The organism is Sphingomonas sp. (assembly GCF_050725575.1).
GTDB lineage: Bacteria > Pseudomonadota > Alphaproteobacteria > Sphingomonadales > Sphingomonadaceae > Sphingomonas.
Genome location: NZ_JBOHHW010000028.1, coordinates 1 through 57,671 on the forward strand (window position 1 = coordinate 1; position 57,671 = coordinate 57,671).

Annotated in this window: 48 protein-coding genes and 1 pseudogene (1 of these 49 running past the window's edge); 35 read left to right on the forward strand and 14 right to left on the reverse strand. The window is 63.3% G+C overall.

The annotated features are described in order from the left end of the window. The 4 genes from rnpA to yihA all read left to right on the forward strand — a co-directional run. Positions 1-299 (forward strand): ribonuclease P protein component (gene rnpA, locus ACRECS_RS17415; RefSeq protein WP_431584211.1); only part of this gene is annotated, 299 nt, incomplete at its 5' end. After that, positions 296-508 (forward strand): membrane protein insertion efficiency factor YidD, encoded by a 213-nt coding sequence (gene yidD / locus ACRECS_RS17420; protein WP_034160257.1) that lies wholly within the window; start codon positions 296-298, stop codon positions 506-508. The genes rnpA and yidD, both read left to right, overlap by 4 nt. 48 nt (positions 509-556) lie before the next feature. Then, positions 557-2,269, forward strand: coding sequence for a membrane protein insertase YidC (yidC, locus tag ACRECS_RS17425; RefSeq protein ID WP_431584212.1), 1,713 nt, complete (start codon positions 557-559; stop codon positions 2,267-2,269). Then, positions 2,266-2,946, forward strand: a complete 681-nt coding sequence (yihA, locus tag ACRECS_RS17430; protein WP_431584213.1) for a ribosome biogenesis GTP-binding protein YihA/YsxC — start codon at positions 2,266-2,268, stop codon at positions 2,944-2,946. The genes yidC and yihA overlap by 4 nt, the downstream gene beginning before the upstream one ends. Before the next feature lie 62 nt (positions 2,947-3,008). Here the strand turns inward: yihA and ACRECS_RS17435 are convergent, their stop codons facing one another. Then, positions 3,009-5,234 (reverse strand): TonB-dependent receptor, encoded by a 2,226-nt coding sequence (locus ACRECS_RS17435; protein WP_431584214.1) that lies wholly within the window; start codon positions 5,232-5,234, stop codon positions 3,009-3,011. Between the two features lie 336 nt (positions 5,235-5,570). Here ACRECS_RS17435 and ACRECS_RS17440 point away from each other — a divergent pair, with 336 nt between their 5' ends. Then, a complete protein-coding gene (locus tag ACRECS_RS17440) occupies positions 5,571-6,710 on the forward strand; it encodes a zinc-binding dehydrogenase (protein ID WP_431584215.1) in 1,140 nt (379 codons plus the stop codon). A 363-nt stretch (positions 6,711-7,073) separates the two neighbouring features. Here ACRECS_RS17440 and ACRECS_RS17445 read toward each other — a convergent pair whose 3' ends face one another. Together ACRECS_RS17445 and ACRECS_RS17450 are read right to left on the reverse strand one after the other, a co-directional pair. Further along, positions 7,074-8,426, reverse strand: a complete 1,353-nt coding sequence (locus ACRECS_RS17445; protein ID WP_431584216.1) for a serine hydrolase domain-containing protein — start codon at positions 8,424-8,426, stop codon at positions 7,074-7,076. A 63-nt stretch (positions 8,427-8,489) separates the two neighbouring features. Further along, complete coding sequence (locus tag ACRECS_RS17450) at positions 8,490-11,372, reverse strand: TonB-dependent receptor domain-containing protein (protein ID WP_431584217.1); 2,883 nt, start codon at positions 11,370-11,372, stop codon at positions 8,490-8,492. Positions 11,373-12,177: 805 nt separating this feature from the next. Between ACRECS_RS17450 and ACRECS_RS17455 the strand changes: the two genes are divergently transcribed. Then, positions 12,178-12,843, forward strand: a complete 666-nt coding sequence (locus tag ACRECS_RS17455; RefSeq protein WP_431584218.1) for a glutathione S-transferase family protein — start codon at positions 12,178-12,180, stop codon at positions 12,841-12,843. A gap of 54 nt (positions 12,844-12,897) precedes the next feature. Continuing rightward, the gene (locus ACRECS_RS17460; RefSeq protein WP_431584219.1) at positions 12,898-14,718 is read left to right on the forward strand and encodes a diguanylate cyclase; all 1,821 of its coding nucleotides are present in this window, start codon (positions 12,898-12,900) and stop codon (positions 14,716-14,718) included. Between the two features lie 14 nt (positions 14,719-14,732). On the opposite strand, the gene ACRECS_RS17465 is transcribed toward ACRECS_RS17460, so the two are convergent. Then, positions 14,733-15,461, reverse strand: coding sequence for a hypothetical protein (locus ACRECS_RS17465; protein WP_431584220.1), 729 nt, complete (start codon positions 15,459-15,461; stop codon positions 14,733-14,735). Positions 15,462-15,495: 34 nt separating this feature from the next. Between ACRECS_RS17465 and ACRECS_RS17470 the strand changes: the two genes are divergently transcribed. Next, positions 15,496-17,436 (forward strand): CocE/NonD family hydrolase, encoded by a 1,941-nt coding sequence (locus tag ACRECS_RS17470; protein WP_431584221.1) that lies wholly within the window; start codon positions 15,496-15,498, stop codon positions 17,434-17,436. Positions 17,437-17,455: 19 nt separating this feature from the next. On the opposite strand, the gene ACRECS_RS17475 is transcribed toward ACRECS_RS17470, so the two are convergent. After that, a complete protein-coding gene (locus ACRECS_RS17475; protein ID WP_431584222.1) occupies positions 17,456-17,902 on the reverse strand; it encodes a cupin domain-containing protein in 447 nt (148 codons plus the stop codon). Positions 17,903-17,997: 95 nt separating this feature from the next. Between ACRECS_RS17475 and dapE the strand changes: the two genes are divergently transcribed. Continuing rightward, complete coding sequence (gene dapE / locus ACRECS_RS17480; RefSeq protein ID WP_431584223.1) at positions 17,998-19,137, forward strand: succinyl-diaminopimelate desuccinylase; 1,140 nt, start codon at positions 17,998-18,000, stop codon at positions 19,135-19,137. Here the strand turns inward: dapE and ACRECS_RS17485 are convergent. The 4 genes from ACRECS_RS17485 to ACRECS_RS17500 form a co-directional block, all read right to left on the reverse strand. Next, on the reverse strand, positions 19,134-20,810 hold the full coding sequence (locus ACRECS_RS17485; RefSeq protein ID WP_431584224.1) for a putative bifunctional diguanylate cyclase/phosphodiesterase: 1,677 nt from the start codon (positions 20,808-20,810) through the stop codon (positions 19,134-19,136). The genes dapE and ACRECS_RS17485 overlap by 4 nt on opposite strands. 70 nt (positions 20,811-20,880) lie before the next feature. After that, positions 20,881-21,501, reverse strand: a complete 621-nt coding sequence (locus ACRECS_RS17490) for a Smr/MutS family protein (protein WP_431584225.1) — start codon at positions 21,499-21,501, stop codon at positions 20,881-20,883. Positions 21,502-21,505: 4 nt separating this feature from the next. Then, the gene (gene mltA, locus ACRECS_RS17495; RefSeq protein ID WP_431584226.1) at positions 21,506-22,744 is read right to left on the reverse strand and encodes a murein transglycosylase A; all 1,239 of its coding nucleotides are present in this window, start codon (positions 22,742-22,744) and stop codon (positions 21,506-21,508) included. 22 nt (positions 22,745-22,766) lie between these two features. Further along, on the reverse strand, positions 22,767-23,411 hold the full coding sequence (locus tag ACRECS_RS17500) for a Tim44/TimA family putative adaptor protein (protein ID WP_431584227.1): 645 nt from the start codon (positions 23,409-23,411) through the stop codon (positions 22,767-22,769). 203 nt (positions 23,412-23,614) lie between these two features. On the opposite strand from ACRECS_RS17500, the gene secB reads away from it, so the two are divergent. Genes secB through trpS form a run of 3 tightly spaced genes read left to right on the forward strand, consistent with a single transcriptional unit; the run spans position 23,615 to position 26,741 of the window. After that, entirely contained in the window at positions 23,615-24,127 is a 513-nt protein-coding gene (gene secB, locus ACRECS_RS17505; protein ID WP_431584228.1) for a protein-export chaperone SecB, read from the forward strand. A 24-nt stretch (positions 24,128-24,151) separates the two neighbouring features. Next, on the forward strand, positions 24,152-25,720 hold the full coding sequence (gene murJ, locus ACRECS_RS17510) for a murein biosynthesis integral membrane protein MurJ (RefSeq protein ID WP_431584229.1): 1,569 nt from the start codon (positions 24,152-24,154) through the stop codon (positions 25,718-25,720). Positions 25,721-25,736: 16 nt separating this feature from the next. Next, the gene (gene trpS, locus ACRECS_RS17515) at positions 25,737-26,741 is read left to right on the forward strand and encodes a tryptophan--tRNA ligase (RefSeq protein ID WP_431584230.1); all 1,005 of its coding nucleotides are present in this window, start codon (positions 25,737-25,739) and stop codon (positions 26,739-26,741) included. A 108-nt stretch (positions 26,742-26,849) separates the two neighbouring features. Here the strand turns inward: trpS and dnaA are convergent, their stop codons facing one another. The 3 genes from dnaA to mutM form a co-directional block, all read right to left on the reverse strand. Next, complete coding sequence (dnaA, locus tag ACRECS_RS17520) at positions 26,850-28,229, reverse strand: chromosomal replication initiator protein DnaA (RefSeq protein ID WP_431584263.1); 1,380 nt, start codon at positions 28,227-28,229, stop codon at positions 26,850-26,852. Between the two features lie 481 nt (positions 28,230-28,710). Next, positions 28,711-28,974: a 30S ribosomal protein S20 gene (gene rpsT / locus ACRECS_RS17525; protein ID WP_187760003.1), complete on the reverse strand. Its 264-nt coding sequence runs from the start codon at positions 28,972-28,974 to the stop codon at positions 28,711-28,713. 97 nt (positions 28,975-29,071) lie between these two features. Further along, the gene (mutM, locus tag ACRECS_RS17530; RefSeq protein ID WP_431584231.1) at positions 29,072-29,884 is read right to left on the reverse strand and encodes a bifunctional DNA-formamidopyrimidine glycosylase/DNA-(apurinic or apyrimidinic site) lyase; all 813 of its coding nucleotides are present in this window, start codon (positions 29,882-29,884) and stop codon (positions 29,072-29,074) included. 168 nt (positions 29,885-30,052) lie between these two features. On the opposite strand from mutM, the gene ACRECS_RS17535 reads away from it, so the two are divergent. From ACRECS_RS17535 to wecB, 8 genes and pseudogenes are all read left to right on the forward strand, one after another. After that, positions 30,053-30,784 carry a class I SAM-dependent methyltransferase gene (locus tag ACRECS_RS17535; RefSeq protein ID WP_431584232.1) on the forward strand — a complete coding sequence of 244 codons (732 nt, stop codon included), beginning with the start codon at positions 30,053-30,055 and terminating at the stop codon, positions 30,782-30,784. Positions 30,785-30,790: 6 nt separating this feature from the next. Then, positions 30,791-32,326, forward strand: a complete 1,536-nt coding sequence (gene ubiB / locus ACRECS_RS17540; RefSeq protein WP_431584233.1) for a 2-polyprenylphenol 6-hydroxylase — start codon at positions 30,791-30,793, stop codon at positions 32,324-32,326. Positions 32,327-32,328: 2 nt separating this feature from the next. Beyond that, positions 32,329-33,453: a hypothetical protein gene (locus ACRECS_RS17545; RefSeq protein ID WP_431584234.1), complete on the forward strand. Its 1,125-nt coding sequence runs from the start codon at positions 32,329-32,331 to the stop codon at positions 33,451-33,453. Between the two features lie 4 nt (positions 33,454-33,457). Then, a pseudogene (gene coaBC / locus ACRECS_RS17550) lies at positions 33,458-34,636 on the forward strand (bifunctional phosphopantothenoylcysteine decarboxylase/phosphopantothenate--cysteine ligase CoaBC). Positions 34,637-34,688: 52 nt separating this feature from the next. After that, positions 34,689-35,135 carry a dUTP diphosphatase gene (dut, locus tag ACRECS_RS17555; RefSeq protein WP_431584235.1) on the forward strand — a complete coding sequence of 149 codons (447 nt, stop codon included), beginning with the start codon at positions 34,689-34,691 and terminating at the stop codon, positions 35,133-35,135. Then, entirely contained in the window at positions 35,132-35,530 is a 399-nt protein-coding gene (locus ACRECS_RS17560; protein ID WP_431584236.1) for a hypothetical protein, read from the forward strand. Before dut ends, ACRECS_RS17560 begins: the two co-directional genes overlap by 4 nt. Beyond that, positions 35,527-36,276: a HesA/MoeB/ThiF family protein gene (locus ACRECS_RS17565; RefSeq protein ID WP_431584237.1), complete on the forward strand. Its 750-nt coding sequence runs from the start codon at positions 35,527-35,529 to the stop codon at positions 36,274-36,276. Before ACRECS_RS17560 ends, ACRECS_RS17565 begins: the two co-directional genes overlap by 4 nt. Before the next feature lie 35 nt (positions 36,277-36,311). Next, complete coding sequence (gene wecB / locus ACRECS_RS17570; protein ID WP_431584238.1) at positions 36,312-37,457, forward strand: non-hydrolyzing UDP-N-acetylglucosamine 2-epimerase; 1,146 nt, start codon at positions 36,312-36,314, stop codon at positions 37,455-37,457. Positions 37,458-37,596: 139 nt separating this feature from the next. Here the strand turns inward: wecB and ACRECS_RS17575 are convergent, their stop codons facing one another. Then, the gene (locus ACRECS_RS17575; RefSeq protein WP_431584239.1) at positions 37,597-39,417 is read right to left on the reverse strand and encodes an acyltransferase family protein; all 1,821 of its coding nucleotides are present in this window, start codon (positions 39,415-39,417) and stop codon (positions 37,597-37,599) included. Between the two features lie 118 nt (positions 39,418-39,535). Between ACRECS_RS17575 and wecC the strand changes: the two genes are divergently transcribed. From wecC to ACRECS_RS17590, 3 genes are all read left to right on the forward strand, one after another. After that, on the forward strand, positions 39,536-40,846 hold the full coding sequence (wecC, locus tag ACRECS_RS17580) for a UDP-N-acetyl-D-mannosamine dehydrogenase (RefSeq protein WP_431584240.1): 1,311 nt from the start codon (positions 39,536-39,538) through the stop codon (positions 40,844-40,846). A 68-nt stretch (positions 40,847-40,914) separates the two neighbouring features. Then, on the forward strand, positions 40,915-41,928 hold the full coding sequence (locus tag ACRECS_RS17585) for an NAD-dependent epimerase/dehydratase family protein (RefSeq protein ID WP_431584241.1): 1,014 nt from the start codon (positions 40,915-40,917) through the stop codon (positions 41,926-41,928). Continuing rightward, the gene (locus ACRECS_RS17590) at positions 41,919-42,698 is read left to right on the forward strand and encodes a polysaccharide deacetylase family protein (RefSeq protein WP_431584242.1); all 780 of its coding nucleotides are present in this window, start codon (positions 41,919-41,921) and stop codon (positions 42,696-42,698) included. The genes ACRECS_RS17585 and ACRECS_RS17590 overlap by 10 nt, the downstream gene beginning before the upstream one ends. On the opposite strand, the gene ACRECS_RS17595 is transcribed toward ACRECS_RS17590, so the two are convergent. Next, complete coding sequence (locus ACRECS_RS17595) at positions 42,613-43,725, reverse strand: acyltransferase family protein (RefSeq protein ID WP_431584264.1); 1,113 nt, start codon at positions 43,723-43,725, stop codon at positions 42,613-42,615. The genes ACRECS_RS17590 and ACRECS_RS17595 overlap by 86 nt on opposite strands. Positions 43,726-44,020: 295 nt before the next feature. Between ACRECS_RS17595 and gmd the strand changes: the two genes are divergently transcribed. The 12 genes from gmd to ACRECS_RS17655 form a co-directional block, all read left to right on the forward strand. Continuing rightward, entirely contained in the window at positions 44,021-45,121 is a 1,101-nt protein-coding gene (gene gmd, locus ACRECS_RS17600; RefSeq protein WP_431584243.1) for a GDP-mannose 4,6-dehydratase, read from the forward strand. Between the two features lie 30 nt (positions 45,122-45,151). Next, positions 45,152-45,784 carry a class I SAM-dependent methyltransferase gene (locus ACRECS_RS17605; RefSeq protein ID WP_431584244.1) on the forward strand — a complete coding sequence of 211 codons (633 nt, stop codon included), beginning with the start codon at positions 45,152-45,154 and terminating at the stop codon, positions 45,782-45,784. A 4-nt stretch (positions 45,785-45,788) separates the two neighbouring features. Beyond that, positions 45,789-46,742 (forward strand): GDP-L-fucose synthase family protein, encoded by a 954-nt coding sequence (locus tag ACRECS_RS17610; protein ID WP_431584245.1) that lies wholly within the window; start codon positions 45,789-45,791, stop codon positions 46,740-46,742. Next, on the forward strand, positions 46,708-47,724 hold the full coding sequence (locus ACRECS_RS17615; protein ID WP_431584246.1) for a UDP-glucuronic acid decarboxylase family protein: 1,017 nt from the start codon (positions 46,708-46,710) through the stop codon (positions 47,722-47,724). The genes ACRECS_RS17610 and ACRECS_RS17615 overlap by 35 nt, the downstream gene beginning before the upstream one ends. A 10-nt stretch (positions 47,725-47,734) precedes the next feature. Continuing rightward, on the forward strand, positions 47,735-48,862 hold the full coding sequence (locus ACRECS_RS17620) for a glycosyltransferase family 4 protein (protein WP_431584247.1): 1,128 nt from the start codon (positions 47,735-47,737) through the stop codon (positions 48,860-48,862). Positions 48,863-49,030: 168 nt separating this feature from the next. Then, positions 49,031-50,863: an asparagine synthase (glutamine-hydrolyzing) gene (gene asnB / locus ACRECS_RS17625; protein ID WP_431584248.1), complete on the forward strand. Its 1,833-nt coding sequence runs from the start codon at positions 49,031-49,033 to the stop codon at positions 50,861-50,863. Between the two features lie 114 nt (positions 50,864-50,977). After that, the gene (locus tag ACRECS_RS17630) at positions 50,978-51,949 is read left to right on the forward strand and encodes a GDP-mannose 4,6-dehydratase (RefSeq protein ID WP_431584249.1); all 972 of its coding nucleotides are present in this window, start codon (positions 50,978-50,980) and stop codon (positions 51,947-51,949) included. Positions 51,950-51,959: 10 nt separating this feature from the next. After that, entirely contained in the window at positions 51,960-53,234 is a 1,275-nt protein-coding gene (locus ACRECS_RS17635; protein WP_431584250.1) for a hypothetical protein, read from the forward strand. Next, the gene (locus ACRECS_RS17640; protein WP_431584251.1) at positions 53,231-54,352 is read left to right on the forward strand and encodes a hypothetical protein; all 1,122 of its coding nucleotides are present in this window, start codon (positions 53,231-53,233) and stop codon (positions 54,350-54,352) included. Before ACRECS_RS17635 ends, ACRECS_RS17640 begins: the two co-directional genes overlap by 4 nt. A 1-nt stretch (position 54,353) precedes the next feature. Then, complete coding sequence (locus ACRECS_RS17645) at positions 54,354-55,787, forward strand: O-antigen ligase family protein (RefSeq protein ID WP_431584252.1); 1,434 nt, start codon at positions 54,354-54,356, stop codon at positions 55,785-55,787. Then, positions 55,784-57,007, forward strand: a complete 1,224-nt coding sequence (locus ACRECS_RS17650) for a glycosyltransferase family 4 protein (RefSeq protein ID WP_431584253.1) — start codon at positions 55,784-55,786, stop codon at positions 57,005-57,007. The genes ACRECS_RS17645 and ACRECS_RS17650 overlap by 4 nt, the downstream gene beginning before the upstream one ends. A 182-nt stretch (positions 57,008-57,189) precedes the next feature. Then, positions 57,190-57,671, forward strand: the 5' portion of a protein-coding gene (locus ACRECS_RS17655) for a glycosyltransferase family 4 protein (protein WP_431584254.1). Its footprint extends 472 nt past the window's final position; 482 of the gene's 954 nt are visible here — the first part of the coding sequence; the start codon lies at positions 57,190-57,192; the stop codon falls past the right edge of the window.

The window sequence follows — 57,671 nt, forward strand, 5'->3', positions numbered from 1 at the left end:
TCCTCGCGGCGAACGCCGGCAAGCGCGCACCGATGCCGGGATTCGTCCTGCTGGTGCGCGATCGCGACGACGGTGATGCGACGATGCGAATCGGCTACACCGTGACCAAGAAAATCGGCAACGCCGTGGTCCGCAACCGCATGAAGCGGCGACTGCGTGCGCTCGCGCGCGATCTCCTGCCCGAATCGGGCATTCGCGGCGCCGATCATGTGCTGATCGGCCGCAATGGCGGCATCGAGCGCGATTTCGCGCAGCTCCGCACCGACCTTGCCAAAGCGCTGCAGAAGATCGCGCGATGATGGCGAAGTTGCTCATCGGCCTGGCGCGGCTCTGGCAGATCGGACCGTCGGCGGTCCTGCCGCCCACCTGCCGCTACGCGCCTTCCTGTTCGGCCTATGCAATAGAGGCACTTCGCCGCTATGGCGCGCTGAAGGGCGGATGGCTGGCAGCACGGCGTATCGGGCGCTGTCATCCCTGGGGCGGGTCGGGTTATGACCCAGTTCCCTGATTTTCAGCCCATTCCAGACTACCCCAACATGATCGGGATCCAAGCGCGGTGAACAACGACAACAAGAACTTCATCCTGTTCGCGGTGCTCGCGGCATTGATCATGTTCGGCGGACAATATCTAATCAGCCACTTCTTCCCGTCCAATCCGCCGAGCACGCAGATTGTCGACGGCAAGAGCAAGGCCCTGCCCAATCCCGGCGCGAACCCGGGCACGACTCCGGCCGCCGATGGCGCCGCCGCCGTGCGCGACCGCAACACGGTGCTGGCCGAAACGCCGCGCGTGCGCATCGACACGCCCAATCTCAAGGGCTCGATCAACCTCAAGGGTGCGCGCATCGATGACCTGGTGCTGGTCACCTATAAGGAAACCATCGACAAGAATTCGCCGCCGATCCGCCTGCTCTCGCCATCGGGCACATCGGGCGCCTATTTCGCCGGCTTTGGCTGGCGCGACGACGGCCTGAAGCCGCCGGCAGCTGATACGGTCTGGAAAGCGACCGGCGATGTACTGTCGATCGGCAAGCCGGTCACGCTCGATGCCGCCAATGCCACCGGCCAGCGCTTCCGCATCGAGATCTCGGTCGATGACGGCTATATGTTCACCGTGCGCCAGACCGTCGCCAATGCCGGCGCCGGGCCCGTCCCCGTCGCCGCTTATGGCCTGATCAACCGCATCGGCGTGTTCCACGATCCCGATACCTGGACAGTGCAGATCGGCCCAATGTCGGTGCATAATGGCGGCGCGCATTACGACGTCAATTTCAGCGACGTCGATGGAGGCCCGCAAAAGTTCAACACCACAGGCGGCTGGCTCGGCTTCACTGACAAATATTGGCTGACCGCTTTGGTCCCCGATCAGGGCGTGGCATTTGACGGCCAGTTCCGCCCCGGCCCGAACAAGGCCTATCAGGCGGACTATGCGGTCACCCCCCGCCTCGTCCAGCCAGGCTCTGCCGTCACCCAGACATCACGCTTCTTTGCCGGTGCGAAGGAAGTGAAGCTGCTCGACCGCTATACCGACAAGGAGGGGATCGGGCTATTCGATCATGGCATCGATTGGGGCTGGTTCCGCATCGTCGAAAAGCCGATCTTCTACTACCTCCACTGGCTGTTCCAGATGGTCGGCAATTTCGGCGTGGCGATCATCCTGCTGACGGTCACAATCCGCGGCCTGATGTTCCCGATCGCACAGCGCCAGTTCGCCTCGATGGCGGCGATGCGCGCGCTGCAGCCCAAGATGAAGGCGCTGCAGGAGCGCTACAAGGATGACAAGCAGAAGCAGCAGCAGGAGATCATGGCGCTGTACAAGACGGAGAAGGTCAATCCGCTTGCCGGCTGCCTGCCGACCTTCCTGCAGATCCCGATCTTCTATGCGCTCTACAAGGTGCTGCTGCTGACGATCGAAATGCGTCATCAGCCTTTCATCCTGTGGATCAAGGATCTGTCGGCGCACGACCCGCTGACGCCGCTCAACCTGTTCGGCTGGCTCCCCTATACGCCGCCGGCGTTCCTGGCGATCGGCATCATCCCGATCATGCTGGGCATCTCGATGTACTTCCAGTTCAAGCTGAACCCCGCGCCGATGGACGAGACGCAGAAGCAGGTCTTCGCGATCATGCCCTGGGTGCTGATGTTCGTGATGGCACCGTTCGCGGTCGGCCTGCAGGTCTACTGGATCACCTCGAACGTGCTGACGATCCTGCAGCAGAAGCTGCTCTATTCGCGGCATCCGGCGTTGAAGGAGGCCGCGGTCAAATGACCGACGCGTCCGATCCTGCTGGCTCCGAGGCTCCCGATCCACTCGGCTTCACCCCCGAGCTGATCGAGACCGCGCGCAAGACCTTTGCGGGCCCCGTCGCGTTCCTCAAATCGGCGCCGACGCTGGCGTTCATTCCCGACGCCAGCGTTCCTGAGGTTGCCTTTGCCGGCCGCTCTAATGTCGGTAAATCCTCGCTGCTCAATGCGCTGACCGGGCGCAATTCGCTCGCCCGCACGTCGAACACGCCGGGTCGCACGCAGGAGCTGAACTTCTTCGACGTCGGCGAGCCGCTCTCCTTCCGCCTGGTCGACATGCCCGGCTATGGCTTTGCCAAAGCGCCGAAGGACATGGTCAAGAAGTGGCGCTTCCTGGTCAACGACTTCCTGCGCGGCCGCCAGGAACTGAAGCGCGCGCTGGTGCTGATCGACGCGCGCCACGGCATCAAGGATGTCGATCGCGAGATCATGGAAATGCTCGACAAGGCAGCGGTCAGCTATCGCCTCGTGCTGACCAAGGCCGACAAGATCAAGCCGACCGAACTTGCCGAAGTCTCAGCCCGCACCGCAGCAGAAGCGCGAAAGCGGCCGGCGGCGCACCCGGATGTGCTGGAGACGTCGAGCGAGACGGGGTTCGGCATTCCCGAACTACGTGCTGCGGTGATTGAGGCGATCGGCTGAGCGTTGGTTCGATCACCCTGGGCGACACCGCCGAAGCCATTGCTCCAGCGGTGCCTCCAGGATCAGCGTCCGAATTTCTTGGTGAAGCGGATGCCGAACTCGCTGCGGTCGTTGCTGATAACGACGCCGACGAATCCGCCCTGATCGAGCCGGCCGGTGTCATAGACCTTGTTGAAGACATTGTTGCCATAGAGGCTGACCGACAGGTCGCGGCCGGGATTTTCGTACTTCAGATTGAAGCCGACCAGACTGCGCGGCGCGATCAACTCGCTTGGGCGCGCCACCGGCTGGCCATATTGGTCGCCGCGATACGAATAGTCCGCCTGCGCCGTCACCGCGCCGCCGGAAGCCAGTCGGTAGGTGTAGCTGACCACTGCCGCACCGGTGAACTTCGGGCTGAGCGCGGTCGGCGCGCCGGCGACCGGCGTACCGCCAGTCGGAAAGAACGCCGGTGGCAGCGAATTGACGCTGGTGATCTTGCTGTCGAGATACCCGATCGAGCCCTTGAGCCGCAGTCCGCCGAAACTGACGGTGCTTTCCGCTTCGATGCCGCGCGCACGCGCATCGGCGGAAATGATGACAGTGTTGAAGCCAGCCGCGTTGATGAATGAATAGGGCAGCCCGCGATCGCTATAGTTGGTGGTGAAGGCCGATAACAGCACTGTCCAGTTCGGGGTGATGCGTCCCTTGAAGCCGATCTCGTAATTGGTCGCGGTCGTCTTGGGCGATGCGTTGAACGAGGCCGGGCCGCCAAACGGGCGCGGCGTGAAGCTTCCCGGCTGATACCCGCGCTGGACCGTAGCATAGACCGTTGCGTCGCTGCCGAGCTTGTACGAAATATTGCCCTCGGCAGTTATCGCATCGTAATCCGCACTGCGTGTCACCGGGCCGGGGAAGCTGCCGGAGAAATTGGCGGTCGCACGTTTGTCATCGTTCGAATAGCGCACGCCCGCACCGATCGTCAGCGCATCGGTGATCTTGTAGCTGCCATTCGCATAGGCGGCATAGCTGTTCGACGTCTGTTCGACAGTGTAAAATCCCGGCGCGAAGAAGAAATAGTTCGGCCTCGATTCGTTGCTGCCGGTCTCATAATAATAGTAAAGACCGCCCACGAAGTTGAATCTGTCGAATTCTCCGTTGAGCTGCAATTCACTCGAAACCTGTTCAGCCTCGCCGCGCTCCGGGAAAACCGAGAGCAAGGCCGGGGTATCATTATCGGCAAGACCGCCGGTATATTCAGTCCTGCGATAACTGGTGATCAGCTTGGTCGACAAGGTGTCGCTGAGCTTGAGTTCGGCAGTGATCGAGGCGCCGAACAGATCGAGCGAGGTGCTTTCCAGGCCCGCAACCGACGTGCCCGAATCGTCCGGCGCGACGAGGTCGGACGACGAGATCGGGTTACCCTCGTCATAGATGTCGACCTTATAGGGCGACTGTCCGTTGCGGCCATGGACGAAATCGACCGATGCGAGCAGCGAGAAACTGGCGGTCGGCGTCCAATAGGCGGCCGCACGCCCGCTGAACTCATTCTCTTCACCGATCCGCGCGCTGGGATTGGCGATGAACACTGCGTCGCCCACGCCGTTGCGTTTCCGGTAGCTGCCGCTCAACGACACGGCGAGGTCCGGGGACAGGCGGGTGTCGGCATAGAAGCTGCCATTGATGCGCCCGCGCGTCCCGACTTGCGCCTCGACCTCGACACCCTCGTTGGTGCCCGGCTTGCTGGTGACGATATTGACCGCCCCGCCCAGTGTATTGCGGCCATAGAGCGTACCCTGCGGCCCGCGCAGCACCTCGATCCGCTCGATATTCTGCAATGACAGGTTCGATCCCAATTGCCGCCCGAGATAGACGCCGTCGAGATAGACGCCGACCCCCGGATCGGTCGTGATCAGGTGATCCTGCAAGCCGATCGCGCGAATGAAGATCGCCGCCTGCGAGGTGTTGCCGACGCCGTAGCGGCTGATGTTGAGGTTCGGGACATATTTGCCGACATCGGCGAGGTTGCTGGCGTTGAGCGTCTTCAGCGTGTCGCCGCTGAACGCGCTGATCGCGGCGGGGGTATCGACCAGGCTTTCCTCGCGTTTGCGCGCGGTAACGACGATATCGATCGAGGAATCGTCGGCCGCCCTGATCTTCGCATCCGGCGCTGCGGTTTCTGGGACGGTTTGTGCGAACGCCGTCGTCGACAGGAAGGCCAATCCTATTGTGGTCGTCGACACGGCGTGGCGCCATTTGCGACGGCGGCCCATGGCGTGGGCGGCAATGCTGGCGTGCTGAAACTCCATGACTATTCCCCGATTTTGCCCGCCATTTTGGCAGGTCGTTGAGCCAGTCCGTGCCGGATCTTGCGGATCCGGCAAATTATGTTTCGACGGCGCTGCCGGGTCTTCGGCATGAACCGGTCGGCCCTCCCGGGCCTGTAACACTAACGTAACCCCCGCTCGGCACCAGCGGAAAACCAGACCAGGGAAAAGGCGGCATTTTTGGCGTGTTCGCGACCTGTGATCGCGGCTCGAGACTGCGATCATTCCGCCTGCGGCATCCTTCCCGGGCGTGGGATTTTCCTCGCACTCCGCCAATATCCGTTGCATATCGCTACCCATCATTCTGGGAGAGACGCGATGACCATCACCACCGGCCTGCAACTGAGCTCGCTGATCACGCCCGAAGGCGAGCTGCGCCTGTCGCTTGACGATGTGGCGATCCCTGCACCGCGTGCCGATCAGGTGGTGGTGCGGATCGAGGCATCGCCGCTCAATCCGTCCGACCTCGGCCTGCTGCTCGGCCCGGCCGACCTGTCGACGGTCAAGGCCGGCGGCACCGCCGATCGTCCGACCGTCACCGCATCGGTCCCCACGGCCATCCTGCCCTCGCTGCAGGCACGGCTGGGCGAGGCAATGGCGGTCGGCAATGAAGGCGCCGGCGTGGTGGTCGACGCGGGCGACGACGCGAAGCATCTGATCGGCCGCACCGTCGCGCTGCTCGGCGGCTCGATGTATTCGCAGTACCGTGTGATGCGGGCCTCGGACGCGCTGGTCCTGCCCGACGGCACGACGGCCGCGCAGGGTGCCTCTTGCTTCGTCAATCCGCTGACCGCGCTCGCCATGGTCGAGACGATGCGTGCCGAGGGCCACACCGCGCTGGTCCACACTGCCGCCGCATCGAACCTTGGCCAGATGCTCAACCGCATCTGCATCGCCGACGGCGTATCGCTGGTGAACATCGTGCGCAGCGAAGCTCAGGCGAAGATCCTGACCGATATCGGCGCGAAATATGTCGTCGACAGCACCGCGCCCGATTTCCGCGCCAAACTGGTCGACGCGCTGATGGAAACCGGCGCGACGCTCGCCTTCGACGCCGTCGGCGGCGGCCCGCTCGCCGGCCAGATCATTGCCGCGATGGAAGTCGCCGCGACGCGCAAGATGACTGAATATAGCCGCTACGGATCGACCACTCACAAGCAGGTCTATATCTACGGCATACTCGACGTGCGTCCGACCGAGATCGGCCGCAACACCGGCATGGCCTGGGGCATTGGCGGCTTCCTGTTGACCTACTTCCTGATGAAGGCGGGCCCGGAAGTCAGCCAGCGCATGCGCGCACGCGTCGCCGCCGAGCTGACCACCACCTTCGCCAGCCATTACACATCGGAAATCTCGCTGGCCGAGGCACTCCAGCCGGACATTCTCGCGGCCTATGCGAAAAAGGCGACGGGCGAGAAGTTCCTGATCAACCCGAGCAAGGGGCTCTCACAGAGCTGAAACGAAATCCGGACAGTGCAATCGGACGCCTGGCAGCTCAGGCCACCTGCTCGCGCCGTGGCCATGCTGTTTTTTTCCGACACTGAGAAAGAGCGAGCCGGTACAGTCCGACACGTGATGACATTGCTGATCCTGTGCGACGGTTGAATCGCTGCCGATGGGGGGATTGAGGAGCGCATGGCGAGAGATATGGCACACCAGAAATGTCCCATATCTCCCGCCGCCGCCGCGACGAAATGTCCATGTAATTCATTATATATCAACTACTTATAACGAAATAGCTCATCTCAGGTGCGGGACCCGGCTCCAGGCAAAGGGGCGAGCGGCGCAAGGACGCAGCAGCCCGGCGCAGTGCAACCATCATCATTGCACCCGGTTGAAATGAAGCGTGATGCGCGACGTCTTGAGCACGAAGCCGCGCGAATCGTCATCCGGCGTGATGTTGAACGGCCCACCGAGGAAAGCACCGTCGTCATTGCGCTTGAGAACCAGCGGCCCGGTCTTGCCGCCCTTGGCCGTCTCGATCGTCAGGTTGATGATGTCGTCCTTCGCATCCACGACATAAGTCGCGGCGAGGTTCGGATTGCGATAGCGGCCATTGAGCGCCGAGCCGTCCGACGACGGTTCGGTGATCGCCGGCAGCCCCTCGCCCAGCGCCGCGATCACTTCGTCGGCCTTTTTCGCAGGGTCGATTGCGCCATTGTTGCACAACAGGGCAATGCCGATCCGCTTTTCGGGCAAGCGGCCGTACAGCGTCCGGAAACCCGCCGCCCCGCCGGTATGGTGGAACCAGTGCGGCCCCACGATCAGCGCATTGCCATAGGCGATACCGCGGCCCGATCGCACCACCGGCGCGCCATTGGTGAATGTGCCCGGCCTGGTCATCAGCCGGGTAATCTCCGCCGTCCAGATCTTGTGTCCGGTGTCGATGTCGTAATCCCAACGGGCCAGGTCGTTCACTGTGGTGATCAGCCCGCCCGATCCGCCGAACAGTGGATATTCGTCGGCGAGCGTCACCTTGCCGCCCGCGGCGACATAGCCGCGCGTGGCATTGGCATCGGTGGTGCGCGCACCCAGCATCATGAAGCTGCGTATCATGCCCAGCGGCTTCAGGACATGCGCGTTGATATAGCTTTCGAACGGTTGCTTCGACACGCGCTCGATGATTTCCGACAGCAGCAGATAGCCGCCATTGGTATAGTCATAGGCGGTGCCGGGGGTGAAATTGGTTTCCTTTTGCCGCAGCACGCCGGCGAGCGCATCGGCGCGGCTGGGCACCGAGGTTTTGAGATTACCCTCCAGTGCAAGCAGCGCGAGCGAGTCGCGAATGCCGCCGGTCATGTTGAGCAGCATCTGGACGGTAACGACGGTGCCATAATCGGGCAGCTCAGGGAAATATTTGCGGATATCGTCGGTCAGCGCGACCTTGCCCGCCGCGACCAGCTGCATCAGCGCGATCGCGGTGAATTGCTTGGAGACCGAGGCGGCGTAGAATTGCGTGTCCGATCCGATTGGCCGGCCTGTCGTGACATCGGCGGCGCCGGCATTGACCAGTTCCGTCGCCCTGCCGTCGCGAAAGATGCCGACCGCGCATCCCGGGGTGGCCGTGGGAGAGCCGACGGCAAGCGCCGCCGCGATCCGGTCCCGCGCCCCCGGATCGGCATTGGCGGGCGTTGAGAGCAATACGGCCAGCGGCAGCCAGACAAGACGAGTCATCGGATCCTCCCTCATGGTCCGGACCGCCGATGCGGCGCGGACATTCGTCCCTTCAGATCACTTTCAGAATTTGAAGCGCACGCCGGCGGTGAACATGCGGCCAAGCGTGTCGTACAAGGCGCGCGTGGTGCCGTAACCGCCCGCGCCGGTGATCGGCGGCGTCTTGTTGAACATGTTCTGGATCGTTCCGAACAGCGCAACCCGGTTGTCGCCCCCCCTGTCGCCGCCCCTCCCGATCAGCGTCACTTCGCCCTGAAGATCGAAATAGACCCGTCCCCTGACGCTCAGCACGTTCAGATCCTTGTAGGTGTAGGCCCGGTTGATGCTGCCCCCGCCGATATAGCGCGCCGCCATGCTCAGCGTGAAACCGGGGTTCACATAGCTGACATGCGTGTTGACCTTCCAGCGCGGATTGCCGCCGACCGCAGCGACCGTCGGCTGTTCGACGCTGCCGGCAAGAAGCGTCGGCTTGTTGAGACCGTCGGAGATCGAGGTATTGTCGATATAGGTGATCAGCGACTGGAGATTGATCCGGTCGGCGCCGATCGGGAACCAGTATTGCGCTTCGACATCGATGCCGCTGGTCTTGACCTGAGTCAGGTTGACCGGCCCGTTGACGACGCGGGTGATGCGGTCGTCGACGCCCCCGCGAGTGATCAGCGAGCAGGCCTGGGGCGATGTCGTGTAGCAGCGTTCGACGATCGCTGCCGGGGTGAGCGCGATGATCGCATCGTTGAGCGTGATCGAATAATAGTCGATCGAGATGCTGAGGCGCGGAATGAAAGTCGGCGACAGCACCACGCCGGCGGTCAGCGTGTCGGCCTTTTCGGGCGTCAGATTGGGATTGCCCTGGTTCGCCGCAGTAACGAGGTAGCTGATGCCGCCGAGCAGCGGATCCTGGACACCCAGCGACGAGGTCGCGCCGGCCTGGAACAATTCCTCCAGGCTGGGCGCGCGAATGTCGCGCGAGCGCGTAGCGCGCAGCCGGATCGACTCGTTGATCGCATAATTGATGCCGCCCTTCCAGGTGACGACAGTGCCCGAGGTGCTGTAATCGGTGACGCGCGCCGCGGCATCGACGCTCAGATCCTTTGCCCAGCCGGTATCCTTGGCGAGCGGGATCAGCACTTCGCCGAACCCTTCCTTGACCGTCACCTTGCCGGCATAGGGGATGCTACCGCCGCCGGCGAAGGCGAGCGTAGCCGAGATCGGATCGGCGGTGGTCCGAACGCTCAGCTCGCGATATTCGCCGCCGACCGCGATCGAGACCGGCCCCGCCCAGGTATCGAACGGCGAACCGCGCAGCGTCATCGCTGCCGATTTCTGCTTGATGTCCCACAGGCGGAACCCGGTACCGTTCACATAAGCGAGCGCCGCGTCGGAGAAGCGATCCTCGCCGATCAGATTCAGCGGCACGCACCCGTTGGTCGGGTTGGCGATCGTCGAGCGGCAAATCGGATCGACCACGCCGGGCGTGCGCGGATCGTCGACCGCATCGAGCGCCAGGTTGAAGGTCGAGGTGATCCGGTTGTTGCTCGTGGTCGCCCGGTTGCGCGTACGGCCATAGCTGAAACTGCCGTCGAGCAACCAGTCGCCGCCCAGCTTGGCGTTGAAACCGCCGAGCGTATTGATCGTCTCGATGTCGAGATCGGTGACGGTCCGGCCATTTTCGAGCACGCTGCGGCCAAGCGTGATGGTCGCGACATTGTTGGCGGCGAGCGTCTGCCGCAGCGCGGTGGGCAGGAAAACATTGTCCGACCGGATGGTGAGCTGATTGGCCGAGGCCAGGCCAAGATAGCGCGAGGTCACCTTGTTGTACGAGAATTCGCCAAACAGAGTGATCGCATCGCTGGCGTCGAAAGTCAGCCGGCCGAAGCCGGTGTAGCGGTTGACCGGCACAGCGCCCAGGCTGTCGGCAATGCCGTTGATGCCATCGCCGCCGACCTGGCTCGATGCGGTGACCAGCGATCCGAAGGCGAAGGGCACGGCATTGCCATTGGGATCGAACTGGATGCCCTTGAGATAGGATGGGAGCGCAATGATATTGGTGATCGCCGAGCCGCCCCCGGGATTGAAGCTGACTCCGGTGATGACCCCGCCATAGCTGACATTGGTTGCGCGAATGCCTTCGGTGACCAGGATGTTGCGCGGCTCGCCATTGGTCGGGGTATAGGCTGGGTTGGCGAGCGTGCCGGGGTTACGGGCGCTCCACGGGCGGTCGCGCAGCCAGCGGATACCGCTATTCTGCGATGCCTCGCCGGCGACGATCAGGTGCAGGCGATCATTGGCGAAGCTGGTGCCATAGCTCAGCGAGGCGAGGAAGTTCTTGTAATCGCCATAGTTGGAAATGCCGCCCTGGACACTGCCTTTCACTCCCTTGAACCGTGAATTGATCCGCAGATTGACCACGCCGGCAACCGCGTCCGAACCATAAGCGGCCGACGCGCCGCCGGTAACGATATCGATCCCGTTGATCATCGCCTGCGGGATCGATGAGATGCTGACGCCGCCGGCCGGCGTGGTCGGCACATAACGGCGACCATCGACCTGAACCTGAGTCCGCTGATAGCCCAGGCCGCGTAGGTCGATATAATTGCCGGCGGCGAGACTGCCGAGATTGACCGTGCTGGTCGGGGTCAGCGACGGGCGCACCGACGGCATCTGGTTGATGACGTCGGCAAGGTTAGGCGCGGCGACGCGGTTGATGGTCTCGGCGCCAATCACGGTGACTGGGGTCGGCGTGTCGAAACCGTTGCGCTGGACCAGCGATCCGGTGACGACGATATCGGGTTCCGGTTCGACCGTTGCAGGCTCCGGCCCAGGCTCCGGTGCAATCTGGGCCAGTGCCGGCTCGGCGAAGCACAGCATCGCACTGCCGGCGAGAAGAAGAAACGTCGCGCGCCGCGCGGCATTCTCCGGAGTGGTGAGTGGAGCAAGCGCCATCATACCGTGTCCCCCTGATTTTCTTATCGCCCCGATTTCTTATCGCCCCGATTTCTTATCGCGACGCAGCATCCATGCGATGGCTGTCACGAATCCAGCACAAAGGGTTCATAGTTATATAGCTTATAGTTATATCAAATGACGCCGAGGCGCTCCCATACAGGACAATGTCTAGTATTTGAGGACGTTACGCGCTCCACGCGGCGCGCATCTGGCTGAGCAATATGGGCGAGACTCTTAGCACACGGAGTATGCTGCCCTGCAAAAATGGGAAATAACCCGCATAGACAGAGGTTATATACGATATCTTTTTCCCGATCTGCTGGACGCTCCGCTCGCATTCATCGTGATGATTCGCTGTCGCTCGCTGCCGATCCCGCCATCCTTTTCTTTGGTCCGTGTCCGCGGCCACTGCGCGGGCGAACCCATCTGATTCAACGCCGGCACCGGCCGTGGCAAGGCGACACTGGACGGAGCGCCATCCGGTGCGCCGCCACGCTCTTTCTCAACGGTGAAGATTTTTCGGACGATATGCTGCTGGCTGTTCCTGCAAAAACAGCCAGCAGCATTCGCTGTTACTGGCTGTTCCGGTGGCTGATATCTGGCTGTTATGCTGGCTGTTCACTGGCTGATATCCGATAACAGCCAATCAGATCTAAGATACTGAAAATCATCTAAAAATCCGCGAATTCGTCCCCAAATGGCAACCAGAAGCATTAATTGCCGAAGAACAGCCAGCACAGGCCGCATATCGCATTCCCGCGTGGACACCCTCGACTCGCGGGCACCATCCTGGCTAGGAACCCGCATGCTCAAACTCATCATCGGCAATAAGGCCTATTCCTCCTGGTCGCTGCGCGGCTGGCTCGCCTGTAAGCAGTCCGGACTGCCGTTCGAGGAGGTGGTCGTGCCGCTCTATGACGAGCAATGGGACAAGCGTCGCGAGGGCGACGAGTTCGCGCCGTCATCGGGCAAGGTGCCGATCCTGTGGGATGGCGATGCGGTGGTGTGGGATAGCCTGGCGATTGTCGAATATCTTGCCGAGAAGACCGAACGCGCGAAATTCTGGCCCGAGGACGACGCCGCGCGCGCGATGGCGCGGTCGATGTCGGCGGAAATGCATTCCAGCTTTACCGCGCTGCGCCGCAAGCACAGCATGAACATCCGCCAGGTCTTCCCGCCCAAGCACCCCGATGAGGATGTGCTGGCCGATCTCGGCCGGATCATGGAACTCTGGGCGCAGGCGCGGGCGCGCTTTGGTGGCGACGGCCAGTTCCTGTTCGGGGAATTCGGCGCGGCGGACATCATGTTCGCGCCGGTCGTGACCCGCATCGTTACCTACAGCCTGCCGATCGCGCGCTTCGCCGCTGGCTATATGGATGCGGTGATCCAGCACCCCTTCATGCAGGACTGGATCGCCGGCGCGCAGGAAGAAGAATGGGTGATCGAGAAGTTCGAGGTCCCGGTGGCCTGATTTCCTGCCGGTTTTTGCCAACAGGCCGGCCTTTACCAATGCGCAACGCCGCCGGTGCTATCGGGCATTATGCGCATCTCGACGATCACCAACTGGGCGTACGGCGCGACCGTCTGCTTCACGCTTGCGTCGGGTGCGGCGTTTCTGCTGGCGTCGCAGGCCACAACCCGCGAGCGCGTGGCGATCTCGACCGAGCTTACGTATGACCGCGTCGTCGACAGCCTGAATCTTGCCGCCGACCGGCTGAGCGGCGCGATGCAGCGTTTCGCCGCCACCCAGGATGAAAGTCACGCCGCAGCTTATGCTCGCGAGCTGCGCGAAACGCGCACCCGCGAAGATGCACTCGAAAAGCTCGAGCGGCTTGGGATGGGACCAAGCGAACGCACGCTGTTGAAGGAGGCCGATACCGCCGGCAGGGCGCTGCTCGCGTTCGACGAACAGGTGCTGGCGGCGGGACGCAAGGGTGACTGGGCAACCGCGCGCGCGATCGTCTTCGGTGCGCCCTACCATGAGGCGCTCGCCGGGCTCGACCGGCCGCTCGCGCAGTTCAAGATGCTGGTCGACGAGCGTACCCATGCCGAGGTCGTCGCGGCGGAAACGCAATCCAACCGTCTCCAGCTGATCGCCAAAATCATGCTTGCCGCGACCGCCGCCTTGTTCCTCGGCGTGCTGTATTTCGTGATCAGCCGCCGCATCACCAGGCCGCTGATCCAGATGAGCGGAGTCGTCTCGCGGCTGGCGGAACAGGATTATGCCGCCGACCTGCCCGACCATCGCCATTCAGACGAGATCGGCGACATGACCCTCGCCATCCGCCAGTTCCGCCAGAACGGCATGGAGCGCGAGCAGTTCGAGGCCGAGCGCCAGCGCGACCAGACCGCCAAGGACAATCTGTCGCGCATGCTGCACCGTATGCAGGGCTGCGAGACGCCGGGTGAACTGGGCGAAGTGGTCGCCTGTTTCGCGCCGCAGATCTTTCCGCAGCTCGCCGGCTCGCTGTTCGTCCATGACGAGACCCGCGGCCTGCTGATCGCGGCGAGCGACTGGCAGGCACCCGCCGGAACCGGCAGCAGTTTCGCGCCGTCGGAATGCTGGGGCCTCAGGCGCGGCCATGCGCATGTCAGCAGCGGTTCCGGGCTAGACGTCGCGTGCCAGCATTATCTGCGCAGCGGCAGCGCCGAGAGCATCTGCGTGCCGCTGATGGCGCAGGGCGATATTGTCGGCCTGCTCTATCTCGAGGAACAGTCGGACGACCCGGAGCGCGACCGCGCCGCACCGCGGCTGTATCTCGACCTGATGGCGGAGAATATCGGCCTGGCGCTGGCCAATATCCGCTTGCGCCTGACCTTGCGCGCGCTGGCGATCCGCGACCCGCTGACCGGCCTGTACAATCGCCGTCATCTCGACGCGACCCTGCACCGCGAGGAGGAACGTGCGCGCCTGTCCGGTAGTGCGCTGGCGTGCGTGATGATGGACGTCGATCACTTCAAACGCTTCAACGACAGGTTCGGCCATGACGCCGGCGATGCCGTGCTGAAACATGTCGCGCAGATCGTCACCCGGCACTGCCCGCAGAGCGCCCTCGCCTATCGCTACGGCGGCGAGGAATTCACCTTGCTGCTGCCCGGCGCCAACGCTGCGCAGGCGGTCACGCTGGCCGAGGAGATCCGCATCGCGGTCCGCGAAGTGACGCTCGCGCATCGCGGCCGCACACTCGACCCGATCAGTGCCTCGTTCGGCGTGGCGGCGTTTCCCGCGCTGGAAGCGACGGCAAGCCTGCTCCAGGCGGCCGACGCGGCGTTGCTCAACGCCAAGCAGGACGGGCGCGACCGGGTGGTAAATGCGGCGGGCGCGGCGAAGAAGACAGCGGCCTGAGTCGGTCGCTCAGTTCAATCCGGATAGCAGCTGGCGATGCTTTCGATCGGGACGCTGTTATCCCTCCACCGCAGATTCCGGGCGTCGACGGCTTCCGCATTCATGTGCCGAACAAAGGCGGCTCTGATCCCCGATTTGTACGGGAGCGACTCGGCATCGTCGGGATCCATGCCTTCGGCCTTGAGCAGGAAATCAGTGAACTGATCCGCTGAAACCAATCCATCAGGCGGAATGAACATATCGACATGCCGCGGCTCGTCATCGACGATACTCCCGCAAAAGCCCATGCCGACGCAAACCTCATTCATGAGTGCGTCATAGCCGGTCTTTTCGACACGTTCGCGGCGTGAGAAGATCGTCAGCCAGGTTCCGTCGGTCGATATTCCGATCGGTGCATCGAGTCGGCTGATCGTCATGTCCCGCTCATAGTCCCCGAAATCCAGCGACACCGCGATGTCGGTCATCCGTGCCGACCGGATGTCTTCTTCTGACGGGTCCCCGTCGAAATAGAAGCGCAGCCTGATCGTGTCGCCCTCCGCCTTGGCGAGAACGATCCTCAACTGGGGCCCAACCTGATCCCACAATCCTTCGACAACCGAACGTATCAATGCATTTTCGTCCAAGAGCATCTCCCTGAAGTTCACCCGAAACTTGCTCCTTATGGCCGGCGACCTACAGTTTTGCGACATCGGGCCGCATTCCCGGGTCAGCCGGTTGCATTCGGCATCACGCAGCGGCACCACTGTGCAATCAACGACTTCCCCAGGATCCCCTGTCATGATCAAGCCTCTTCTGCTCGTCGCGGCTTCCGCGCTCGCCCTGTCGCCTGCGATTGCCCAGGACGCGGCGCCTCCCAGCGCCGCCGCACCGGGGGGCGATATCCCGGCCAAGTTCACGCCGCCGGTCGGGGATGCCGATTACGACAAGCGCGAGATGATGATTCCGATGCGCGACGGAACCAAGCTCTACACCGTCATCGTGGTGCCCAAGGGCGCGACCAACGCACCGATCGTGCTGACGCGCACGCCCTATAACGCCATGGGCCGGGCGAAGCGCTCGACCAGCCCGAGCATGCTGTCGACGCTCCCTCTGGCTGACGAAGGGTTCGTCAAGTCAGGCTATATCCGCGTCTATCAGGACGTGCGCGGCAAATACGGGTCGGAGGGTGACTATGTCGTGACTCGCCCGGTGATCGGCCCGCTCAACCAGACCAAGGTCGATCATGTCACCGACGCCTATGACACGATCGACTGGCTGGTGAACAAGGCGAACCTGCCTGAATCCAATGGCCGGGTCGGCATGATCGGGTCGTCCTATGAAGGGTTTACCGTGGTCATGGCGCTGCTCGCGCCGCACCCGGCGCTGAAGGTTGCGGCACCGGAAAGCCCGATGATCGATGGCTGGATGGGCGACGACTGGCTGCATTACGGCGCGTTCCGTCTCGCCAACATCGCCTGGCTTGGCGGACAGACCGGTTACAAGGGCGAAGGCAAGGCCCCACCGACCGGCGGCTATGACGATTACGACAATTTCCGCACCATCGGCTCAGCCGGCGACTGGGCGAAGAAGTCGGGCTACGATCAATTGCCCTTCTGGCAGCGGATGATCGCGCATCCATCCTATGACGCGTTCTGGCAGGGTCAGGCGCTCGACAAACTGCTCGCCGCCAACCCGTCGAACATCCCGACCATCTGGGAACAGGGATTGTGGGACCAGGAGGATATGTACGGCGCGATTACCGCCTGGGAGGCGCTTAAGGCCAAGGGCAAGACCGGCAACAACTTTCTCGTGATGGGGCCGTGGCGGCATAGCCAGATCAACCGCGAGGGCCGTTCGCTCGGTGTGTTCCAGTGGAATGGCGATACCGCTGCGCAGTTCCGCAACGAGATGGTCCTGCCTTTGTTCAACCAGTATCTGAAGGACGGTCCACCGGTCACTCTACCCACTGCGACGATCTACAACACCGGCGAGAATCACTGGGACCGTTTCACCACCTGGCCACTCGCGTGCCAGGAAGGCTGCGCCGCGCCGCTCACCCCGATGTATCTGCAGGACAATGGCGGGCTCGGTTTCGATATGGCGGCGGCGGGCGGTGATGCCTATGTCTCGGATCCGGCCAAACCCGTGCCGCATCTGCCGCGCCCGGTGAATTTCGGTGATGGCCGCTGGGGCGACTGGCTGGTCAGCGATCAGCGCGGGGTCGATGGGCGCCCCGATGTGATGACCTATCAGACGCCGGTGCTGACCAAGGCGGTGCGTGTCTCAGGCGCGCCGATCGCCGATATCTTCGCGAAGACGACCGGCACCGACGGCGATTTCGTGGTCAAGGTGATCGACGTCTATCCGGACGAGGTCGCGACCGATCCGAAGATGGGCGGATACCAGTTGCCGATCGCGCTCGACATCTTCCGCGGGCGGTACCGCGACAGCTTCGCCAAGCCCTCGCCGATCCCGGCGGGCAAGGTGCAGCAGTACAAGTTCCGCCTGCCCACGGTGAACCATGTGTTCCAGCCCGGCCACCGCATCATGGTACAGGTGCAATCGAGCCTGTTCCCGCTCTACGACCGCAATCCGCAGGCCTATGTGCCGAACATTTTCCTCGCGAAAAAGTCCGACTATCGCAAGGCGACGGTGACGATCGAACGCGGCGGCGCGACGCCGAGCCGGGTGTGGCTGCCGGTGGTGCCGGTCGATCAGAGTGCGGCGATGGTGAAGTAAAGGGAAAAAGGGAGCGCGATCAGAACGCGCTCCCGTCCTTGCGCGTGAAGCCGGCGCCATCAGCGATGAACATATCGATATCGGGATAATGGCAATCGCTGGCATTGGGCCGGCCGACCGCAATGAACACGCAGTCCGCATCGCTCCGGTTCTGCAACACATGGCCATTGCCGTCGCTCTTCGGGAACGCCGCGCAGTCACCGGGGCGCATCGCGTGCTCGCCGTCGTCATCGACCAGCACCGCCTCGCCCGAGATCATCACGACGAATTCGTCCTCGCCCTCATGCCAATGGCGCTGCGACGACCAGGCGCCGGGCTTGAGCACGACATGGCTGACACCGTAATCGGTCAGCCCGCTCGCCAGCCCAAGCCGGCGGTACCAGCGGCCCTGCACCACATCGGCATAGTGCGGCGGATAGCCGGTCCGGTTGGTCTGCGGGATGGCATCGAGATCGAGTTTGGGCATCGCATTTTCCGGGCATTCCCGCGAAAGCGGGAATCGCGCTTCTTCTTTCGCGCGCACCACGGCAGAAGAAAAGTAGGATCCCCGCTTTCCGGGGGATGACGGAGACTCTTGTGATCGACCCGGTTGACCTGACCAAGCAACTCATCGCCTGCGACAGCGTAACACCCGCGCGCGGCAGCGTGTTCGATGTGCTGGAGGCGGCGCTCACCCCGCTGGGATTCGATGTGGAACGCTTCATCACCGGTGAAGCGCCTGATGGGCCGGTCGAAAATCTGCTCGCGGTGCGTGGCTCGGGCGGACGGCATTTCGCCTTTGCCGGGCATCTCGACGTGGTGCCGCCGGGCAGCGGCTGGACCAGCGGCGCGTTCGAGCCGGAGATTCGCGGCGGCCTACTCCATGGGCGCGGTGCGGTCGACATGAAGGGCGCGATCGCTGCCTTTGTCGCGGCCATCCCCGCTGAGGTCGACGGCACGATCAGCCTGGTGATCACCGGCGACGAGGAAGGCCCCGCGACTTACGGCACCGTCGCGATCATCGAGCGCATGGCGGCGCGCGGACTGAAGCCCGACCTGTGCCTGGTTGGGGAGCCGACCAGCGTTAGCCGGCTCGGCGACATGATCAAGATCGGCCGGCGCGGATCGGTCAATATGTGGATCGAGGTGCCGGGCAAGCAGGGCCATGTCGCCTATCCCCATCTCGCCGACAATCCGATCCCGAAGCTGGTCGCGATCCTCGCCGAGATCGGCGCGATCGAGCTCGATCAGGGCAGCGAGTGGTTCCAGCCGTCGAACATCGAGGTGACCGATGTGACCGTCGGCAATCCCGCGACCAACGTCATTCCCGCCCATGCCTCGGCGCGGCTGAGCATCCGCTTCAACGACCTGCAGCGCGGTGAGGACCTGGTCACGCGGATCGAGCGCATCGTCGCGACCCATGCGCCGGAAGGCAAGCTGATCGCCCGCATCTCGGGCGAGGCGTTCCTGACTCTGCCGGGCGACTTCTCGACCCTGATCGGCGATGCGATCGAGGCGCGCAGCGGCATCCGTCCGGAACTGTCGACCACTGGCGGCACGTCCGATGCCCGGTTCCTCTCGAAACTATGCCCGGTGGTGGAATTCGGCCTGCTCAACGCGACGATGCACAAGCTGGACGAGGCGGTCGCGGTCGACGATCTCGTGGCGTTAACCGGGATCTATGCCGAGATCCTTCGACGCGCGCAGGGCGGGTCGAATTAGCCCGCCAGCGCGCGACGCTCGTCAGTGCGCGACCAGGCGATGAAGGCCTCCTCATCCATCGGCAGCGCAATCGCATAGCCCTGGATCACATCACAGCCGATCACGCGCAGAACATCGGCCTGCGCCTGGGTCTCGATCCCCTCGCCCACCGCTTCGCAGCCCAGGCCATGGATCAGGCCGATCACGGCATGGGCGATGGTGCGCGCTTCATTATTGGTGGCGATATGCTCGATCAAGCTGCGGTCGAGCTTGACCCGGTCCACCGGCAGATCGCGCAGCCGTGCCAGGTTGGAATAGCCGGTGCCGAAATCGTCGATCGAAATGGTTGCGCCATCATTACGCAATTGCGCGATCGCCTCGACCACTTCGCTGCTGCAATGCATCGCCAGCGTCTCGGTGATTTCCAGCTCAAGCAGATGGGCCGGCGCATTGGCCGCCTTCATCGCCGCACGCAGCCGGCGGAAGAACGCGACTTGATCGAGCTGGCGCGGCGAGATGTTGATCGCCAGGCGCTGCTCGATCCCCATCTTGCCCCAGCGCGCGATCGTATCAGCGACGGTCGCGATGACCCATTCGCCAATCTCGACGATCAACCCGGTTTCCTCAGCGCGCTTGATGAACGTCGCCGGCAGCCTCAGCCCGTCGCGGGGATGGCGCCAGCGTAGCAGCGCTTCGGCCGCGACGATCCGCCCGCCCGGCAGCGCGATCTGCGGCTGGAAGACCAGCGCGAACTGATTCTGGTCGATCGCCTCGCGCAGATCGCTTTCCAGCTGCGCACGGTCGGCGATCTCCTCGGCCAGCGCGGTACTGAAATATTCCACCCGGCCACGGCCATTGGCCTTGGCGTGATACATGGCGGCATCGGCAGCGCGCATCAGATCGGTCAGGTTGACGCCGTGTTCAGGCCGCACCGCGATACCGATCGACGCGCCGATCTCGACATCGGTGCCGGCCAGGTCGAACGGCTCGGCCAGCGCGAACAGGATGCCGCGCCCGATCCGGGCTGCGTCGGCGGGATCGCGCAAGTCGCGGAAGAACATGGTGAACTCATCTCCGGCGAGCCGCCCGATCAGCGGCTGCGACGCGCTGGTCTCGGTCACGACCCGGTCGGCAACGGCGCGCAGGCGATTGGCGACCATGCCGAGCAGCATATCGCCCATCGCATGGCCCATCGTATCGTTGACCACCTTGAACCGGTCGAGATCGATGAAGAACAGGGCGGCATGAATATCCTGCGGCATCTCTGCCAGCATGCGCTCGCAAGTGCGGCGGAAGTTGGTGCGATTAGGCAGTGCAGTTACCGGATCGAACATCGCCAGGCGGTGGACGCTTTCCAGATTGCAGCTGAGTTGCTGGAACAAACCACGCATCGCATTCGCCAATTGCGGCACGTTTTCAGCGATTTCCGCTGGAATCTCGCCATCGAGATCGCCGTGCGCCGCCCGCGTCAGCCGCGCGATGGCGGAATCAATCGCTGACGCGGTGCTTGATATCGCTCGCTCCGCCGACGCCCAGCACATCGCCGCGCACACGATCGCTGGAATCAGCGCGCGCGAGATATTGCCGATATCGATCGTGCCATTGGATGTCGCGACGAGCGCGAGAATGAACGCGACTGCCCCGGCGCACACCGCAAACGCGATGGCGCGACTCTTCAGCGATACGCCCTCCATCGCGATTACGGGTCCCCTGCCGTATCAATCCGGCCATTCCGGTCCAAGAACGGACATTGGACGCAACAGGTTAATTTTTTCTGGAGTTCCCCGGCTTTGGCGTGGCCTTTCGCAGGATGATGTAGAGCGCACCGGTCCCGCCGTGGCGCGGATGCGCACCGCGCACGGCCGCGATCGAGGCGGCGTGGCGCGACCCCGCCAGCCAGTCGCCGATCGCAGCACGGATCGCGCCGCGCGCATGTGGCCGCTCGCTTTCCGGGCGTGGCGGCTTGCCCGTGACGAGCAGGATCACCCGGGCGCCATCGCGGATCGCCCGGTCGAGCGCAACATCGAGCGTGGCATAGGCGGTGGAGAGGTTATGACCGTGCAGATCGATCGTCCGGTCGGGTGAAATCAGGCCTCGAGAAAGCTGGCGATCCCAGCTGCCATCGAGCGTGGCGTACTCCTTACGCTCCTCTTTCCGGGCGGAAGGTTTGGCAATGGGCGGCGATGGGAGCGGTGGCGGTTTTCGGACCTTTTGCAGCTTGGCCGGCGGAAGCGGCACGGCCTTGAGCGTCGGGCTCTTTTCGATAGCACGCGGCACGCCGGGAGCGGCAACGGATGGCTTTGCCTTCACCACGCGCAACGGCCGGACGGTCTCGAGCACCCGCGCCCAGAGCGCGGCCTCATCGGGGGTTAGAGGCCGATCCACAGCCTCAACGGACCGCCGATGCCTTCTCAGCCGTCAGACGGTCGAGTGTGCCAATCGGCAGCAGGAGGAACGCGGAGCCCCGGGCGCTCATGCCGCCCGCGATCGCGCGCGCTTCGCTGCCCGCGCCCCAGAAGGTGTCGATCCGGTTGGCGCCGCGGATCGCCCCGCCAGTGTCCTGCGCCACCCACAGGCCGGTCGCATCAGTGCGGTCGGCCGAGAGGAACACGGGTGCGCCCAGCGGAATGAACTTGGGATCCGCCGCCGCGCTGACCTGGCCGGTCACTGCCAGGCCAAGTGCACCGAGCGGCGGGCCATTCAGCTCTCGGAAGAACACGAAGCTCTTGTTTTCGCGCATGATATCGCGGCCCTGCACGGGATTTTCATGCAGCCAGGCAACGATGCCCTGCATTGATGTCTGCCCGGGCTTGAGCAGGCCGCGTTCCTTCATCAGCGCGCCGATGCCAGTATAGCCCCGCCCATTCTGGGTATCATAGCCGATCCGCATCACCGATCCGTCGGGCAGTTTAAGCCGCCCTGATCCCTGGATCTGCAGGAAGAATATCTCCACCGGATCCGCCGCCCAGGCGAGGATCGGAGCACGACCGGTAAGCACCCCCTCCTCGATCTGCGTGCGGTCATAATAGGGCACCATCGCGTTGCGATCGATCCGCCCGCGGATCTTCTTGCCTTTCAGGTCGTCGCTGAACTGGCCGAGATCCGCTTCGATAAGGTCAGTGGGCCGGCCATAGATCGGCACGTCATAACCGCTACGCCGATCGCGCGAGCCGGCGATTTCCGGTTCATAATAACCCGTGGCGAAGGCGCGCCCGTCGCCAACCTGGACGCTTTCGAACCATTGTTCGAAGAACGACCGTGCATCGCCGCCGCGAGCGGTGGCGGCCGCATTGCACGCCGGCTGCCAATCGGCACCGCGCGTCAGGCCGGACGTGTCGGTGCGCCGCATCAGCGAGGAACAGCTCAACCGGAACGCTGCCAGTGCGCGCGCTGCCTGGGCGTCGGTGATCGGCAAGGAGGAGATTGGCGGTCCGGCCACCACGCCCGTAGCCGCCGCGTTCAGCGCGCCCGCTGGCGGTATCACAATAACCGGCGCGATCGGCTTCGCCGCAACGGGTTGTCGTACCGGCGGTTCATGATGAGATGACGGACTGGACGGACGCGGCACCACGCCACCGCCGCACGCGCCCAGCATCAAAGCCAGCGCGACCACCCCCCAGCGGCGCATACCCATTCCCCCGGTCAAAAACTCAAGCTTCGTCGGTGTCGGCGAGCTTCCAGTTCGGATCGCTGCTCTTCAGCGTCCGGGCGAAGGTCCACACATCATGCGTCTCGACCGCATCGTCCATCGAACCGGCGACGAGATTGCCCTCGGCATCGCGCGTCACCGCTGCGATATCAGCGTCGAAACGCACGGTGATCCGCGCATTGCGGCCATCGAGCGCGGCATCGGCGATGATCGCGCGCTCGATCGACACCAGCCGGTTTTCGAGCACATGGCCCGCCTCACGGCGCGCTTCGATCGCTTCGGCAAAGGCTCGCTTCACCTCATCCTCGACCAGCCAGTCGAGTGCGTCCTCATCGCCCTTCCAATAGGCCTCCAGGATCATGCGATAGGCGCTTTGCGCGCCTTCCACGAACTGGCCGACGTCGAAACCGGGTTCGGCATGGACAATCGCGCGCAAACCGGCCTCCGCCTTGGGGTCGATATTGCGATTGACCAGCTCGCGCGGCTCCGGTGCGGATTCGATTGGACGCGGCAGCGCGGTGATCGGCGCGCGATCCTCGGCTGGCTTCGGCAAGGGCTGCCCATGCCCGGTCCGCTTGCCAAGCACCATGTACAGACGCAGCGCCAGGAACCCGGCCACCATCGCGAGAAGAACAACGTAAAACACCCAAGTCTCCGATAATCGGCTAACCATCTACATAGGCGCAACGCGCGAATGTTTCAAATGATGCACACGCAGCAGCGATAAGCACATGTCGCACCCGTTGAACAACCCGTCGCCCCCTGCTAGTCGCGCCCGACCGGCACGTGACGATAGGGTATCGGACGCGGGGGCCAAATTCTTTGACGATACAAGAGGATCGAGTTTCGATGGACGAACAGGACAACGGCGCGAACGCTGGCGAACCCTATGCCAATGGCGAGGACACCGCCCCCGCGATCGGCCTTATTTCGCAATATGTGAAGGACCTGTCGTTCGAGAATCCGAACGCGCCCGCGGTCTATCAGAATCCGGCCCAGCCGCAGATTGACGTCCAGTTCAACATCGGGTCGGGCCAAGTCGGCGAAGACGTGCACGAAGTCGTGCTGCGCATCGACGTACGCGCCGAGGCCGATGGCCAGGTCGCCTTCATCGCCGAGCTCGCTTATGCCGGTCTCTTCGGCATCCGCAACGTGCCCGTCGAGCATATCCAGCCCTTCCTGCTCGGCGAAGCGCCGCGCCTGATCTTCCCCTTCGCGCGCCGCGTGCTGGCCGATGCGATCCGCGATGGCGGTTTCCCGCCGCTGCTGCTCGAGCCGATCGACTTCGCCGCGCTTTACCAGCAGCAGGCGTTGGCCGAGGGCCAGCCGGCGGTGACCACCGGGGAAACCGGCACGGCCTGATCGGCCGGCACGGGAACGACTGACATGAACCTTACCCGTGCACTCGGATCGGTCGGCGGGCTGACGCTGGCCAGCCGGGTGCTCGGGCTGGTGCGCGATTCGCTGTTCGCGCGCTTCATCGGCGCGAGCTTTGCGTCGGATGCGTTCCTGATCGCGTTCCGCTTGCCCAACATGTTCCGCGCCCTCTTCGCCGAGGGCGCGTTTTCCGCCGCGTTCATCCCGATGTTCAACCGCAAGATGGCGGAGGACGAAGAGGGCAGCCTGGTCAAGGGCGTGTCCTTTGCCGAGGACGCGCTGTCGGTGCTGCTGCCGATCCTGATCGTGATGACGATCGTGATGGAGCTGGCGGCCTATCCGGTCACCTGGGCTCTGTCGGGCGGCTTCAACGGTGTTTCGCCGGCCGAATTCGAGTTCGCGGTCGAATTGTCGCGGATCACTTTCCCCTATCTGCTGCTGATCAGCCTCGTCTCGCTGCTCGGTGGCATCCTCAATTCGCTGCACAAATTCTGGGTCAATGCCGCAGCACCGATCCTGCTCAACGCGACGCTGATCGCGGCGTTGTTGTTCTTTCATGCCAGCGATCCGCTTGGCACCGCGCGTAACCAGGCGATCGCAGTCACCGTCTCCGGGGCACTGCAGCTGATCTGGTTGGTGCTGGCGTGCCGCTCCAGCGGGGTGAAGCTCCGCCTCAGATTGCCGCGCCTCAATCCCGATGTGAAGAAATTGCTCTCGCTGATCTGGCCCGCGGCGGCCGGCGCAGGCGCGGTGCAGATCAACCTCGTCATCTCGACCGCGCTCGCTGCCAGCCTGCTACCTGAAGGGTCGGTCTCGTACATCTATTACGCCGACCGGCTGAACCAGCTGCCGCTCGGTCTGATCGGCATCGGGCTCGGCACCGTGCTGCTCCCGACCATCTCGCGCCAGCTCGGCAAGGGCCTCGAGACCGAAGCGATGGAGACGCAGAATCGCGGCATGGAACTCGCGCTGTTCTTTACCCTGCCCGCCACCATCGCCTTGATCGTGTGCGGCGTGCCGATCATTTCGGCGCTGTTCCAGCACGGCAAGTTCACCAGCGCCGACACGCTGGCAACCGCCGGCGCGCTTGCCGCCTTCTCGGTCGGTCTGCCGGCCTATATCCTGGTCAAGGTGCTGACGCCCGGTTTCTACGCCCGCTCCGACACCAAGACGCCGGTACGCTTCGCGACCATCTCGATCGCGATCAACCTGATCCTCAACCTCGCCTTCATCGTGCCGCTCAAGCATCTCGGGCCGCCGCTTGCCACCGCGCTGGCGAGCTGCGTCAATGTCGTCCTGCTCTATCTGACGCTGAAGAAGCGCGGGCATTTCGTCGCCGACCTGCGGCTGCGCCACCGCGCGGCCCGGCTGCTCGGCGCGGCTTTGGTCATGGGCGTGGCGATGTATTTCCTCGACGATCTGTTCACGCCCTACACCACGGGCGCGAGCCTGACGCGCTGGATCGCCATGTTCATACTGGTCGGCACCGGCGGGCTGGTCTACGCGATCGCCTGCTTCGTGTTGCGCGCCTATCGCCCTGCCGATCTGCGCGCATTGCTGCGTCGCACCCCTGTTTGATGTGAAAGAAGTTCCAATGCGCGTCGTCTCCGGCATCCAGCCAACCGGCAATCTCCACCTCGGCAATTATCTCGGCGCGATCAAGCAATGGGTGGCGATGCAGGACGCGATGGGCCCGGGCGAGGATTGCCTGTTCTTCCTCGCCGATCTCCACGCGCTGACCGTCGCGATCGACCCGAAGGAGCTCAACTCGAACACGATCGAGATGGCTGCGACCCTGCTTGCCGCCGGCATCGATCCTGACCGCGCGATCCTGTTCAATCAGGCGCGCGTGCGCGAGCATAGCGAACTCGCCTGGATCCTGGGCGGCACCGCGCGCACCGGCTGGTTGAACCGCATGACGCAGTGGAAGGACAAGGCGGGCAAGAATCGCGAGGGCGCGAGCGTCGGCCTTTACACCTATCCGGTGCTGCAGGCGGCCGATGTGCTGCTGTACAAGGCGACGCATGTGCCGGTCGGCGACGATCAGAAACAGCATCTTGAGCTCGCACGCGATATCGCGACCAAGTTCAACCAGGATTTCGGCGTCGAGCTGTTTCCGCTGCCCGATCCTCTGATCTCAGCAGAGGCACCGCGCATCATGTCGCTGCGCGACGGATCGGCGAAGATGTCCAAGTCGGATCCGTCGGACGGATCGCGCATCAACCTGATCGATAGCGACGATACGATCGTCCAGAAGCTGAAAAAGGCCAAGTCGGACGGTGATCTGCTGCCCGACAGCTTTGCCGGCCTGGCCGACCGGCCCGAGGCGAAGAATCTGGTGACGATCTATGCGGTGCTCTCGGGTGCTGCGCCGGACGCGGTGATGACCGAATTTGCGGGCAAGGGTTTCGGCGCCTTCAAGCCGGCGCTCGCCGATCTTGCGGTGGCCACGCTTGGCCCGATCCGCGATCGGCTGAATCGGCTGCTGGAGGATCGCTCCGCCGTGACCGAGGCGCTCAGCAAGGGTGCAGCCCGGGCGACTGCGCTGGCGGCGCCGACCTTGGCAGAGGCGCAGCGCGCGGTTGGGTTGAACATTTAGCGCAGAGCATCGAGCACTATCAGACACTGCCTGGCGACTGAACCGGGTCGGGAAATCGAGCAGCGCGAGCCGCTCGAAACACCCGCACGACCGGGCTTCTAAAGGGCTTTAACCCTCCAGTTCCCGGAGCAGCATCCGCACCGCGCCGTCGATCTCACGATCGGTGTCGCGCAGCGCCTCGATCCGGCGCACCGCATGGATCACGGTCGAATGGTCGCGGCCGCCAAATTTACGGCCAATCTCCGGCAGCGAGCGGGTGGTGAGCCGCTTGGCCAGATACATGGCGATCTGGCGCGGGCGCGCAACGATGACCGCACGGCGCGCCGAGACCAGGTCGACCGGCTTCAGTTCGAAATGCGCCGATACCGCCTTCTGGATCTCGTCGATCGTCACGCGGCGTTCCGCACCGCGCAGCACATCACCAAGCGTTGCGACCGCGAAGTCGAGATCGATCGTCTCACCGGTCAGTTGCGCATAGGCGACGAGCCGGTTGAGTGACCCTTCCAGGTCGCGGATATTGGCGGTGATCCGCGTCGCGAGCAGATCGAGCACTTCGGCCGGTACTTTCGCATCGGGCAGATCGGCAAGCTTGCGGTCGAGCACCGCGCGGCGCAGCGCCAGATCGGGCGCCTTGATGTCGGCGACCAGGCCAACCGACAGGCGCGAGGTGATGCGCGTCTCGACCCCGTCGAGCCCCTGCGGGCAGCGATCGGCGCTGATCACCAGGCGGTGCCCCGCCCCCATCACCTCGTTGATCGTGTGGAAGAATTCTTCCTGCGTCGCATCCTTGCCGGCGATGAACTGCAAATCGTCGATCATCAGCATGTCAGCGGCGCGCAGCCGCGTCTTGAACGCGTGGGTATCCTTGGCCCGCATGGCCGAGACGAATTCGAACATGAAGCGTTCGGCCGACATCAGGATGACCGATGCCTCGGGACATGCCTCGAGAAAGGCATGGCCGATCGCGTGCATCAAATGGGTCTTGCCCTGGCCCGTGCCGCTATGAAGGAACAAGGGGCTGAACCGCGGCGTGCCGGGCTCGGCTAGCGCTCTGGCGGCATTGAATGCCACCATGTTCGACGAATCGACCACGAACCGGTCGAAGGTGAAGCGCGAATCGAGTGCAGGACGCGCCGACGTCGCGACCGGCTTGGCGGCCGGCGCGCTCGACGTCTCGACCGTCAACACGGCGGGCACCACCGACGCGGCGCGAGTCTCGATCGATACTTTGCGCACCTCGGGCAGCAGCGCGCGGAATTCGGCGACCAGGCGGTCGGCGTAATGGTTGCGGACCCAATTGGTCATGAAGGCGGATGGCAGCGCGAGGCGAATCGTATCGCTCTCGCCGCTGTCGATCAGTTCGATCGGCTTCAGCCACTGGTCGAACAGACGCACCCCTGCCGATTCGCGCAAATGACCACGCACGGTTGCCCACGCCTTTGCACTGTCATTCTGATGTCCGGGCCGATTGGCTGACCCGTTATCCATCCCCGTCACGCATTAACCCCTTCGCGCGATGCCGGATTTTTGCCCCTGCATCACTTGATTTCGACCGGCAAAAACCTCCCGCAGCCGGAATCGAGGTCCGCCGACAGCAAAGCTTTCGCATTAGCGCGCACGACTGACAGCGTCGCGGCGAGGGATTGATTATGAAGATCGCAGCGAGTCGATCAAGGCCTGAACCTGTCAGAAAATTGAAATAATCCGGTTGACTCGGCTTCAGCCACGGATTCCCGTCAGAAATCTTACAAGTCTCTGTATTTACATAACTAATTTGGAAGCAGGCCGAATCGGGTCGGTGCGAATCGCGGTGAATCCTGCCTTTTCTATTTATGTTCCGTCAGCCGATTTCCGGGTGCATCGCAGCATGTTTTGGAGCCTCGGACGGACGCGATAGAATAGCTACGCGGACGACAAAAAGCCCGCCGGGACAGGTCCCGGCGGGCGTTTATCGCGAAGCCATAAAGGCTTAGCCGAGTGCGGTGACGGCCTTGGTCAGGCGCGCGAACTTCCGCGAGGCAGTGTTCTTGTGGAACACGCCCTTGGCAACGCCACGCGCCAGTTCCGGCTGTGCCGCCGCGAGTGCAGTGGTCGCAGCACCCTTGTCGCCCGCCGCGATCGCCGATTCGACCTTCTTGATGAAGGTACGGATGCGGCCAACCCGGTTGCCGTTTACTTCCGCGCGACGATCGTTGCGACGGATACGCTTTTTCGCCTGTGGCGTGTTCGCCATGAAGCCCTCTGATCTAAAATAGAAAAGGGCGCGGGCGGCAAAGCCCACGGCCCCGGAAAGCGCGGTCCTTACGCAAGACCGCCTCATTGGTCAACCGTCAGCGCTGGCATTTCGGACACCAAAAGGTTGAACGCCCGCCCTCGCTATAGCGCTGGACGGTGCCGCCACAGGCACAAGGCTCCCCTTCACGACCATAGACCGCGAATTGCTTGGAGAAATAACCGAGCTCGCCATCGGGCCGGACATAGTCGCGCAGACTCGAGCCCCCAGCCTCAATCGCGGCACGCAAAACCTCACGAATCGCCTCAACCAGCCGTTCGAGTCGCGGCAGCGAAATTCGGCCGGCAGCGCGCTTGGGTGAGATCCCCGCCAGGTACAGCGCCTCGCAGACATAGATATTGCCCAGCCCGGCCACGATGCGCTGGTCGAGCAGCATCAGCTTGATCGACGCCTTACGCCCGGTAAGCGCGGTCAGCAGGTGATCGGCGGTGAGGCCCGGCCCGAGCGGCTCCGGCCCCATCGCTGCGAACGCCGGGTAAAGATCGAGCGCGTCGGTCCGCACCAGATCGACAAATCCGAATCGGCGGGCATCGTTAAGCGCGAGTCGTCGCCCCGCCTCGGTGTCGATCAGCAAATGGTCATGCGCCAGCAATTCGCCCGGATCGACTCGCCAGCGCCCCGACATGCCGAGATGGAAGATCATCGTATCGCCGCGATCCGTGTCGATCAGACCGTATTTCGCGCGGCGGCCAAGGCCGGTCACGACCGCGCCGGTCATTCGCTGGCGCAGATCGACGGGAAAGGCATGGCGCAGGTCGCCGCGCCGAGTCTCGACGTTCGACAGGCGCTGGCCCTCGAGGACGGGACGCAGGCCTTGTACAGTGGTTTCGACTTCTGGAAGTTCAGGCATCGCTGGTCACTTTGCGGTCGTTCGCCCTGAGCCTGTCGAAGGGCGCGTGCTGCACATCGTCCGGAGATCGGGGCACGCGGGCTTCGACAGGCTCAGCCCGAACGGGATGATTGATCGTATGTGGAGCTAGGTTGCGTTTGCCCCTGCCACAAGCCTAGAGCGACGCCCATGACCGACACCGTCTCCTTCGGCTATGAAGACATTGCCGCTTCCGAAAAGACCACCCGCGTTGGCGGCGTGTTCACCAGCGTCGCCTCCAAATATGATTTGATGAACGATGCGATGTCGGGCGGCATGCACCGATTGTGGAAGGATCGCTTCGTGCGCCGGGTGAAACCGCGCGAGGACGAGCAGATTCTCGACATGGCGGGCGGCACCGGCGACATCGCCTTTCGCCTTGCGACCAGCGGTGCGGCTGTCACGGTCGCCGATATCAATCCCGCGATGCTTGAGGTCGGCATGGAACGCGCCGCCAGGCGCGGCATCGATGGACTGGTGTGGACCGAGGCCAATGCCGAGGTGCTGACTTTTCCCGACCGCTTCTTCGACGCCTATACGATCGCCTTCGGCATCCGCAACGTGACCGATATTCCCAAGGCGCTGCGCGAGGCACACCGCGTGTTGCGCCGCGGCGGCCGCTTCTATTGCCTCGAGTTCTCGACCACGCTGTGGCCCGGTTTCGGCGAAATCTATGACGCCTATTCGCACAAGATCGTGCCCAAGGTCGGCAAGCTGCTCGCCCAGGACGAAGATAGTTATCGCTACCTTATCGAATCGATCCGCCGCTTCCCCGACATGGAAAAATTCAAGGGCATGATCGCCGAAGCGGGCTTCGTGCAGACCAGGGTCGAGCCGATGCTTGGCGGGTTGGTCGCGATCCATAGCGGCTGGAAGATCTAGCCGCTTGTGACCGCCCCTGCTGTCCATCTCTGGCGCCTCCTCAAATGGGGCCGCATCCTGGCACGTCACGGCGCGCTGCGCGGCATCGAGCGCGACCCCAACACGCCGGCACCGGTGCGCCGCCTGGCGCGCATCGCCCGGTTCGGGGCGCGCGTGCCCAAGGTACCGGCCTATGCCGATGCCTTGCAGGCGATCGGCCCCGCAGCGATCAAGCTTGGCCAGACGCTTGCGACCCGGCCCGATATCGTCGGGGACGTCGCGGCGCACGACCTGCTCCGCCTGCAGGATGCACTGCCGCCGGTCCCGTACGAGACGATCCATGCGGCGATGACTCGCGCGTTCGGCCGCGACCCGGCCGAACTGTTCCAATCGATCGATCCCGTCCCGGTCGGCGCCGCATCGATCGCCCAGGTCCACCGCGCGGTCACCACCGATGGCCGGCAGGTCGCGGTCAAGGTGCTGCGTCCCGGCGTCGAGGAAGAGTTCGCGCGCGCGATCGACACCTATCAATGGGCTGCAGCGCAAATCGAAGCGATGGGCGGCGAATTGTCGCGATTGCGCCCGCGCCTGGTGATCGAGACGTTCAAGCGCTGGACGCTGCGCGAGCTCGATCTGCGGCGCGAAGCGGCTTCGGCGTCCGAACTGGCCGAGGCGATGACTGCCGAGCCGGACTTCTTCATTCCCGCGATCGATTGGCAGCGTACCACCACCAAAGTGCTCACTATCGCCTGGATTGACGGCATCAAGCTGTCCAACCGCGATGCGCTGATCGCTGCCGGCCATGATCGCAAGAAGCTCGCCGATACGCTTGTGCACGCGTTTCTGCGCCAGGCGATCGCGGAGGGTTTTTTCCATGCCGACATGCATCAGGGAAACCTGTTCGCACTGCCCGACGGCAAGATCGCGGCGATCGATTTCGGCATTATGGGCCGGATCGACCGGCGTGCGCGGGTGTGGCTCGCGGAGATTCTCTACGGCCTGATCACCGGCAATTACAAACGCGTGGCGGAGATCCACTTCGAGGCGGGCTATGTGCCCGCGCATCACAATGTTGCCGAGTTCGCCACGGCGCTCCGCGCGGTCGGCGAGCCGATGCGCGGATTGGCGGTCAAGGACATGTCGATCGGCATGATGCTCGACGGACTGTTCAACATCACGCGCGATTTCGACATGCAGACCCAGCCGCATCTGCTGCTGCTGCAAAAGACCATGGTGATGGTCGAAGGTGTGGCGACCAGCCTCGATCCCGATATCAATTTATGGGACTCGGCGGCGCCGTTCGTGCGCGAATGGATCCGGACCGAGCTTGGCCCTGAAGCAGCGGTTGCCGACCGCATCATCACTGACCTGCGCACGCTCGCGCGGCTGCCCGACCTGATCCGCAATATCGAGCTGCGCTATCCGGGGCCGGGCGGTGCGCCGCCGACGCCGCCGCTGCGCGAGATCGAAGTGGTGAAGATCGGTGGCGGCTGGCGCTATGTCGCGGTCGCGATCCTCAGCGCGGCGGTGAGCGCGGCAGCGGTGTGGGTGATCGTCGGCTAGCGATGGCGCGCCCGCTCGCCCCGCTCTGGCTCACCGCGCCAAGCCGCTTCGCAGGGACCAAGCCGGCCCTGGCGCGGGTTGGCCTTGCGCTGCTCGCGCTGCTTCTGGCCGCAACGCTGACCGCCCTCGCCTCGCCCGGGCCGCCACCAGTGAGCCACGATCCCGCCCAGCGCGCCGACGACCAGGCCGATGTCGTGCTGTACGAATCGATCGTTTCCGGCGTCCGGGCAGGCGGCAATTATTACACCGTTACCGCCGATGCGCTGCGCGCAGGCAATTATCCGCTGAAGCCGTTCGTCACCTTCCGGCTGCCGACACTGGCGATGGTGCAGGCGGCACTGCCGAGCGAAGTGACCGTCCTGCTGCTCTATATTCTCGCTGCCGCGATGATGCTCGCCTGGTTCATTCGCTTGCGCCCGGCCTTCGTTCGCGCGCCACCCTTGTTCATCGCGCTGGTCCTGCTGGCCGCCGGCATGGTGGTGTTCGTCCAGCCCGAACTGGCCCATTTCCACGAAGTCTGGGCCGGCCTGCTGGTCGCGCTGTCACTTGCCCTGCGTAAGCCGGGCCGCTGGATCGAGGCGGCCGCATTCGGGCTTATCGCGATGCTGATCCGCGAAACCGCCGCGCTCTACGTCGCGATCATGGCCATTCTCGCCTTTGCCGAGGGACATCGCCGCGAGGCGCTGGGCTGGTGCTTGCCGGTCGTCGTCCTCGCTATCGTCGTCGCGCTTCACGCCCATGCCGTCGGGCAGGTCGTCCGCCCGCTCGACCCGGCATCGCCGGGCTGGGCCGGCATGCTCGGCTTCGGTTTTTTCGTGAAGACGATCACGCTCTCGACCGCACTCAACCTGGCGCCCGCCTGGCTCGCCGCGCTGCTCGTCGGCCTGACCCTGTTCGGCTGGGCGGCGTGGAACGATGCGCTGGCGCTGCGCGCGCTCGCCATCTTCTGCACCTATGCCGCGCTGCTTGGCCTGTTCGGACGGGTCGATACCTTCTATTGGGGGCTGATGATCGCGCCCACGATCCTAGTCGGCCTCGCCTTTGTGCCGGATGGCCTGCGCGATCTGATCAGCGCGGCGATCGACCGGCGCAAGATTACCGTAACCCGGCTGACCAGAGGGAGCTGAGGCGATGAAAATCCTCCTGATCGTCGGCGGAGGCATCGCAGCCTATAAGGCGTGCGAATTGATCCGCTTGTGCCGCAAGGCCGGAATCGAGGTGAAATGCGTGCTGACCGCAAGCGGACAGCATTTCATCACGCCGATGACACTGGCCGCGCTGTCGGAGAACCAAGTATATACGACTTTGTGGGACCTGAAGGACGAGGCGGAGATGGGCCATATCCAGCTCAGCCGCGAAGCCGATCTAGTCGTCATTGCCCCCGCGACCGCGGACCTGATGGCGAAGATGGCAGCCGGCATCGCCGACGATCTGGCGACCACCTTGCTGCTCGCGACCGACAAGCCGGTACTCGCCGCGCCGGCGATGAATGTCCGGATGTGGGGCCATGCGGCAACGCGTCGCAACGTCGCGACCTTGCGCGGCGATGGTGTTACGGTGCTCGAGCCCGACGAGGGTCCGATGGCGTGCGGCGAATATGGCCCCGGCCGCTTGCCCGAGCCGGAGGCGATCCTTGCTGCGATTCAGCATCACCTCGCCGCCTGAATGCTGACCGGCAAGCATATCCTCGTTACCGCCGGGCCGACCCATGAGCCGATCGACCCGGTCCGCTACCTGGCCAATCGCTCGTCGGGACGTCAGGGGTTCGCGATCGCCGATGCACTGGCGAAACTTGGTGCGCGAGTCACGCTGATCGCCGGGCCAGTGACGCTCGAAACGCCTGCGGGGGTCGACCGGATCGATGTCGAGACAGCTTTGCAGATGGCAGCGGCGGTGGCGCACGCGCTTCCCGCCGATGCCGCGGTGATGGTCGCCGCGGTCGCCGACTGGCGGGTCGAGAGCGCGGGCCAGAAGATCAAGAAGCACGGCGCGCCGCCGGTCCTGCAGCTGGTCGAAAATCCGGATATCCTGGCGGGTCTCGCACAGAGCCCGCTGCGGCCCGGCCTGTTGATCGGTTTCGCCGCCGAAACCGAGAAGGTGATCGAGCATGCCACCGCCAAACGCCTGCGCAAGGGTGCGGACTGGATCGTCGCCAACGACGTCTCGGGCGATGTGATGGGCGGGGCGGCGAACACCGTGCATCTCGTTACCGATGCCGGGGTCGAAAGCTGGGAAAAGCTGCCCAAAGGGGATGTCGCCGCCCGGCTGGCGGCCCGGATTGCGGAAGCGTTGAACTCGAAAAACGCCTGATCAGATAACAGTGCCCCTTCGACAAGTCTCCTTCGGACGCTATGGGACGCCCATGACACTGCCGATCACCATCGCCCTGAAGCGCCTCCCGCACGGCGCAGACCTTCCCCTTCCCGCCTATGCGACGCACGGCGCGGCGGGGATGGACGTCGTTTCCGCCGAAGACACCACCCTCGCCCCGGGCGGTCGGGCTGCCGTTGCGACCGGCTTTGCCATCGCCATTCCCGAGGGTTTTGAGGTGCAGGTCCGGCCGCGCTCGGGTCTCGCGCTCAAGTACGGCGTCACCTGCCTCAACACGCCCGGCACGATCGACAGCGATTATCGCGGCGAGGTGAAAATCATCCTCGCCAATCTCGGCACCGAGCCGTTCGTCATTGCCCGCGGCGACCGGATCGCCCAACTCGTTCCGGCCCCGGTCCAACGCGCCCTACTGGACGAAGTCGAGAACCTCGACGATACTGTACGCGGTACCGGAGGGTTTGGGTCGACAGGACGATGACGGTTTCGCTGATCATGGCGCTTGCAGTGCAGGCGTCCGCCGTCGCGCCCGATGTTGGTCCGCCGCGCGACTGGTCGGCGCTTGCCCCGCTGCCCTTCACCGTCCAGCCCGACTATCCCGCCAGCCTGAGCAACTTTGTCGAGGAGGAGGTCAAGGCCGGGCATTGCGTGCCGCCCAAGCGCGTCGATGGATTGAGTCAGATCGACATTTCGCTCGCTGTGCTGATCCTACCCGGCGGCAGCGTGAAGCGCATTGTCCCGCAAGCGATCGATTGCCCGACGGTCGAGCAATATAGCGCGGGGCTGATCCTCAAAATGTCGCGCGACAATATCAAGGCGTCGCCGGCGGCCGATACCTGGTATCGGACCAGCATGACCTTTACCTGGGGCAAATGACCCTTTCCGACGCGGAACTCGACCGTTACGCCCGCCATATCGTCCTGAAGGAAGTCGGCGGCGCTGGCCAGACCAAGCTGCGCCGGGCCAGTGTCGCGGTGATCGGTGCCGGCGGCATCGGATCGCCCGCGATCCAGTATCTTGCAGCCGCTGGGATCGGCCGGCTGATCGTGATCGACGATGATGCGGTCGACCTGTCCAACCTGCAACGCCAGACCCTTTTCGGTACCGACGATATCGGTCAGCCCAAGGTTGCCGCCACGGCGATCGCGGTGTCGCGGCTCAACCCGAATGTAAGCGTCGAGACGCACAGCGTGCGGATCGATCGAAGCAATGCCGCCGACTTGCTGGCCGGCGCGGACGTCGTGCTCGACGGCTGCGACAATTTCGCGACCCGGCTCGCCGTGGCCGACGCCGCGCTCGCTGCCCGCGTTCCGCTCGTTTCGGCGGCGGTCGGCGAGTTCGAGGGCCAGCTCGGCGTGTTTCGCGGTTGGGAGGCCGACAAGCCCTGTTACCGCTGCTTTGTCGGCAGCGATCCGGACCGAGCCGAGGTGAGTTGCGCCGAACAGGGCGTGCTCGGCGCGATGACCGGGGTGATGGGCAGCCTGGCGGCGCTTGAAGTCGTCCGCGCGATCGTCGGCTTCGGTGACGACAGCGCCGGGCGGATGCTGCTTGCCGATGCACTCGCCTTCCGCTTCCGCACGATCACCCTGCCCAAGGATCCGGGCTGCGCCGGCTGCGGTTAGCGCGGCCTTAAGGCTATCCGACCTATGCGGGCGACATGACCACGCCTGCTTCTCGCAAAGTTCTGCTCGTCTTCGGTACGCGTCCGGAGGCGATCAAGCTGTTCCCCGTCATTGCCGCACTCCAGGCCATCCCCGAGCTGGAAGTCCGGACCTGCGTCACCGCGCAGCATCGCGGGCTGCTCGACCAGGTGCTGTCGATCGCCGGCATCACGCCCGATATCGACCTCGACATCATGGAACCGGGCCAGTCGCTCGGCCGCCTCACCGCCCGCCTGCTGACCAGCCTCGGCGAGGTGATGGACACCGAAAAGCCCGACCGGGTGATCGTGCAGGGCGATACCGCGACCGCCATGGTCGGCGCGCTCACCGCATATTATCGCAAGATCCCGGTGAGCCATGTCGAGGCGGGCCTGCGCTCGGGCAATATCTACCAGCCTTGGCCGGAGGAAGTGAATCGCCGCATCGTCGCGCCGATCGCCGACCAGCATTTCGCCCCGACCGAAACCGCCGCGGAGGCGCTGCGCCGCGAGAATATCGACCCCGCCGGCATCCATGTCACCGGCAACACCGTGATCGACGCGCTGTACGCGACCCAGGCTAAGCTCGCCGCCGATCCGTCGCTGGCATTGGGGCTGGATGAGATCGCAGCGCGCTTCGCCGGCAAGCGAATCGTCCTGGTCACCACGCACCGGCGCGAGAATTTCGGCGACGGCATGGCCAATATCGCGCGTGCGATCGGGCGAATTGCCGACCGTGACGATACCGCGATCCTCTTTCCTGTGCATCCCAATCCCAATGTCGTGTCAGTGATGGACGACATGCTCGGAGCGCGTGCCAATGTCGCGCGGATCGACCCGCTGGACTATCCGCACTTCGTCCGCGCGCTTGGCTTGTGCGAGATCGCGCTGACCGATTCGGGCGGCGTGCAGGAAGAGGCGCCGGCACTGGGCAAGCCGGTGCTGGTGATGCGCGAGACGACCGAGCGGCCGGAAGGCGTTGCCGCGGGAACGGCAAAGCTGATCGGCACCGATGCCGATCGCATCCTATTGGAGATATCGACCCTGCTGGACGACAAGGGCGCCTATTCGGCCATGGCTCGCGCTCACAATCCGTTCGGCGATGGCCATGCCAGCGAGCGGATCGCCGGGGTCGTCGCCAAAAGCCTGGGCGTCGACAGCTAGAGCCCGGAAGGGCAAGCGGGGAGATATGGGACACCGGTCGTGTCATATCTCCCGCCGCAACCCTGGCTATGGAATTCAAATAAATACTTATATCTCAGCTGCTTATCTTGAACCATTGCCCACTGGCGCCATGCCACGCTCATTGCGCCAGAGCGTTGGCGATCGCTTCGTCGAGCAGCGGATGAGCCATCGCAGTGCCGCTGTCGGAGAGGTGGTGCGGATCGGCGAAGCTCAGCCGTCCGTCGGCGGCGAGAATGCGTAGCGCACCGTCGGCATCGACGAACAACCCAGCGACATCGACGACATGCACCTTGTCGCTCGCGACCTCGCGCAGCATGGCCATGCTCGCCGCTCGCGCAGCCCGGCTTGCGGCAGGTTCGAAGAAAGGCGGCCTGGCGCCACCGCGCAGCCCCTCGCGACTGACGGTTTCCGGCACGATCGGCGGTTCGGCGACGAGCAGGACCTGCTCCGCATTGGCGGCGATTTCGACCAGCGCCTTTTTCAGCGCCGCCGGATCGCCGTGCAGCTTTGCACCCCAGGCATGGACGAGGATCACCAGATCGGGCTTCTTTTCAGCGATCAGCGCGGCGACGACGGGCCATGAGGTGCCATCCTCATCAGGCAGCTGATTACGGCCGGCGGTACCAAGGGCATGAAGCGTGAAACCGCGTGCCCGGGCGATCGCGGCGATCTCGGTACCGTACATCGCCGCCTGGCTGTCGCCCGACAGGATCACGACGCCTGCCTTGCCGCCATGTACCGTGGTGCCGCCACTGGCAATCGTGCCCGGTCGCACGTCGAAATAGAGTGCTGACCGCAGCCACAGGCCGCCTCCCGCAATCAATGCGACGAGTATCCCGGTAGCAATGAATATCCGCACCCTGCGTGACCGAACATTGAGGTAGGTCCGTGCGGGGCGCTCGACCAGGCCATAGCTGAGGAGCGTCAGCACCAGTGTCAGCGCGATTTTCAACGCCATGCGCATGGGCTCGCTCGCCGCATAGACGCGATAATCGATCAGCGAGAATACCGGCCAATGCCACAGGTAAAGCGAATAGGATCGCTTGCCGATCGCAACCATCATCGGATGCGCCAGCAGCCTGAGCGGCGCGGGGCGGACATCGCCGATCGGCGCGATCAGCAATGCAGTACCGATCACCGGAAATGCCGCGACCCAGCCTGGAAAGGACTCGGATTCCTGCAGCAGCACGATCGACCCGACAATCAGGGCGAGGCCGCCCCACACCGATCCATGTGCGAGCGGGCGCGATAATCGTCCCCCACCCGAGCGGAAGAGCGCGAGGCCCGATCCGACCAGCAACTCCCATGCGCGTGTCGGCAGCGAGTAAAAGGCCAGAGGCTGATGGATCGGCGTCAGCCAGACGCACAATGCGAAGCTGGCCAGCGCGGCGGCGCACGTGATCGCCAGCGGCCACCGCGTGAAGCGGGTCGCGACATAGAGATAGAGCGGGAAGACGATGTAGAATTGCTCCTCCACCGCAAGCGACCAATAGTGCAGCAGCGGCTGGGCATCGGGGGACAGAATGAAATAGCTGCCCTGCGACACAAGCTTCATGTTGATGAGCGAAGCAGCGGCCGCGGCGCTGTTGATCCCCAGCGAGGCCATGTCCTGGGCCGAATAGATCAGGCTTGCCGCCGCGAGCGTGGCAAGAATGACAAGGATCAGCGCCGGAAAAATCCGCGAGATGCGGCGCTGATAAAAACGCCCGACCGAGAATGCGCTCTTCGCAATGTCATCGAGCAGGATCGAACTGATCAGAAACCCGGAAATGACGAAAAAGATATCGACTCCGACAAATCCACCGGGGAGGAGGCCGCGCTTAAGGTGAAACAACAGCACCGACAGCACGGCGATCGTGCGCAGGCCGTCGATCTCCGGCCAATAGGCCCACCGGGCCTGCCCTGCGCCAGTCCTGTTCAGCGCCCCGCTCGCCTGCACTTTGCCCCCCGCACCCTGCCCGCACTTGGCGGCAGCCGGATAGGGCGAGACGGCGTTCTTTGCGAATTATTTATCATCCTGGCCCAAACCCTGCGCGAGGGACACGCAGGGACGCTCGATGATTTCGGATACTCAGTTAAGGGTCGTCGTGGTTGGCCTCGGCTATATCGGGCTTCCCACCGCTGCGGTGATCGCGCGGACCGGCGCGCAGGTGCTTGGCGTCGACGTGACCCAGTCGATCGTCGATACGGTCAATTCGGGCAAAGTGCATATCGAGGAAGTCGATCTCGACGGACTCGTCTCGGGCGTGGTCGCGCGCGGGTCACTGCGCGCGTCGATGCAAATCGAACCGGCCGATGTGTTCGTCATCGCCGTGCCCACCCCCTTTGCCGAGGATCACGCGCCGAATATCGGTTATGTCCTGCAGGCAGCAACGACTGTCGCAACGGTGTTGAAGCCCGGCGACGTCGTGATCCTGGAATCGACGTCGCCGGTGGGCACGACCGAGAAGGTGCGCGACCTGCTTGCGCAGCTTCGGCCCGATCTCAAGGTTCCCGGCAAGACCAACGGCGCCACTGGTGAAGGGCCGGATATCGCCATCGCCTATTGCCCCGAACGCGTGCTGCCGGGCCGCATCCTGGTCGAGCTGATCGACAATGACCGCGTGATCGGCGGCATCACCCCGCGGTGCGCACGCAAGGCGCTCGCCTTTTACCGGCGCTTCGTGCGTGGCGGTTGCGTCACCACGACGAGCCGCGCGGCGGAGATGACCAAGCTGACGGAGAATGCGTTCCGCGATGTCAACATCGCCTTCGCCAATGAACTCAGCCGCGTCGCCGATACGATGGAGGTCGATGTGTGGGAGGTGATCCGCCTCGCCAACCGCCATCCCCGCGTCAACATCCTCTCGCCCGGCCCCGGCGTCGGCGGGCATTGCATTGCGGTCGACCCCTGGTTCCTGGTCCATGCCGACCGCGCCAACACGCCGCTGATCCGCACCGCGCGCGAAGTGAACGACGCCAAAGTCGATTATGCGATCGATCGCGCCGCGGCGATGATCGAGGCCAATCCCGGCACCCCGGTCGCGTGCCTCGGCCTCGCCTTCAAGGCCAATATCGACGATTTCCGCGAGAGCCCGGCACTGAAAGTCGCAAGCGAGCTCGCCCGGCGCTTCGGCGACCGCGTGCATGTGGTCGAGCCCTATGCCAATGCCCTGCCCGATGCGTTCGACGGATCGGGCGCGACACTGACCGATATCGATGCGGCGATCGAGCATTGCGGGATCATGATCGTGCTGGTCGATCACGACATCTTCAAATCGGTCCCGCTCGACGAACGTGCGGACAAGATCGTCTACGACACGCGCGGTATCTGGCCCGATCAGCCACAGCCTAAACCGCGCGCGGAGCCGCTTCGTCTAGCCAGTTAACCAAAGAGCTTCTCCGGACCGGACAAACGGTATCGATCTGTCAACGGCTTGCGCGTAGGAGACAGGTCATGAGCAAGCCCGCGATCCTCGTTACCGGCGCTGCCGGTTTTATCGGCATGCACGTCACGCAGAAGCTCCTCGCGCGCGGCGAGCGCGTGATCGGCATCGACAATCTCAACGATTATTACGACGTGCGGCTGAAACATGCCCGCCTTGCCGAGATCGGGCGCGGCACCAATCGCGATTTCGAGTTTCTCGAGCTCGACTTTGCCGACGACAAGGCGCTCGACACCGCCCTGTCGGCGCGTACGTTCGACCGCATTGTTCATCTCGGTGCGCAGGCCGGGGTGCGCTATTCGATCGACAATCCACGCGCCTATATCCATTCGAACATCGCCGGGCATCTCAACATGCTCGAACTCGCGCGCCACCGCGGCATCGCGCATATGGTTTATGCCTCGTCCTCATCAATCTATGGCGGAGACGCGACCCTGCCCTTCAAGATCGACGACCGCGCCGATCGCCCGTTGTCGCTCTATGCCGCGACCAAGCGCGCGGACGAGTTGATGAGCGATACCTATGCTCATCTCTATCGCACGCCGCTGACCGGCCTGCGCTTCTTCACCGTCTATGGCCCTTGGGGGCGGCCCGACATGGCGATGTGGCTGTTCACAAGCGCCATTCTTGAGGGCCGCCCGATCAATGTCTTCAATGGCGGCGATATGCGGCGCGACTTCACCTATATCGACGATATCGTCGCCGGCATCGTCGCGTGCCTCGACAATCCGCCCGCCGATGACGGCGCGGTCAAGGCCGGCGGCAGCGTCTCGCCGCACCGGCTCTACAATATCGGCAACCATAAATCGGAACGGCTCGACCGGCTGATCGAACTGGTCGAGGCGGCATGCGGTACACCCGCGATCCGCGTGCCGATGCCGATGCAGCCCGGCGACATGAAGGACACATTTGCCGATATCGATGCGATCCAGCGCGACCTTGGATACGTACCGACAACCTCGATCGAGCACGGCGTACCGCGTTTCGTCGACTGGTATCGCAGCTATTCAGCTGGATGCATGTGAACCGCATCATCGTCCGGGCCGTTCTTGCCGGCTGTCTATTATCAGTTGCGGGATATCTCGGTTTTCAACGCACGCGGGACAAATGCGCCCAATGGATCGGTGAAGTAATCTGCAGGGTTGAGGTCGAGCAGCGCGTGGTCGCGCTGTCATTCGATGATGGACCTACTGCCGTCGGCGTATCGGAGGTCCTGCCTGTCCTGGCACGATATAATGTCCATGCGACATTCTTCCTGATCGGCGAAGATACCGCTCGGAACCCCGCCCTGGTGCGGCGAATCCAGCTCGCCGGACACGAATTGGGCAATCACAGCTATTCGCATTCGATCATGATCGGCGGCTCGGCGGCGAATTATAACGCCGAGATCCGCCGCACCGATGCCTTGCTGCGCCAAGCCGGTGCCGATCCGACATTGTTCCGGCCTCCGGGAGGACGACGATTTATCGGCCTGCCGCTGGCGGTCGAACACAACGGCTATCGCATGATAACATGGAGTGCCGTCGATGAACCCTGGGCGAGGATAACGCCTAGCGAATATGCCGCGCACATGCTCGCACAGGTTCGGCCCGGCGCGATCCTGCTGATGCATCCGATGAACGAGCATTTCGCTGCCTCTCGTGCGGCACTGCCACTGATCCTGGAGGGGCTCAAACGACGCGGCTATCGCGTGACGACCGTGTCCGGGCTTATTCGATTGGGGGAGGTGGAACGGTCTCGATCTCGGCTTTCCGGGATCGCTTCCCGCCCGACCAGCGCTGCAGCACCCGATTGAGCCGCGCATCGCCGAGCCACGCAATCAGGATGAGCAATCCCAGTCCAAGCGCAAACCCCGGCCAGGATTCAATAGCGCCCGAATTGATCAGGATCGGATAGTGAAACAAATACAAACCATAGGAAATGGATGCCAGCCATGCCGCGGGTGCCGCCATACTCAGAGCAAGCCGTGACCAGATCCGCCCAAACGGTCCAAAGAATATGATGATCATGACCAGCGCGACAGCAAAATGTCGCAACGGCAGAAAAGGAAAAACACCCGGGCTGGTATAGCCCTGTATTATCACGTCGAGCAGCGCGATTCCCGAGAGCAGTGTCAGCCAGACCAGTGCCGCCACGATCGCGCGCAACGATCGTTCACCCGACAGATACGCTCGCGCCGCCATTGCACCAGCCCACCAGATGGGGAAATAGGCAATCACCTTTGCCAGATGATTGGGCGCAAACAGATACAAACAATATGCCAGGCACCCCGCCGCGCCCACAATATGCGTCGTGCCCCGCGGGTATCGCGTCCAGCCTGCCAGCACGGCAGGAAATATCAGATAGAAGAACAGTTCATACGACAAGGACCAGAGCGGGGAATTGCCGAGATAGGTATCGACGATCACGCCCGGTTTTAATCGCGATACGTCCTGCAGGCCGGCAAGGTTTCCGAGCAGGTCAAACCATGAAAAACGTGCCCCGAGCAAGCCGAGATACGCAAATATCGCGGTCGAGATCGCCATTGCGATCAGCAAGCCAGGATAGACGCGGCGGATCCGGCGGCCGGCATAGGCCCATACGCCATCACGGCGCGCATGTTCATGAGCGAAAATCAGGAAGCCGCTCAGCAAAAAGAAGCCAATGACCGCTTCCTGACCGAACCGAAGCGCAACGCCCGCCACGCCCTTCAACGCGAGCGTGTTCGCGACATGGTGGGCCACGACGTAGATCGCCGCGACAGCCCGCGCCAGATCGAGACCCGCGACAAGCTGTGGCGACATCTTGATGCGTTCGGCCCGTGCCGCCCCCGATTGCAACACCGTTTGCAAGATTGCCCCCATTCACGCTGCGCGGCACATACGCTCGCACTGCGGCATAGAGACAATTGCCACATCGAACAATCCGTCCACTTACATATTGATTTTTATACAAAATTTCTTCTTCGACGCGCATATTTTCGCAATGGCCCAAGCAGCGCAGAACACCGGCATTCTGGGAAGGCCCGACCGCTCTTCGCACTTGCGGCACTAGACGCACTTGCCAAGACTGCTATGCAAATCGCGCTCTGAATCCTACCGGATTGAGCCCAGTTCATATGCGTGGAGCGCTACTTTCATGACGAAGACCGCTTTGATCACCGGGGTAACGGGACAGGACGGAGCCTATCTGTCCGAGTTGCTGCTGGCCAAAGGCTATGAGGTCCATGGCATCAAGCGCCGGTCGTCGTCATTCAACACCGGACGCATCGATCATATCTACCAGGACCCGCATGAGGCAGGCGCGCGGCTCCACCTCCATTATGGCGACATGACGGATTCGATGAATCTGACGCGCATCGTGCAGGAAGTTCAGCCCGACGAGATCTATAATCTCGCAGCGATGAGCCATGTGGCGGTCAGCTTCGAGACGCCGGAATATACCGCCAATGCCGACGGCATCGGCACATTGCGCCTGCTTGAGGCGATCCGCCTGCTCGGCCTGGTCGACAAGACGCGCATCTACCAGGCATCGACATCGGAGCTGTACGGCCTGGTGCAGGAAGTACCGCAGTCGGAAACGACGCCCTTCTACCCCCGCTCGCCTTATGCAGCGGCTAAGATGTACGCCTATTGGATCACGGTGAATTATCGCGAAGCTTATGGCATTCACGCGTCGAACGGCATCCTGTTCAACCATGAAAGCCCGCTGCGTGGTGAAACCTTCGTTACGCGCAAGATCACCCGCGCGGTGGCCGCCAATCATCTCGGCCTGCAGGATATCCTGTGGCTCGGCAATCTCGATGCCAAGCGCGACTGGGGCCATGCCCGCGATTATGTCGAAGGCATGTGGCGCATCGTCCAGCATGAGAAGGGCGATGATTTCGTCCTCGCCACCGGCGTGACGCAGACGGTGCGCTCGTTCGTCGAAAAGGCCTTTGCCGAGGTCGACACACAGATCGACTGGAGCGGTACCGGCGTCGATGAAGTCGGCGTCTGCCGCAAGACCGGCAAGACCCTGGTCAAGGTCGATCCACGCTATTTCCGCCCGACCGAGGTCGACCTGCTGATCGGCAACCCGGCCAAGGCCAAACGGCTGCTCGGCTGGGAAGCGACCACGACGCTCGACGAACTGTGTGCCGAGATGGTGCGTGAGGACCTTAAGGTCATCGCGCGGGAAGCCGAGACACGCCGCCCCGATGAGGAGCGCCCCGCCGCGCTGTATGTGATCAAGAGCTGAGTCGAGGCCCCGCGATATGAGCCTGGCAGGATGACCCCGACATCACCGATCATCGATTACGGCTATGCAAGTAGCGAGGACGTCTACACGCCCTCCTATTTGCTGCCCTCGGTGCGGACATCCCTCGAACAATTCGCGCCGGGTCGCCGGCTGTTCGAATTGGGATGCGGTGCAGGGTCGACCGCCGCGAAACTTGCCGCGCTCGGCTATGAAGTGACGGGCATCGATCCGGCGGCATCCGGTATCGCCATCGCACAGTCGAACGCACCCGGGTGCCGGCTCGAACAGGGTTCTTCCGAGGAGAAGCTGGCCGAGCGTTTCGGCACGTATGACTCGGTTGTCAGCCTGGAAGTTGCCGAGCATGTCTTCTCGCCCAAACGCTATGCGGAAGCGATTGGCGAATTGCTCGAGCCCGGCGGGATCGCGATCATCAGCACGCCTTATCACGGCTATTTCAAGAACCTCGTACTTGCCGCGACAGGCAAGATGGAAAGCCACTTCACTGCACTGTGGGAAGGCGGACACATCAAATTCTGGAGCCGCATCACACTCGGTACGCTGTTTGCGCGCGCCGGATTCGAGGAAATTCGTTTTGACCGCGTCGGGCGCATCCCAGCCCTCGCCAAGTCAATGGTCGTTACCTACCGCAAAAAGGCCGGCTGAGCCGATGTTTGATCTGACGGGCAAGAAAATATGGGTCGCCGGCGAGCGCGGCATGGTTGGTCGTGCGATCATCCGACGGCTCGCGGGCGAAGGCTGCATCATCGTCTCGCCCGAGACGCGTATCGACTTGCGCGATCAGGCCGCGACCTTTGCCTGGATGGCGGCCAACCCGGTCGACCTGATCTTCCTTGCTGCCGCCAAGGTCGGCGGAATTGCGGCCAATAACGACCGGCCGGGTGAATTTCTCTACGACAATCTGATGATCGAGACCAACGTGATCGAGGGCGCACGCCGCACCGGGGTCGCCAAGCTGGTCTTTCTCGGCTCGTCGTGCATTTTCCCAAAAATGGCGGCTCAGCCGATGGCCGAAAGCGCGTTGCTCACCGGACCGCTCGAACCGACCAATCAATGGTATGCGATCGCCAAGATCGCCGGCCTGAAGCTGTGCGAGGCGTATCGCCGCCAATATGGCTGCGACTTCATTTCTGCACAGCCAACCAATCTGTATGGCCCGTTCGACAATTTCGACCTGGAATCGAGCCATGTGCTGCCAGCGCTGATGCGCAAGGCGCATGAAGCGAAGCTTGCCGGCGCGGATATCCTGTCGGTCTGGGGTAGCGGTACGCCCTTGCGCGAGTTCCTCCATGTCGACGATCTCGCCGATGCGTTAGTCTTCCTCGCCCGGAGCTATTCCGAAGACGAGTTCGTCAATATCGGCACCGGCGACGAAGTGAGCATCGCTGACCTTGCGCACCTTGTCGCGAACACCGTCGGTTTTCGGGGGAAGGTCGCATTCGATGCCACCCGCCCCGATGGCACGCCGCGCAAGCTGGTCGATACAACCAAGCTGAATGCCCTTGGCTGGAAGCCATCCATATCGCTGAACCAGGGAATTGCCGACGTTTACGGCTGGTTCCTCGACAATGGCACGGACCTTCGGTCGCAACACGCGGCCTGAACTCAAGAATTACCCGGAGAATATCGTGGCCCGTCTTTACGACAGCAGAAAACGTATCCTTGTGACGGGCGGCGCCGGCTTTGTCGGCTCGCACCTGATCGACCGCCTGCTCGAACAGGGCCATGAAATACTGTGCGTCGACAATCTTTTCACTGGCGCCAAGCGTAATATCGAGCATCTGCACAATCATGCGCGGCTCGAATTCATGCGCCATGACGTGTGCCTGCCGCTCTATGTCGAGGTCGACGAGATCTACAATCTCGCCTGCCCCGCCTCGCCGATCCATTACCAGCATGATCCGGTCCAGACGACCAAGACTTCGGTGCACGGCGCGATCAACATGCTCGGCCTCGCCAAGCGCGTGAAGGCGAAGATCTTCCAGGCATCGACCAGCGAGGTTTACGGCGACCCGTCGGTCCATCCGCAGCCCGAGGAATATTGGGGCAACGTCAACCCGATCGGCCCGCGCTCCTGCTATGACGAGGGCAAGCGCTGCGCCGAAACGCTGTTCTTCGACTATCACCGCCAGCATCATCTGGAGATCAAGGTCGCCCGGATCTTCAACACCTATGGCCCGCGCATGCATCCCGCCGATGGGCGAGTCGTCTCGAATTTCATCGTCCAGGCGCTGAAGGGAGAGCCGATCACCATCTATGGCGACGGATCGCAGACCCGTTCCTTCTGCTATGTCGATGACTTGGTCGATGGCTTTATCCGGCTGATGGATACCGGTCCCGAAGTCACCGGACCGATCAATCTTGGCAACCCGGTCGAATTCACCATGATCGAACTGGCCGAGCTGGTGCTCGAACAGACCGGCTCGCGGTCGCCACTGATCCGCCTGCCGCTGCCTGCCGACGATCCCAAGCAGCGCAAGCCGGATATCACCAAGGCGCAGACAATTCTCGGCTGGCAGCCCAAGGTACCGCTTGCCGAGGGCCTGAAATCGACGATCGACTTCTTTGCCAACCGCGACCGTTGAGGATCGGCCGATGCCATCGGGCGGCGTTCGCGACGCGATGACCGGTTCGGCGCCGAAAGGCGCCCATATCCTGATGCTGCTGTCCGACGCCTATGGCGGCTTTGGCGGCATTTCGCAGTATAATCGCGACTTTCTGGACGCGCTCTGCGCCCTGCCCGAGGTCGCGAGTGCGGAGGCCCTGCCGCGAATCGCGGTACCGCCGGTCGGCGATCTGCCATCCAAGCTGGCGTTCAACCTCGATAGTCTTGGCGGCATTGCGCGCTTTACGCGCGTCGCGCTGATGCGCGGCCTGACCGGACCGAAGCCCGATATCGTCATCTGCGGCCACATCAACCTGTTGCCGCTCTGCGCCCTGATCGCAACGGTCCGTCGCGCAAAGCTTGTCATGCTGATCTTCGGGATCGAGGTCTGGCGACCGACCGGTCGCGCACTGGTCGACCGCTGCGCCTCGCGAATCGATACGGTGATTTCGATCAGCCGCGTGACGCTGGAACGCTATTTGTCCTGGGCTGCCGCACCGCGCCTGGGGAGCGAGATCCTGCCCAACGCGATCCATCTCGAAGACTATGGCATTGCGCCCAAGGCGGCCGATCTGGTCGCCCAATATGGCCTGGCGGACCGCAAGGTGCTGATGACGTTCGGGCGCATGGCCGGCGAGGAGCGCGCCAAGGGCTTTGACGAGATGATCGAAATCCTGCCGCGCCTGCGGGCAAAGGACCCCTCGTTCATCTATATCGCAGCGGGCAAGGGCGACGATATGGCCCGGCTCAAGACCAAGGCCGCCGAACATGGCGTCGCCGACCATGTCGTCTTTACCGGAATGGTCCCGGAGGAGCGCAAGGCCGATTATTTCCGCCTGGCCGATGTCTATACCATGCCAAGCCGCGGTGAGGGCTTCGGCTTCGTGTTTCTCGAAGCCATGGCGTGCGGCGTTCCGGCAATCGCGAGCCGCTCCGATGGCGGATTCGAGGCGATCCGCGACGGCGCGATCGGCATCGCGATCGATCCGGCCAACCTGGATGAGTTGGAGAGCGCGATCTTCCGGGCGTTGGATGGCCCGAAGGAAATACCGGAAGGGCTTGGCTATTTCGCTTTTCCGAGCTTCGGACGCCGATTGGGTGAAATGTTGTTTGGCTAATCGCCGATAAAATGCCATCGGCGATTAATCTGAATCATCAGGACCGAAACGGACTTGATGTTAAGATTCCATCTGTCGACAACCCTCAGGAAAGAAGGTGATTTCGAGATATTTTTCAATAGCTTAGCGTAGAGATTACTCTGTTGGTCTGGGGGGATCAACCGCTTAATGTGTGGGTTGAATGGCATTTTTGCCTATGCGTCCAACGCGTCCGTAACGGCGCGGGAAGAGGTAGTGAAGGTACGCGACTCCATGGCTCGTCGCGGACCGGATGGCGCTGGTCTATGGGCGAACGACGATGGCCGCTGCGTGCTGGGCCATCGGCGACTGTCGATTCTCGACCTGTCGGATCGTGCGTTGCAGCCGATGGCGAGCGGTACCGAGCGCTACACCATCGTCTATAATGGCGAGATCTATAACTATCCCGAATTACGCGCCGCGGCGCTCGCCGCCGGCCGTACCCTGGTCACGACCTCCGATACCGAAATCCTGCTCGACCTGTTCGAACAGCATGGCCCGGCGATGCTCGATATGCTGCGCGGCATGTTCGCCTTCGCCATCTGGGACAATGCGAAACAATCCCTGTTTCTGGCGCGCGATGCATTCGGCATCAAACCCCTGTTCTTCTCCGACAAGAATGGCGTTTTTCGTTTCGCCTCGCAGGTCCGCGCGCTGCGGGCGGGCGACGGCATCAGCGACGAACGGGATCCGGCCGGCGTGGTCGGCTTCCTGTTGCTGGGCAGCGTGCCGGAACCCTTCACCTGGTATGCCGACATCGCATCGCTCCCCGCCGGCCATTGCATGACCGTCGATGCGAGCGGCGTCACCCAGCGTCGCTATGTCGATGCTGCGGCGATCCTGGTATCGGCGGAACACCAGCATATCGATCACGGCGCCGCACTTCGCCGCGCGCATCAGGCGGTACGCGACAGCATCAAGGCGCATTTGCTCGCCGATGTCCCGGTCGGCCTGTTCCTGTCGGGCGGGATCGACTCCGCGGCGATTCTCGGCGTTGCCATGGAGGGCGCGACGCGCCCGATCCACACCATCACCCTGGGTTTCGATGAATTCGAAGGCACTGACGACGATGAGGTTCCGATCGCCGGGCGCATCGCGGCGTTTTACGGCGCACAGCATAATGTGCGGCGGATTGGCCGTGACGAATTCCTCGCCGATATCGACGAGATACTGGCCACCATGGACCAGCCGTCAATCGATGGCATCAATACCTGGTTTGTCGCCAAGGCAGCGCATGAGCAGGGCCTGAAGGTCGCCTTGTCGGGCGTCGGCGGCGACGAAATGCTGGGTGGCTATCCGAGCTTCAACGACGTGCCGGCCTGGCATTCGCGCTATGGCCTGATTGCACGCACGCCCGGAATCGGCGCCGCGATCGGCACGTTGGTGAGGACGCTGATGCCGGGTTTTGCCGCCAGCAACCCCAAGGCGGCCGGCCTGCTGCGCTATACCGGCACGCTGGGCGGTGCCTATCTGGTGCGTCGCGCGCTGCGGCTTCCTGATGATTTCTCCGCCTTGCTCGATCCGGCGTTCGTAAAGGCCGGACTTTCCCGGCTGGGCATCGTCGGACGGATGAACCACGCCCTCGATCCGATGCCGGATTCGGACCAGGCGTCGGTCACATTGCTCGAACTCGGCTTCTACATGCGTAATCAGCTGCTGCGCGACGCCGATTGGGCCGGCATGCGGCACAGCGTGGAAATCCGTACCCCGCTGGTCGATATCGCACTCTTCCGCGAACTGGCGCCGCTGATCGGTCACCTGAAGGCGGGCGAAGGCAAGCAACTCCTTGCCGATGCGCCGATCATCGCCTTGCCCGGCTGGCATCGTCATCGCCGCAAGACCGGGTTCCGCATACCCTATGCCAGCTGGATGTCGGGCATCGACGGCCTAGCGGAACGCAGCGCCGTCGCGTCGGGCAATAACGGCCTGTTGTCGCGCGAATGGTCGCGCTTCCTGCTCGATCATTACCGCACCGGCGCCTGAACCACTGGTTTTCAGCGCACATCAAGCTCGCATGGCGCATTTACGCCTTTCCTCGCCCGTCAAATCATGCTCTTCGCATCCGCAATAAAATGGGGCGTCACAACGAGGTAGGCCTTGACCAAGCACGCGCTCATCTGCGGGATTTCAGGCCAGGACGGTGCGTTGCTGGCCAAGCTGCTGCTCGACAAGGGCTACCGGGTGTTCGGCACTTCGCGCGATGCGGAAGTATCGCGCTTTTCGAACCTCGCCCAGCTCGGCATTCTCGATCGGGTCACCACCCTGTCGATGACGCTGACGGATTTTCGCAGCGTACTCCAGGTCCTGTCGGAAACCAGGCCGGACGAAGTCTATAACCTCGCCGGACAAAGCTCCGTCGGCCTCTCCTTCGCTCAGCCGGTCGAGACGCTGGAAAGCATCGCGTTCGGCACGCTCAACCTGCTCGAAGTGCTGCGTTTCATGGGCGGCAATACGCGGCTCTATAATGCGGCATCGAGCGAATGTTTCGGCGAAACGACCGAAGCGAAACCCGCGACCGAGGAAAGCCCGTTCCATCCGCGCAGCCCTTACGGCGTCGCCAAGGCAACCGCTTTCTGGGAAGTGGCCAATTACCGCGAAGCTTACGGCCTGTTTGCCAGCTCGGGCATCCTGTTCAATCATGAATCGCCGCTGCGCCCCGAACGCTTCGTCACGCGCAAGGTTGTGCGCGCCGCCGCACGCATTGCCGCCGGCTCGGGCGAGCGACTGAAGCTCGGGGCACTGAATGTCGTGCGCGACTGGGGCTGGGCGGAGGATTATGTCGACGCGATGTGGCGCATGCTGCAGCTCGATCATGCGACCGATTTCGTCGTCGCGACGGGCAAAAGCCACAGCCTCGAATATTTCGTGCGGCGCTGCTTCGAACTTCAGGGGCTCGACTGGCGCGATCATGTCGAGGTCGACCAGAATCTGATGCGCGCAACCGATATCGCGACAAGCCATGGCGATCCGGGCAAGGCGGAGCGGCTGCTCGGATGGCGCTCGACGGTGGATTTCGACGAGCTGCTCCGCCGCCTGATCGCGGCCGAACACATCGCCCCGGTCACCTGACGCCGCCATCATGCTGCGTCAGCGCCTCATTGCCTGGTTCCGCCTGCTGTTCGAGTTCGGCCTGTCGAGCGGCTTCGCGCAGGCAATCGGAATGGTCGCCGGCCTCGTCTATGTCCGCTACATGCCGATCTCGGACTATGCGCTTTACGGCCTTGCCGCGACGACGCTGACGTTCGTCACGATTTCCAGCGATCTCGGTCTCAACAGCTCGATCACCTATTTCTGGCGGCGGGCACGGCTGGGCGGCACGGCATTTGGCGACTATCTCGCGGGCATTCGCCGCCTGCGACTGATCCTGTTCCTGAGCGTCGGCCTGATCGCCGCGGCGATCTTCCCCGCCGTCGGCCAACGCTCGCATTATGGCCTCGACGCCTTGCTGATCGCCCTGGCGCTCCTCCTGGGCAGTGCGCTTCTGCAGATGAGCGCGGGCATCAACCTGCAAATGATGCGCCTGCTTGGCTGGTTTCGCCGCTCCTATGTCTGCGACATTGCCGGCCAGTCGATGCGCGTCCTGGCCGCGGCGATCATGGTGCTGGGCATTTCGCGATCCTATTGGCTGGCCCTGCTTGGCGGCCTGATGTGCTCCGCCGTGACGCTGGGGGCGAGCAGCTGGATGCTGCGCGGCGAGGTGGAACGCAACCGCGTGCCCGTCCCGGGCCTGTTCAAGGCGATCATGCGCTATGTCGGGCCGGCCGCGCCCGCCGTGCTGGCGTTTGCGCTGCAGGACAGTGTGATCCTGTGGCTGGCGGCGCGCTTCGGCGGCCCGCATGTCGTGGCCTCGGTCTTCGCCGTCAACCGTATCACGGCGATCGTCGGTGTGCTGTCGACCTTCTCGATCGTCGTCATTGTCCCGCGCCTGGCCGGGATCACCGATATCCGCCGCTTCATCCTGGCCGGCTGGATCGTCAAGACAGCGATGGCGGTCGTCGGGCTGGGCGTGATCGCCGTCGGCGCGCTGTTGCCGGGGCCGCTGCTCTGGCTGCTCGGGCCGCAATATGCGCAGCTCGATCATGAGCTGCTTGCAGCGCTCACCACCGCAGCGATCACGCTTGTCTCAACCCCGACCGTGCTGCTCAATCGCGCCAAGGGCTGGGTCCGGCTCGACCCGCTGGTCGCATTGATCCAGGCCTGTCTCCTGATCGCGATCGTGCCCTTCTGGGATTTCTCCACCTCGCTGTCGGTGCTGTTGCTCAGCATGATGCTCAGCGGCTCGCTGTTGCTGCAAGGATTGGCGATCAGCGTCATCGGTGCATTCCGCCCTGGCCTGGTGACGGCGCGATCATGACCATAACGCTGATCCAGATCGTCCCGCGCCGTTCCATTTCCCCCGAGGGCGTCGGCGATTATGCGCGCCTGATCGCCGAGCAGCTGCTGCGCGATCATGACATCCGAACCGTGTTCGTCTCGGGCTCGCCACTGCCGCCGCAAGAACGGCTGCGCGACGAATGGGAAACGCACGAGCTTGCCGACCGGACATCCGCGGCGCTGCGTACGACCCTGGACGGGATATCCGGCGGTGCTCCCATGCCGATCCTGTTGCATCTGTCCGCCTATGGATATCAGCGCAAGGGGACGCCGCTGTGGCTTGCGACCGGGCTCGAACGCTGGCGTCGCGGCAATGCCGCCGTCCCCTTTGTCACGATCTTCCACGAACTGTTCGCGACCGGTCCGATCTGGGGCAGCGCATTCTGGCTCGGGCCGGTCCAGGCATGGGTGGCGCGACGCATCCAGCGATTGAGCACAGCCGGCATCGCGACCACCGGCCCTTATGCGGCGCTGCTCGAGAATTGGCTCGGCGAGCCGCGCGGATCGACCATCGCGCTGCCGGTCTTCTCGACCATTGGCGATATAGAGGACCCGATTCCGGCGATGGAGCGGCGCGCCACGCTCGCAATATTCGGTCGGGCCGGCATCTATGATGCCGTTTACCGCGAACGGATCGCGCAGATCGAAGCCTTCGTCACCGCCAACAAGATCGACGAGATCGTCGACATCGGCCATCGCACCGAAGCGCCGCCGGCAATGATCGGCGCGGCGCACGTCCGCAGCCTCGGAGAGGTATCAGCCGCTCTGCTCCGCGATGAACTCGGTGCCGCGCGATTCGGGCTGCTCGATTATGATGCCGACCGACTGGCGAAATCGACGATCTTCGCGGCCTATTGCGCCCATGGCACGATCCCGATCTGCCTGAGCGAAGCGGCCGGACAGAATGACGGACTCCGGCCGGGCGAGAATTATCTCAGGCTCGGCGCATCGGACGTCACGCTCGTCCTGGATGATGCCGCGCTTGAGACGTTGCAGCACGCCGCGAAAAACTGGTATCACCCGCACTCGCTGAAAAGCAGTGCGGACGTGATCGGCCGCCTGTTGCGGCAATCATCAGCGACCACGGGGCGCAATTGAGATGCTTCTGAATTTCATTCCGCTTCTGCCCATCATCATCGTGCTGTGCTTCGCCGCGATACGCTTCTGGGGCACCGCGATCGTCGCCGTGCTCGTCTGGGCGATGGTCGAAGGCGCCGTGCGTAAATGGGTGCTGCCAGGCTTTCAGTCGCAGATCCTGCTGGTCAAGGATTTCATCCTCATCTTCGCCTATCTCGGATATTTCATCTCTTCACGCAGCAACGAAGAACTCGGCCCGAAGAGCGGAACATTGTTGTTTCTGCTGCTACTCGAGGCTGTCTATTGCGCAATTCAGCTGATCAATCCCAACTCGCCATCATCGCTGCTGAGCCTGTTCGGATTGAAGAACTATCTGATCTACCTGCCGCTGGCATTCATCATTCCCGACATCATCAAGGATCGCCTGCAGCTGCGCAAGATCATGCTCCAGACCTGCTATCTCGCGATTCCGATCGCGTTGCTCGGCTTGTATCAATTCTCCCAGCCGCCGACGTCCTGGGTCAATCAATATGTGAGCCACGAAGAAGGTGTCGAAGCCATCGTGTCGGTGTTCGGTGAACAGGGCGAAGGTGACTTCAAATTTGGGCGGGCGCGAACGTCGAGCACTTTCTCCTACATCGGCGGATTCATGACCTTCCTGCTGCTCGCGGTGCCGCTCGCGGCATCGCTGCTGCTTGCATCGGTCCCCAAGCGACGAACGCTGTTGATCGTGACCGCAGCACTGGCGCTGTCGATCGGCGGCGCAGCAACCACCGGCGCGCGAACGCCGATGGTGGTCTTTGCCTTTGCCGGCCCGCTGCTCCTGCTGATCAGCGGCTGGAAAGGACTACTGCCCTTCCAGGTCGCGCTCCGCTTCGCGGTCGGCCTTGCGGTCGTCGGCATCGCCACCGTGACGATTTTCGGCACGGCCTTTTCCGCGCTCGAATATCGCGCCAACAACGCCGACAGCGCGGTTGCTCGGCTCGCCACCCCAATCACCGAGGCGGCTGCCGCGTTCGAGACCTCGCCGCTGATCGGCACCGGCATCGGCAGCAACTCCAACGCGGCGATGTCGTTGATCGGTGGCGATTATCTCTGGTGGCTCAACGGCAATGCCTATGAGCTGGAAACCGCACGCGTCATGCAGGAAATGGGCTTTGTCGGGTTCACTTTGGTGTTCCTGCCCAAGGTCTTCGTCATCATCCTGGTGCTCGGCCATCTGCGAAAATCGAAATCGCCGCTGATGATCGCAGCGCACATGGCAAGCCTGATCTTCGTCACCGTTCATCTCGTGCTGTTCACGGTCAACAACCCGACCGGCGGATTGATGTACTGGACGATCGTCGGCGTCTCGATCGCGGCATTCCGCATCGAGATGGCGGAGCGACGAAGCCGATCGCAGCAGAATTATTATCTGGAGCGCGGCTATCCGCTCGGAGAAGTGGCCTTGGTATGACGCCGACGACCGGCCATGCCGGCCGGCCGATCCGGATCGCCATCGTCAATACCCACCCGATCCAGTATTTCGCGCCGCTCTACGCCGCCCTCAACCGCGCCGAGGATCTGGAGATCACCGCGCTCTATCTGTCCGACTTCTCGCTGCGCGGCGCGCATGATCGCGATTTCGGCAAGGCGGTGACCTGGGACGTCGATTTGCTGGCCGGGTATGAATCCCGATTCATCGGCAAAAATGTCGGCACGATCGAACCCTATGGTTTCTTTTCGACCATCTCACCGGCACTTGTCGCGGAGATCTCGTCGAAGCGCTACGATGCGGTGTGGATCCATGGCCATGGCTATGCCGCGAAGATGATCGCACTCGCGGCGGCACGACTGAAAGGCGTGCCCGTCTTTATGCGCGGAGAAACCCATCTCGGTCTCGCTATCAGCCCGGCAAAGGCGGCGGCACGCCGCGCACTCATTGGCGCGCTTTACGCCCGATGCACGGGGCTGCTGGCGATCGGTGCCGCCAATCATGATTTCTACCGCGCGATGGGCGTTCCGGAGGAGCGCATCTCACTGGTGCCCTATACCGTCGACAATGATCGCTTCATCGCCGCCGCCCGAATCACGCCGCAGGAACGCAAAGACTGGCGGCGGCGGCTCGGCGTGGACAACGATGCGCCGATCATTTTGTTCGCCTCGAAGTTCCAGGGCCGCAAGCGTCCGGGCGATCTGCTCCAGGCCTTTCTTCGGCTCCGTCGCACCGGTCTCGACGCCCATCTCGTGATGGTCGGATCGGGCGAACTCGAAGCCGATCTGCATAAGGTTGCCGCTGAGGCGGCCGATCCCAGAATCCATTTCCCGGGCTTCTTCAACCAGAGCGACCTGCCGCGCGTTTACGCCGCCAGCGAGCTGTTCGTGCTTCCGTCGGAAAACGAGCCCTGGGGTCTGATCGTCAATGAAGTGATGTGCGCAGGACTCCCCGTCATCGTCTCGCAGGAAGTCGGCTGCGTCCGCGACCTAGTCCAGGACGGCGTCAACGGCGCGACCTATCCATCCGGCGATGTTGACGCGCTCGCTGCCGCCATTCGCAGCATTCTTGCCGATCCGGCCAAACGCGTGGCAATGGGCGCGGCCAGCAGCCGGATCATCGATCACTGGAGTTACCTCGAATGCCTGGACGGAATTCGCCACGCGCTGGCCAAGGCAGGGATCGTGCCCGCGATATCCTGATCGCCATCGCCGGACGGCAGCACGCGGACCAGCTCACCACGGCATTGGTAGAGGCAGGATGGAATGCGACTCTTCATCATGCATCACCGATTCGTCCTGCGCTGGCGGCGACGTTGGCAGGACATCACAAGTTTCGCCCGCTGACCGGCCTGATTTTTCGTATCGGCAACAAATTATTGCCGATGCCCCTCGCCCATCGGCTTGCGCACAGCATGTATGCGCAGTTCGATCATATCGTTGCGCGCGCCTTGCCGAAGATCGCGCCCCGCGCCGTAATCGCTTATGAAAACGGCGCACTCAAGACGCTGCAGGCAGCAAAGCGCCTTGGCCTGCCCACGATTCTCGACGCCGCCAGCGTCCATCACAGCATGCAGGCCGAGGGCGGACTGAACGATATCGGCACGGCATTCCGCAACCGGGTCAATGCCCGCAAGGACGCGGAGATCGCGCTTGCCGATCATATCCTGTGCTGTTCGACTCTCGCCGCGAACAGCTATATCGCAGCAGGTGTCCCCGCGGACCGGGTCCATGCCGTGCAGCTGGGCTTCGAACCGGGATCGTTCGGTCCCGGTTCGGATCGGACAGCGCACGAAGGGCCGCTGCGCCTGGCATTTGTCGGCCGCTTTACCGGGGTGAAGGGTGCCGACCTGTTCGCCACCGCACT

What these genes read in the sequence shown, in the direction of transcription:
- ACRECS_RS17435 (WP_431584214.1), bottom strand. Translation starts at nt 5,234, where the DNA reads ATGGAGTTTCAGCACGCCAGCATTGCCGCCCACGCCATGGGCCGCCGT.
- ACRECS_RS17470 (WP_431584221.1), top strand. Translation starts at nt 15,496, where the DNA reads ATGATCAAGCCTCTTCTGCTCGTCGCGGCTTCCGCGCTCGCCCTGTCG.
- ACRECS_RS17455 (WP_431584218.1), top strand. Translation starts at nt 12,178, where the DNA reads ATGCTCAAACTCATCATCGGCAATAAGGCCTATTCCTCCTGGTCGCTG.
- ACRECS_RS17475 (WP_431584222.1), bottom strand. Translation starts at nt 17,902, where the DNA reads ATGCCCAAACTCGATCTCGATGCCATCCCGCAGACCAACCGGACCGGC.
- asnB (WP_431584248.1), top strand. Translation starts at nt 49,031, where the DNA reads ATGTGTGGGTTGAATGGCATTTTTGCCTATGCGTCCAACGCGTCCGTA.
- ACRECS_RS17535 (WP_431584232.1), top strand. Translation starts at nt 30,053, where the DNA reads ATGACCGACACCGTCTCCTTCGGCTATGAAGACATTGCCGCTTCCGAA.
- ACRECS_RS17620 (WP_431584247.1), top strand. Translation starts at nt 47,735, where the DNA reads ATGCCATCGGGCGGCGTTCGCGACGCGATGACCGGTTCGGCGCCGAAA.
- dnaA (WP_431584263.1), bottom strand. Translation starts at nt 28,229, where the DNA reads ATGGATAACGGGTCAGCCAATCGGCCCGGACATCAGAATGACAGTGCA.
- wecC (WP_431584240.1), top strand. Translation starts at nt 39,536, where the DNA reads ATGATTTCGGATACTCAGTTAAGGGTCGTCGTGGTTGGCCTCGGCTAT.
- ACRECS_RS17485 (WP_431584224.1), bottom strand. Translation starts at nt 20,810, where the DNA reads ATGGAGGGCGTATCGCTGAAGAGTCGCGCCATCGCGTTTGCGGTGTGC.
- rpsT (WP_187760003.1), bottom strand. Translation starts at nt 28,974, where the DNA reads ATGGCGAACACGCCACAGGCGAAAAAGCGTATCCGTCGCAACGATCGT.
- trpS (WP_431584230.1), top strand. Translation starts at nt 25,737, where the DNA reads ATGCGCGTCGTCTCCGGCATCCAGCCAACCGGCAATCTCCACCTCGGC.
- yihA (WP_431584213.1), top strand. Translation starts at nt 2,266, where the DNA reads ATGACCGACGCGTCCGATCCTGCTGGCTCCGAGGCTCCCGATCCACTC.
- mltA (WP_431584226.1), bottom strand. Translation starts at nt 22,744, where the DNA reads ATGCGCCGCTGGGGGGTGGTCGCGCTGGCTTTGATGCTGGGCGCGTGC.
- ACRECS_RS17560 (WP_431584236.1), top strand. Translation starts at nt 35,132, where the DNA reads ATGACGGTTTCGCTGATCATGGCGCTTGCAGTGCAGGCGTCCGCCGTC.
- ACRECS_RS17640 (WP_431584251.1), top strand. Translation starts at nt 53,231, where the DNA reads ATGACCATAACGCTGATCCAGATCGTCCCGCGCCGTTCCATTTCCCCC.
- ACRECS_RS17650 (WP_431584253.1), top strand. Translation starts at nt 55,784, where the DNA reads ATGACGCCGACGACCGGCCATGCCGGCCGGCCGATCCGGATCGCCATC.
- wecB (WP_431584238.1), top strand. Translation starts at nt 36,312, where the DNA reads ATGACCACGCCTGCTTCTCGCAAAGTTCTGCTCGTCTTCGGTACGCGT.
- ACRECS_RS17585 (WP_431584241.1), top strand. Translation starts at nt 40,915, where the DNA reads ATGAGCAAGCCCGCGATCCTCGTTACCGGCGCTGCCGGTTTTATCGGC.
- gmd (WP_431584243.1), top strand. Translation starts at nt 44,021, where the DNA reads ATGACGAAGACCGCTTTGATCACCGGGGTAACGGGACAGGACGGAGCC.
- ACRECS_RS17645 (WP_431584252.1), top strand. Translation starts at nt 54,354, where the DNA reads ATGCTTCTGAATTTCATTCCGCTTCTGCCCATCATCATCGTGCTGTGC.
- ACRECS_RS17565 (WP_431584237.1), top strand. Translation starts at nt 35,527, where the DNA reads ATGACCCTTTCCGACGCGGAACTCGACCGTTACGCCCGCCATATCGTC.
- ACRECS_RS17545 (WP_431584234.1), top strand. Translation starts at nt 32,329, where the DNA reads ATGGCGCGCCCGCTCGCCCCGCTCTGGCTCACCGCGCCAAGCCGCTTC.
- ACRECS_RS17635 (WP_431584250.1), top strand. Translation starts at nt 51,960, where the DNA reads ATGCTGCGTCAGCGCCTCATTGCCTGGTTCCGCCTGCTGTTCGAGTTC.
- ACRECS_RS17590 (WP_431584242.1), top strand. Translation starts at nt 41,919, where the DNA reads ATGCATGTGAACCGCATCATCGTCCGGGCCGTTCTTGCCGGCTGTCTA.
- ACRECS_RS17440 (WP_431584215.1), top strand. Translation starts at nt 5,571, where the DNA reads ATGACCATCACCACCGGCCTGCAACTGAGCTCGCTGATCACGCCCGAA.
- ACRECS_RS17610 (WP_431584245.1), top strand. Translation starts at nt 45,789, where the DNA reads ATGTTTGATCTGACGGGCAAGAAAATATGGGTCGCCGGCGAGCGCGGC.
- mutM (WP_431584231.1), bottom strand. Translation starts at nt 29,884, where the DNA reads ATGCCTGAACTTCCAGAAGTCGAAACCACTGTACAAGGCCTGCGTCCC.
- ACRECS_RS17615 (WP_431584246.1), top strand. Translation starts at nt 46,708, where the DNA reads ATGGCACGGACCTTCGGTCGCAACACGCGGCCTGAACTCAAGAATTAC.
- secB (WP_431584228.1), top strand. Translation starts at nt 23,615, where the DNA reads ATGGACGAACAGGACAACGGCGCGAACGCTGGCGAACCCTATGCCAAT.
- dut (WP_431584235.1), top strand. Translation starts at nt 34,689, where the DNA reads ATGACACTGCCGATCACCATCGCCCTGAAGCGCCTCCCGCACGGCGCA.
- yidD (WP_034160257.1), top strand. Translation starts at nt 296, where the DNA reads ATGATGGCGAAGTTGCTCATCGGCCTGGCGCGGCTCTGGCAGATCGGA.
- dapE (WP_431584223.1), top strand. Translation starts at nt 17,998, where the DNA reads ATGACGGAGACTCTTGTGATCGACCCGGTTGACCTGACCAAGCAACTC.
- ACRECS_RS17605 (WP_431584244.1), top strand. Translation starts at nt 45,152, where the DNA reads ATGACCCCGACATCACCGATCATCGATTACGGCTATGCAAGTAGCGAG.
- ACRECS_RS17450 (WP_431584217.1), bottom strand. Translation starts at nt 11,372, where the DNA reads ATGATGGCGCTTGCTCCACTCACCACTCCGGAGAATGCCGCGCGGCGC.
- murJ (WP_431584229.1), top strand. Translation starts at nt 24,152, where the DNA reads ATGAACCTTACCCGTGCACTCGGATCGGTCGGCGGGCTGACGCTGGCC.
- ACRECS_RS17445 (WP_431584216.1), bottom strand. Translation starts at nt 8,426, where the DNA reads ATGACTCGTCTTGTCTGGCTGCCGCTGGCCGTATTGCTCTCAACGCCC.